Here is a 57,671-nt window from a genome sequence, read left to right as displayed (position 1 = left end):
AATATCAGCGCACCTAAATAACCGCCGCGACGCTGCGCAGGATCGGCTGCAGGCGCACGGTGCCGATATCCTCGCGCTCGAAGCGGCTGCCGACCTTGGTCAGCTTGGCCAGCACCTGCTCGCCCTCCTCCGGCCCGATCGGGGCAATGACGATGCCGCCGCTCGACAATTGGTCGAGCAGGAAGCGCGGCAGGCTGTCGAAAGCCGCCCAGGCTACGATGCGGTCGAACGGCGCTTCATTGGCAAGCCCGTTGGAACCGTCGGCCTGGCGCACGATGACATTGCCGATGCCGAGCGCCTCGAAGCGTTGCCTGGCCTGCTCGGCCAGCGTTTTGTAGCGGTCGACGCTGACGATGCGCGCCGCGAGCCGCGACATCACCGCTGCCGTGTAGCCCGAGCCGGTGCCGATCTCCAGCACCCGGTTGCCGGGCTCTATTGCCAGGGCCGCAATCACCGCCGCCTGCAGATCGGCGCCCTCGATCGCCTCGCCGCATTCGATCGGCAGCATGCCGTCCGACCAGGCGATGGAATGGAACTGGCCGTTGAGGAAGCCGCGCCGCGGCGTCGCCTCGAAGGCTGCGATCAGCGCCTTCGGCACCGCGCCTTGGCCGCGCAGGCGCAGCAGGAAAGCGGCAAAACCCTCGCGATCGTCGAGCGGCAAGTTCATGCCAGAACCTTCTTCATGCGAACACCTTATTCAGACAGCGCCTTGGTCAGTTGGTCACGGATTTCATGCGCGGTGAGGTCAAGCTGCAGCGGCGTCACAGACACGAGCCGGTTGCGCAGAGCATGGAGATCGGTGCCCTGCTTGCCCTCGACCGGCTCGCGGCCGAAGCGCAGCCAGTAATAAGGCAGGCCGCGCCCGTCGCGGCGCTCGTCGACCCAAAGGCTGTGCACCAGCTTGCCCTGCGACGTCACGACGGTGCCGGCAACCTCGTCAGGGAGGCAGTTGGGAAAGTTGACGTTGAGCAGCACGCCGTCCGGCAGCGGCATGGCGACGAGCTTTTTCAGCAACGCCGGCGCCAGCGCCTCGGTGGTCTCATAGGGAACGACGCGGTCCTCGCCGACATAGGAATAACCCTGGCTGAGTGCGATCGAGCGGATGCCGAGCAGCGCGCCTTCCATGGCGCCGGCGACGGTGCCGGAATAGGTGACGTCGTCAGCGATGTTGGCGCCGGAATTGACACCGGACAGGATCAGGTCCGGCGCGCCAGGCAGGATCTTCTTGACGCCCATGATGACGCAGTCGGTCGGCGTGCCGCGCACGGCGTAGTGTTTCTCGCCGATCTTGCGCAGCCGGAGCGGCTCCGAGATCGACAGCGAGTGCGCGTAGCCGGACTGGTCCTGCTCCGGCGCCACGACCCAGACATCGTCCGACAGCGTGCGGGCGATGCTTTCGAGCGACGCCAGGCCCTCGGCATGAATGCCGTCATCATTGGTCAGAAGGATGCGCATTACTTCGATTCGATCTTCGCCAGACCGCCCATATAAGGCCGCAGCACTTCAGGAATGGTTACGCTGCCATCCTCATTCTGGTAGTTTTCGATGACGGCAATCAGCGCACGGCCGACAGCGGTGCCCGAACCGTTCAGCGTGTGCACAAAGCGGTTGCCGTTGCCGTCCCTGTCCTTGTAGCGGGCATCCATGCGCCTGGCCTGGAAGTCGCCGCACACTGAACAGGACGAGATCTCGCGATAGGCGTTCTGTCCAGGCAGCCAGACCTCGATGTCGTAGGTCTTGCGCGCGCCAAACCCCATGTCGCCCGTGCACAGGACCATGGTGCGGAACGGCAGCTCCAGTCGCTTCAGCACCTCTTCGGCGCACTGCGTCATCCGCTCGTGCTCGGCGAGCGAAGACTCCTGGTCGGTGACCGAGACCAGCTCGACCTTGTAGAACTGGTGCTGGCGCAACATGCCGCGCGTGTCGCGGCCGGCGGAGCCCGCTTCCGAGCGGAAGCACGGCGTCAGCGCCGTATAGCGCAGCGGCAGCTTTTCATGGGCCGTGATTTCTTCGCGCACCAGGTTGGTGAGCGGGACCTCGGCGGTTGGAATCAACCCGAGCCGGCCATCGCCATGCTGCACGAAGAACAGGTCGTCCTCGAATTTCGGCAGCTGGTTGGTCCCGAAAAGCACTTCGTCGCGCACCATCAGTGGCGGGATGACTTCTTCATAGCCATGCTCGGTCGTGTGCAGATCGAGCATGAACTGGCCGATGGCGCGCTCCATCCGCGCCAGCCCGCTCTTCAGCACGGTGAAGCGTGATCCCGACAGCTTTGCCGCCCGCTCGAAATCCATCATGCCGAGCGCTTCGCCGATCTCGAAATGCTCCTTCACCCAGTTCGGCCGAGTCGGCACCTCGCCGACGATATGCTTGACGACATTGTCGTGCTCGTCCTTGCCGACCGGCACGTCGTCGAGCGGCACATTCGGCAGCACCGCCAGCGCATCGTTCAGCGTCTTGTCGAGCTCGCGCTCGCGCGCCTCGCCATTCTGGATGAAGGTCTTGATATCGCCGACTTCGGCCTTGAGCTTTTCGGCAAGTGCCGTGTCGCCCGAACGCATGGCGTTGCCGATCTCCTTCGAGGCGGCGTTGCGGCGTTCCTGCTTGGTCTGCAGCTCGGTGACGTGCTCGCGCCGCGCTTCGTCCTTCTTGATCAGCTCATCGACCGTGGACTGCGCCTCGTCAGCCGACCACGAGCGCTTGGCCAGCGCCTCGACAAGGGCCTTCGGGTTGTCGCGAATCCATTTGATATCAAGCATGGTTGGTTCGTCCTCAGAATAAGGCTGAGGGGGTAAACCGCATCCTTCATCGATGCAAGATGAGGGTCAGCGGCTGTCGCGTTTTTCCGCTAACGCGGATACCCGAACGCGACAGCCTATGAACGAGCCTGCTTTGAGGACGCGTCCGCCGCCTTTTCGGCCACGGCTTCGGCGGCTTCCTGCTTCTCGCGCGCCAGCTTCTGCTTGACCTGATCGCGCTCGATCAGCCGGGCCGCCCAGATCGACACCTCGTAGAGCAGGATGGTCGGGATGGCCAAACCGATCTGGCTCATCGGATCAGGCGGCGTCAGCACCGCCGCGACGACGAAGGCGATGACGATCGCCCATTTGCGCTTCTCGGCCAGCGCCTTCGACGACAGCATGCCGACGCGCGTCATCAGGCTGGTCACCACCGGCAGCTGGAACACCAGGCCGAAGGAGAAGATCAGCGTCATGATCAGGCTGAGATATTCCGACACTTTCGGCAGCAGCGAAATCTGCACCTGGTCGTCGGTGCCGGCCTGCTGCATGGCGAGGAAGAACCACATCACCATCGGCGTGAAGAAGAAATAGACCAGCGACGCTCCCATCAGGAACAGGATCGGCGATGCGATAAGGAACGGCAGGAACGCGTTGCGTTCGTTCTTGTAGAGGCCTGGCGCGATGAATTTGTAGATCTGCGTGGCGATCAGCGGAAAGGCGATGACCATGCCGCCGAACATGGCGAGCTTGACCTGGGTGAAGAAGAATTCCTGCGGCGCCGTATAGATCAGCTCGACCTTGTGCGGATCGAGCCCGGCCCATTGCGTGGCCCATTTGAACGGAACGACCAAAAGATTGAACAGCTTCTTGGCGAAGAAGAAGCAGACGAGGAAGGCGACGAAGAAACCGCCGATCGACCAGATCAGCCGGCGGCGCAGTTCGACCAGATGCTCCATCAGCGGAGCCGACGACTTCTCGATCTCGTCCTTTTCGCTGTCCGTAATGCTCACTTGGCGGCCCCCGCCGTCTTCTTGGGCGCGGGCTTCGTGGCCGGCGCAGGCTTCGGCTCAGCCTTTGTGACTGCCTTCGGTGCAGCAGCGGGCTTGGTGGCGGCTTTTCCAGGTGCAGCCTTGGCGGGCGCCGCTGACGGCTTGGCCGCAACCTTCGCCGCAGGCGCCGGCTTTGCCGGTGCTGCCTTGGCTGCCGATATCGCGGCCTTCTTGGCGCGCGCGTTTCGTGGCGCTGCTGTTGCTGCAGCCGGTGTCACCACCGCCTGATCGGTCATCGCCGGAAGGATCGGCGCCGCCGGCGCTGTTTCCGGTCCGTTGAGACCCGGCATCACCGTCGCGCCGTTCTTGAGCGGCTCGGCCGGGTGTGGTGTTTCTGCCGCCGGCGTTGAGGGGTCGACGGCGGGCTTCGGCTTCATCACCGCATCGACGCCGGAGCGAACCTCGGCTGCCGCCTGTTCGAACGGATTGAGCTGCTTGCGGATTTCGGCCGCCGGATTGAGGCCGCGCAGCGTATCGACAGACTTCTTGACGTCGTCGAGCTCGGCTTCCTTCAACGCCTCGTTGAACTGCTTCTGGAAGTCGGAGGCCATGGCACGCAGCTTCGCCGTCGTGCGGCCGAAGGTGCGCAGCATATTGGGCAAATCCTTGGGTCCGACGACCACGATCATGACGATCGCGATCACCAGCATTTCGGTCCAGCCGACTTCAAACATGGCAATCAGTTCCGACTAGTGCTTGTCGCTCAAAAGTGCGAAGCGGTTTTGGGACAACGACTTGCACAAAAGCAACAACCTTCGGCTCAGCTCTTGCTGGCCTTTTCCTTCACTGCCGAAACGGTCTCGTCCGGGCGGTGCTCGACGGTGCGCTTGTCTTCGGCGGTATCGTCGTCGGCCATGCCCTTCTTGAAGCTCTTGATGCCCTTGGCCATGTCGCCCATCAGCTCGGGTATCTTGCCGCGGCCGAACACCAGCAGCACGATCACCAGCACGATCATCCAGTGCCAAATCGAAAATGAACCCATTGTAACTCTCTCTCGAATGTTTTCCCTGGCGATGATCTATGCGTTTTCGCGTTGGGATTCAAACACAACAGCGACAAAGTTTATGAAGGCGTGGCTTATGTCACGCATTTTCGGCAAAGCTGCCCGCTACCAATCGGCGCATCTACCGCAGCAATGCAGCTTTTTGACAGCGGCTTGCGGTCAATCTTCCGTGACGCGCGGCGTCAGCAGGCCGAGTTCCTCGAGATCGATGTCGGTCAACGCATCCTCGTCCTCGGTCAGCGCGTCCGGATCGGCCGGCGGCAACGGGATGGCGAAATTCGACGGCATGCGGCCGGAGAGCAGCCCTGCCCCCTTCAGTTCGTCCATCCCGGGAAGATCGCGGATCTCCTCCAGTGCGAAATGGTCGAGGAAAGTGTCTGTCGTGCCGTAGGTGACGGGACGGCCGGGCGTGCGGCGGCGGCCGCGCATGCGCACCCATTCCGTTTCGAGCAGCGTATCCAGCGTGCCCTTCGAGGTCTCGACGCCTCTGATGTCCTCGATCTCGGCGCGCGTCACCGGCTGGTGGTATGCGATGATCGCCAGCACTTCGAGCGCCGCGCGCGACAGCTTGCGCTGCTGCAGCGTGTCGCGGCTCATCAGGAAGGCGAGATCGCCGGCGGTACGGAACGCCCAGGCATCGCCGACCCGGACCAGATTGACGCCGCGCCGCGCATAGATCTGCTGCAGCTCAGCCATGGCAGCGGCTATGCTGATGCCGTCGGGCAATCTGGCTGCGAGCTGCTTTTCGCTGACCGGCTCGGCGCTGGCGAACACGATCGCCTCGGCCATGCGTATGGCTTCGGCCATATGCAGCCGTTCGCCAGGATTCAGAAGCAGGGTATCAGTCGGATCCTGGGCGACAATGCCCTCCTCGGTCTCTTCTTCGACCTTGAACGGAATGACCGAAGCGTTGGCGCGTTCGCTCATGATGCCACCTCGACTGCCTTGATTGGCTGCGCGCGGCCGCGCAGATAGAGCGGCGCGAACACCTGGTCCTGCCGCATCTCGATGCTGCCTTCGCGCACCAGTTCCAGCGACGCCGCAAACGAGCTGGCAATCGCGGTACGCCGTTCGTCCGGGCTGGTCAGGTAATTGATCAGATAGCTGTCCAGCGCCGTCCAGTCGCGCAGCGAGCCGATCAGCCGGGTCAGGATATCGCGCGCATCCTTGAGCGACCACACGCCACGCCGGGCAATTGTCACATTGGTGATCGCCTGTTTCTGGCGCTGCTGCGCATAGGCGGTGAGCAAATCGTAGAGCGAGGCCGAATAGGCGTTACGCTTCTCGACGATGACCATTTCAGGCATCCCGCGTGCAAACACGTCGCGGCCGAGCCGGTTGCGGTTGACCAGCCTTGCCGAGGCGTCGCGCATGGCCTCCAGACGCTTCAGCCGGAACTGCAGCACCGCGGCCAGTTCCTCGCCGCTTTCGCCTTCCTCGCCGGGCTGCTTGGGGATGAGGAGCTTCGACTTGAGGAAGGCCAGCCACGCCGCCATCACCAGGTAGTCGGCGGCAAGCTCAAGCCTCAGCGCCCTCGCCGTCTCGACGAAGGTCAGATATTGCTCGACCAGCGCCAAGATGGAAATCCGCGACAGATCGACCTTTTGGTTGCGGGCGAGATGCAGCAAGAGGTCGAGCGGACCTTCGAACCCGGCGACGTCGACGACCAGCGACGGGTCGCCGGTGACCCGTGAATCGTCGTTCTCGGCCCACAGACGGTCCATCGGTGCGGCCTTCGCAGCCTTGCTGTCCAATGTCTCCGCCACTTGTTCCTTTACCTCTGGTTAGAGCATGATGCCGAAAAGTGTGAAGCGGTTTTCGGACGACATCATGCTCTCTCTATCTAATTTAGAGACGGATTCAGATTTCAGGTCGAACAGACCTGAAATCATCCGTCTCTAGGCCACCGCATCGAAATAGGTGGCAAACTCGGCGCGTATCTCGGTTTCGTCGGCCCGGTCGCGATCCCTTATATAGGTCAGCGCCCGGTTGGCGCGCTCCAGCGACGTCCCTTCAAGTCCCGTGGTTCGCGATGCGATGCCTGCCATCTCCTCGAAAACGCCATTGCAGTGAAGGACCAGATCGCAGCCCGCCGCAAGGATCGAGGCCGCCTTTGTCGGGAAATCCCCAGAAAGTGCCTTCATCGAGGTGTCGTCGCTCATCAACAGCCCGTCGAAGCCGATCTCGCGGCGGATGATCTCGTCGATGACCTTGCCTGAGGTGGTCGCTGGGTTGTTCGGATCGATGGCGCTGTAGACGACATGCGCCGTCATCGCCATCGGCAGATGGCTAAGCTCGCGGAAAGGGGCGAAATCATGCCGCTGCAGGTCGCTCAGCGAGGCGTCGACCACAGGCAGCTCGAAATGCGTGTCGGCGAAGGCGCGTCCATGGCCCGGAATATGCTTCATGACCGGCAACACGCCGCCGGACATCAGCCCTTCCGCGGCGGCGCGGCCAAGTTCGATGACCGGGCGCGGCTCCTTGCCATAGGCGCGCGCGCCGATGACGTCGCTGGCGCCCTCGATCGGCACGTCCAGCACCGGCAGGCAATCGGCCGAGATACCGTAGCGCAACAGGTCGAACGCGTGCAGCCGCGCCATCAGCCAGGCAGCGCGGGTGCCGGCATCATGGTCCTTGCGCCACAATGCGCCGAGCGCGCCGCCGGCGGGATAGTTCGGCGCCAGCGGCGGCCGCAGGCGCTGCACCCGGCCACCTTCCTGGTCGATGAACACCAGCGCATCGGACCGCCCGATACAGTCGCGCATTTCGGCGACCAGATCGCGGATCTGCTCCGTTTCGCCGATATTGCGCGCAAACAGGATGAAGCCCCACGGGCATTCATTGCGATAGAAACGGATTTCTTCGCGGGTCAGCGATTTCCCGGCACAGCCGAGGATCATGGATTTTGATTCGGTCATTCCACCAGTTTAGGGCTTCGCGCCGGCAAAGGGAATCTCCCCGGACGGCAAGCGCCTCAACCTCTCGCCCATCCACATGAAAAAGCCGGCGCGACCCTTGGGAACGCACCGGCTCTGATAATTGGATCCGGCCTTACCGCGACACGAAGCAGTTGCCGCCGGCAGCCTTGTAGCTGGTGCACAGATTGATCGCATCGTTGCGCGATTGCGCAGGCACCCGGACACGGTAGAAGGTGCCCTTGCCGGCGATCTCCGCCTTGACGATGTTGGCGGTGCGACCGGCGAGCACATTTCCATAGCGGCGCTGCAGGTCGGCGTAGTTGGCCTGGGCGCTTTCGACCGTCGGCTGCGAAGCGATCTGCATCGACCACGAACCGCCCGATGTCGAAGCCGTCGCCGGGATGGAGGCAACCTGGTCGGGCTTGACCTCGCCGACCACGTCGACCGGCTGGTCGGACGGGCGCTGCGGCGCTACGGCAACCGTCTGCGGCGTGTTGGCGGACTGGGTCTCAGCCTTCGGCGTGGCCGCCGGCTTCACCGGCTTGACCGGCTTGGCGGTCTCGGCACTTGCCTCGTCGCTATTTGCCTGATCGGCAGGCGCCACGGTGCCGGTCTGCTCGGCATCGGCCGAAGGGGCGACGTGCTGCGGCGCCGGGTCAAGCGGCTCAGTCGCCGCAACCTGCGGCGCGGCCGGCGTCGAGTCCTCGCGTGCCACCAACGAGCCGTCGGGCTTGACCACCATGGTCCGCACCTTGCGCGGGGCAACGGCGACCGTATCGGGGTTCTTGTCGGCTTCCTGCAGCACCTGAGCGATGCGGTCCTCGGACTTTGGCGCCGGCGCGACAGCCGCGTCGGGGTTGACGGCAGCTTCGGGGTTGACGGCAGCTTCGGGGTTGCCGGCAGCGTTGGGGCCTGGGGCAGTATCGTCGGGCGACAGATCGACGACGCGGCTTTCAGGCTCCTGCGCCTTCACATCGACCGGCTCTTCGGTGTTGGTGACCAGCTTCTCCTGAACCGGCTCGGCCGGCTTGGTGCCCTTGGCGACCGCATCATAAACCTTGTTGTCCTGGTTCGGCACCACGGCGCCGCCCGGATTTTCGGGCTTGACCTTGATCGGCCTGTTGTCGGCTTTGACAATGACCGGCGCATCGCTGCCGCCCTTTCCGCCGAACGACAAGGCGAAGGCGCCAAGGCCGCCGGCAATCGCAACCGCAGCAACGACCCCCGCGACCAGCAGGCCGCTCCTGCGCGGCCGTGCGGCTTCCAGCGCGGCGAGGCCCGGCACCGCCATTGCCTCGTCCAGATCCGGATCGTAGTCGAGTTCGTCGACCGCGAAATCGTCGGCCTGCGAAACCGGCTGGCTGCCGGGCAGATCGTCCATGTCGAAGCCGCCGGCGGCATCGGCGTGGTGAGCTTGCGTGGCTGCAAGCACTTCGGCTGGCCGCGCCGCATAGGCGCGCTGGTCGAGCTCGTGGCCCGAACTGAAGCCGGAACTGTAGGAATCGTCATCATAGCCGGCACTGCGTGCGGCAGTGGGCGGCGCCACTTCCACCGCGTTCATCTCGTTGAGCATGCCGGCGAATTCGGCGTCGATGTCGTCATAGGCGGCCGGCTCGTCTTGCTCGAAGCTGAGTTCTGGAATGTCGAGGTCGTCGGCAATCGCCACCACACGCTCCGGCACATCGACCGTCTCGACATCCGGCATCTCGTCATAGGCCTGAGGCGGCGCCTGGCGCGATGGCGTCGGCGCCACATAGGCAGCAGCTGCAACCGGCTGGTCGCGATAGCTTGGCGCTGCCGCCGGCGGCATGGACGGCTTTTCTGCAAAAGAAGGTTGCGGCTGCGCTGCAAAGGAAGGCTGGGCCGGGGTGGGAGTCACGCGGCTCCACGAACGCGCCGGCTCCGGCGGCGTCGAGCGCCAATCGCCAGCGACCGGTGCTGCCGTGTCATTACCGAGATCGATGCCCTTGGCGAGCGCCGCATCGAAGGCATGATCATCGAACTCGATCTCGGGCTCATGGCCCTCGAGTTCGCCGGCAAGCAGATCGTCGAAATCGGCATCGTCCGCCCGGGCCTCCTGAGGAGCCGGCGCGTGTTCGTCCAGGTCCCAGTCGAGATTATCGACCGGAGCGACCGGCGTTGCGACGGACCGCTGCACCGGGGCAACCGGCTCATAAGTCCTGGCGGGCTCGATGGCGGCAGCCCTGGTGGGCTCGGTGACGACCGGAATCGGCGCGACTGGCGCCGGGCGTGGTGTGGTCATGGCGCCAAGCAGCGCGTTGAGTTCATCTTCCAACGTCCGTTCGTCAGCGACCGGAGCGGCCGGGGTCGCCATATTGGTAGGCGCCACATAGGCTGGTGCGACCGGAGTTGGCTGAACCGGAGTGGGTGCGATCTCGGCAACCGGCTCGTGATCGGCAAGCGCATCATCGATGCTCAGATCGAAATCGTCGAATGCTTCGTGCGCAGTCTCATGAGAGGGGCTGGCCTCCACAGTCCAGGCCGGCGTCTCGTTCACTTCCGGCGCATCCATCTCAACCGGCGCGCTGGCCTGCAGATCGCTGACATCCAGATCGCGCTCTTCCGGATCCTCGGCCTCAACAGGCTGAGCCTCGAAAGCCTGAGGCTCGAAATGCTCGGCCGCAAAATCCTGGGCTGCAAAATCCTGGGCCGCAAAGTCCATGTCGACATCGGCCATCGCGTCATCGAAATGACCCGCAAAATCCTCGTCGGCAACAGTGTGGTCGGCGACTCCGACGACCGGCGCCTCGGCTACTGGCGCGGCATACTGGTCCTGCGCCGGCGCAGGACCGTCCAGCGTCAGCTCGTCTTCCAGCGACATCGAGACGGCATTGTCGAAATCATCGTCGAACGCGACATCGTCGGCGGGCGCAGCAGCAACCTGGGCTACATCTGCGGCATGGGCGACGGTCGCATCGTCATCGAGCAGCAACCCCTGCTCGAGCGAAGCGGCAAGCTCGTCATCAATCGGCAGGTCGTCTTCGAGCGGCGATACGTTTTCCAGTGAACTGGCCACGGCATTGTCGAAATCGTCATCGAATGCAGCTTCGTCGAATGCGGGCTCGGCAAACCAAGGTTCGGCAACCGAGGGTTCAACGGGAGCAGCCGCAGCCTGCGGGGCAGCGCCGAAATCCAGATCGGCGGCATCGTCGAAGACGAAATCATATTCCAGCGAAGCAGCCAGCGCATCGTCCATCGCGGCATCGGTGGTTTCGAAAGCCGGCTCGCGAATCTCGGCAGCAGGTTCGTAGGGCTCAGCGGCAGGCTGGTGAACCTCGGGAGCTGGCTGGCTGGCCTCCATGGAACCGACTTCATCGCCGAATTCGCCCATCAACTCCTTCTCGAGGTCGATGTCGAAATCGCCCTCGTCCGCAGCCGTCTCGACGGCTGGCGCCTGCGGCTTGACCGGCTGGCGCGGATCGAAACCCATGATCCTGGTCAGTTCAGCGAACGGATCATCTTCGGCGATGTCGTTGTTGTCGGCTACTCTCAGCTGGGTTCTGTCTGCCATTATTGTTCCCGAACTCGCACTCATTCGGACGCCATGGACGTCGCGTAGGGTTGGCCCTTACCAGCGCAATGTGGGCAAATGGTGACAGGTGTTTTAGTTAAACCTAACGCATCTCAGTGGGCGCATCAGCCCCAATCAGCGTCAGGCCGGAGGTCAAAACATCCGAAACAGCCTGCACCAGCCCTAGTCTGGCATGAGTCAATTGTCGGTCGTTAACCTTAACAAAACGTAAGTCGGCATTCTCGGTGCCCCGATTCCAGTGTCCATGGAAGCTGGAAGCCAGATCGTAGAGGTAGAATGCCAGCCGGTGCGGCTCCAGCGCAAGGGCCGCAGATTCGACCAGCCGGGGATATTCAGCCAGCTTCCGGATCAGGCCGATCTCGCCCTCGTCGGTGAGCGACGCCGAGGCCGCGGCCAGGCTGTTGCGGTCGAAATTGGCCTCGCCCAGTTGCTCGCTCGCCTGCCGGAACACCGAATGACAGCGCGCCGAAGCGTACTGCACGTAGAACACGGGATTGTCCTTGGACTGTTCGGTGACCTTGGCGAAATCGAAGTCGAGCGGCGCGTCGCTCTTGCGGTAGAGCATCATGAAGCGGATCGCATCGCGGCCCACCTCCTCCACCGCTTCGCGCAAGGTCACGAAGTCGCCCGACCGCTTCGACATCCGAACCGGTTCGCCATCGCGAAACAGCTTCACCAGATTGCACAGCAGCACCGTGAGTTGCAGCTTCAGATCATCGCCTGCAATCGCCCGCGCCAGCGCTTCCAGCCGCTTGACGTAGCCGCCATGGTCGGCGCCCAGCACATAGATCAGGCCGACGAAACCGCGGTCGACCTTGTCCTTGAGATAGGCGACGTCGGCGGCGAAATAGGTGAACGAGCCGTCGGACTTGACCAGCGCCCTGTCCATGTCGTCGCCGACCGCCGTCGAGCGAAACAGCGTCTGCTCGCGGTCTTCCCAGTCGTCCGGCTTCTCGCCCTTGGGCGGCGGTAGCTTGCCCTTGTAGATATGGCCTTTCAGCGTCAGATCGTTGATCGCCGAGCGGATTTTTTTGGCATTGTCGGCATGCAGCGTGCGCTCGGAGAAGAAAACGTCGTGATGCACATTGAGCAACGCCAGATCCTCGCGGATCATCACCATCATGGCGTCGATCGTGCGGTCCTTGACGATTGCCAGCGACTCATCGTCGGGCATCTGCAAGAGCTTGCGGCCAAATTCGGCAGCCAGCGCCTGACCGACCGGCACAAGGTAATCGCCGGGATAGAGGCCGGCCGGTATCTCGCCAATGTCGTCGCCCAGCGCTTCGCGGTAGCGCAGGAAGGCCGAACGCCCGAGCACGTCGATCTGCGCGCCGGCGTCGTTGATGATGTATTCCTTGGTGACGTCATAGCCGGCGAAGGCCATCAGATTGGCGAGCGTGTCGCCGACAACCGCGCCCCGGCAATGGCCGACATGCATCGGCCCGGTCGGATTGGCCGAGACATATTCGACATTGGTCTTCTTGCCGCCACCAATGGTCGAGCGGCCGTAGTTTTGCCCCTCGCCGAGCACCGCGGTCAGATGTGCCTGCCAGAAAGCGTCCTTGAGCCGGAGATTGACGAAGCCGGGACCGGCGACGTCGGCTTCGGCAACATCGGCGTCGCTGCGCAGCACTTCCACCAGCCGCTCGGCCAGCGCCCGCGGGTTGTGCCCTGTCGGCTTGGCCAGTACCATCGCCGCATTGGTGGCGAGATCGCCATGGCTGGCGTCGCGCGGCGGCTCGACGGCGATGCGCGACAGGTCGGGCGAAACGCCATTACTGTCTTTCAAATCAAGCGCTTCGACGGCTTTTGTGATTCGCGCGCTGAAATCGGCGAAGATGTTCATGGGTCTTGCTCTGGCGGACTGTGCAGGGGAACCGGCTCATTGGCCGGCAAATCGCGCCCGCCCTAGCTTAAATCGGGCGTATGGTCAAACAGACGGCGGTGTTCCTTCAAGGCGTAGGTATCCGTCATCCCCGCGAGGAAATCGGCGACGCTGCGCGCCTTGATGCGGTCCTCCGCCCGGTCGAGCCCCTCCCGCCAGCCGTCCGGCATGGCGCGCGGATCGGCGTAATAGACATCGAACAGGTCGCGCACGATCTGCTCGGCCTGAGTGCGCACGCGCATCACCTCGTCATGCCGGTAGAGATGCTTGTAGAGAAAGGTCTTCAATTCCTTCTCGGTCGCCGCCACGTCAGCGGAAAAGGTCACCATCGTTTCGCCCGCCGCCCGCACCGCTTCGGCGCTGTCAGGCTTGATGCGCTCAAGATTGGCGGTGGTGGAAACAATGACGTCCTCGACCATCATCGTGATCTGCCGGCGCATCAGCTCATGGCCGGTGCGCACATCGTCCAGGCCCGGATAGCGCGCGCGCACGCTTGCCAGGATCGATCCCGGCAGCGCCACCGTTTCCAGCATGTCCAAGGTCAGGAAGCCGGAGCGCAGGCCGTCGTCGATGTCATGGGTGTTGTAGGCGATATCGTCGGCGATCGCAGCACATTGCGCCTCGATGCCGGCGAAATGGTCGAGTTCGAGGTCGTGCAGCTCGGAATAGTCGCGGATCGCCTGCGGCACCGGGCCTTTGAGCCCTTTTCCCTTGGCATCTGTCAGCGGCCCATTGTGCTTGACCAGCCCTTCCAGCGTTTCCCAGGTCAGGTTTAGCCCGTCGAACTCGGCATAGCGCCGCTCCAGCCGCGTCACCACGCGCAGCGACTGCGCATTGTGGTCGAAGCCGCCCCATTGGGCCATCCGCTCGTTCAGCGCGTCCTCGCCGGTATGGCCGAACGGCGTGTGACCGAAATCGTGCACCAAGGCGACCGCCTCGGCCAGATCCTCGTCGCCGCGCAGCGCTCGCGCCAGAGCCCGCGCAATCTGCGCCACCTCGATCGAATGCGTCAGCCGGGTGCGATAGTGGTCGCCTTCATGGGCGACGAACACCTGCGTCTTGTGCTTCAGGCGGCGGAAGGCAGTCGAATGAATGATACGGTCGCGGTCGCGCTGGAATGGCGTGCGAGTCGGGCTCTCGACCTCGTCATAGAGCCGCCCGCGCGACCTGGCTGGGTCGCTGGCATAGGCCGCGCGCGGCCGATAGCCGAACCCAATGTCGCCAAGCTCATTTGTCATGGCTGATGCCGCCGCAGTTGACTTGCCCCTTCCCGCTTCATACCTATCATGTGAAACTGAAAGCAAGGTGACGCCCATGGGCGCTGATGCCAAGACTGCCATGAAAGTCGAGATGACCGAGTCCGCCGCCAGGCGGATCGCGAAAATCGTCTCTGGCGAGGCCGGCAAGACGGCGCTGCGCGTCTCCGTAGAGGGCGGCGGCTGCTCCGGCTTTTCCTACAAGTTCGACCTGGTCAATACGCGCAACGACGACGACGTCGCCATCGAAAAGGACGGCGCCACCGTGCTGATCGACGATTTGTCGCTGGTCTATATGGGCGGCTCGGTGATCGACTTCGTCGACGATCTGATGGGCCAATCGTTCCAGATCCGCAACCCCAATGCAGTCGCCTCCTGCGGCTGCGGCACCAGTTTCTCCATCTAGGCAGATGTCCGGCGTCGGCGCGGTCCGTCAGGTCGCACTGTCGGCCGGGCGCGATCTCGACGTGACGCTGGCCTTCTGGCGCGATGTGCTCGGCCTCAACGTTCACGCCCGCTACGATCCGCCGGGCATCGCCTTCATCATGGCCGGTGATATCAGGTTGCTGTTCACCGATGGCGTTCCGGCCGGCACCGTCTATCTCGATATAGCCGGGCTCGAAGCCTTCCACGCCGAGGCGAAAGCGTCCGGCGTTCCCTTCACCGCACCGCCGGCGCTCGTCCACAACGACACCGAAGGCACGTTCGGAACGGCGGGGGAAAGCGAGTGGATGGCCTTTCTAAAGGACCCGGCAGGCAATACGATCGGGCTTGTCGAACGTCTTTCGCCCGAACATCCCTGAGGCCGCCCATGAAAATCGTTACCTGGAACATAAACGGCATTCGCGCCCGCATCGGCAACCTCACCCACTGGCTGAGCGAAAGCCAGCCCGACATCGTCTGCCTGCAGGAGATCAAGTCGGTCGACGAGCAGTTCCCGCGCGCCGAGATCGAGGCGCTTGGCTACAACGTGGAAACCCATGGCCAGAAGGGCTTTAACGGCGTCGCCCTACTGTCGAAACTTCCGTTCGACGAGGTTATCAGAGGCCTGCCCGGTGATGACGCCGACGAGCAGGCGCGCTTCATCGAGGGCGTGTTCTCGACCGACCAGGGCGCGCTACGCGTCGCCTCGCTCTATCTGCCCAACGGCAATCCCATCGATGACGAGAAGAAATTTCCTTACAAGCTGGCCTGGATGGAGCGGCTGCATCGCTGGGCCGAGCAGCGGCTGCTTCTGGAGGAGGCGCTGGTGCTGGCCGGCGACTACAATGTCATCCCCGAGCCGGTCGATGCGCGCTTCCCCGAGAACTGGCTTGGCGATGCGCTGTTCCAGCCGCAGACCCGGCAGGCCTTCCGGCGACTGAAGAATCTCGGCTTTACCGAGGCGGTGCGCGCCGTCACCGATGCCGCCGACGTCTACACCTTCTGGGATTACCAGGCCGGCGCCTGGCAGAAGAACAACGGCATCCGCATCGACCATCTGCTGTTGTCACCCGAAGCGGCCAACCGCTTTTCCTCGGCCTCGATCGAAAAGCATGTGCGCGCCTGGGAAAAGCCTTCCGACCACGTGCCGGTGGCGATCGATCTGGCGCTGCTGCCGGCTTGATATCAGCCGAAACCCTGATGTCGCCACAATCGCGCCATTCAGTCAGAGATCAGCATGGCGGCTGGGGTTCCATGGCACTACGATTCCTCCTTTGTCCAATCGGCCTGGCATTTGCCATGGCCTCCCCTGCAGCGGCACTTGCCGACCAGCAGTGCCTGGCCAATGGCAAGTCCTACCAGGTCGGCCAGGTCACCTGCCTGACGGTTTCAGACAAGAGCCATATGGCCCGCTGCGACCTGGTGCTCAACAACACCTCATGGACCAAGATCGGCGACAGCTGCCCCGACAGCACGATGAAGCCGCATCTGCACGTCACGCCGATCTCGATGCCGGTACACAGAGCGGCGCCGGCGGAACTCACCGAGAACTGATGGATGTGAGCTAATCTCCCCCCTTGAGGGGGAGATGGCCGGCAAGCCAGAGGGGGGCGCGAAGAAACGCGACCTTTCGGTCAAACAAGCTCACCCTCTCAGTCCAACCCGGGCAAACTTTAGTCAACTGAAATGCCAGCGGGACAGCGCCCCCCTCTGCCCTGCCGGGCATCTCCCCCTCAAGGGGGAGATTGGCAATTTCACTGGTCGCCGCCGCCCTTGGTCAGGATGTCGTCGGCAAGCGAAATGGCAGTGCGACGGTCGGCTTCGCCGGCGGCGGCAAATGCCTCTTCCTGCATGCCGCGGATCCACGGCTGGTCGCTCGGCGAGGCGCGTTCGAGCGCGGCGGTCATCATGGCCAGCCCGCGCACGATCTTGCCGCTCTGGAACAGAAGATTGCCGAGCGTCGCCTGGGCGCCGGCATGGCCTTTTTCGGCGGCGAGCTGGAACCAGCGGCCGGCCTGCTTGACGCTGGCCTTGACGCCGCCCTCGCCCTTCAAAAACATCTGGCCCATCTCGAACTGAGCGTTCGGGTTGCGGTAATTGGCGGCCGCGCGCATGTAATATTCCTGCGCCGCGACCTCGTTTTCCTCGACCGGGCTGCCGGGGATGCCTGTCCGGAGATAGTCGCCCAGCGCCACCAGCGCGTCGGAGACATAGCTTTCCTCCGGCGATCCCGGCTCGACATCCTGATCGACGATCTCGGAGAAGAATTTGAAGGCCGCATAGTCGTCGCGCGTCACGCCGTCGCCTTCGGCGTACATGCGCGCGAGCTTCCAGGTGGCGCCGATCTGGCCGTTCTCGGCGGCGTATTTATAGGCCTCGACCGCCTGTTCCTTATGGCCGCTCTTGTAGGCGGAGAAGCCGAACTGGAACACGGCCCATGGGCTCGATTGCGGCTTCACGCCGGTCTTGTCGTCGAACACCTTGTCGTCGAAGGCCATGGCCTGGCCCACGGCGCCAAAGATCGCAACAGCGACCAGTGCCGGAAGGACAGACGACCTCAACAACTCAGATATCCGCATAGCAATGTGTTTCTTTGGCACCGCCCGGATGGGTGACCGCGCCGTGGCGGGCAGGCCCTACCGTCTGTGCGTATTTCCAGATCGCGCCCGACTGATAGTCGGTCGTGCGCGCCTTCCAGGCCTTCGCCCTCGTTGCCAGTTCAGCCTCGGACAGGTCGACCTCGATCGTGCCTTTGGTTGCGTCGATCGAGATCACGTCGCCATCCTTCAACAGTCCGATCGGGCCGCCAACGGCAGCTTCTGGCCCGACATGGCCGATGCAGAAACCGCGCGTTGCGCCCGAAAAGCGGCCGTCGGTGATGAGGGCTACCTTGCCGCCCATGCCCTGGCCGTAGAGAGCCGCCGTCGTCGACAGCATCTCGCGCATGCCCGGGCCGCCACGCGGACCTTCATAGCGGATGACGAGAACCTCGCCTTCCCGGTAGTTGCGGTGCGTGACCGCCTCGAAACATTCCTCTTCCGAATCGAAACAACGTGCCGGGCCTGAGAATTTCAGCTCCGTCATGCCTGCGACCTTCACGATCGCGCCTTCGGGGGCAAGGTTGCCCTTCAAGCCCACGACACCGCCGGTTTGGGTGATTGGTCGGTTGGCGGGACGGACCACATCCTGGCTATCATTCCAGGCAACATGCTCCATGTTTTCGGCCAAAGTACGGCCAGTCACGGTCATGCAGTCGCCATGGAGATAGCCGTGGTCGAGCAGCGTCTTCATCAACAGCGGAATGCCGCCGGCCTCGAACATGTCCTTGGCGACATATTTGCCGCCCGGCTTGAGGTCGGCGATGTAGGGCGTCTTCTCGAAAATCGCGGCAACGTCGAACAGGTCGAACTTGATGCCTGCCTCATGCGCGATCGCCGGCAGGTGCAAAGCCGCATTGGTCGAGCCGCCGGTGGCCGAAACCACGGTCGCCGCGTTCTCCAGCGCCTTCAGCGTGACGATGTCGCGCGGCCGGATGTTCTTCGCGACAAGCTCCATGATCTTTTCGCCAGAGGCGAAATTGAAGCGGTCGCGCATCTCGTAGGGCGCCGGCGCGCCGCAGGAATAGGGCAGCGCCAAGCCAATCGCCTCGGCGACGGTGGCCATGGTGTTGGCGGTGAACTGGGCACCGCAGGAGCCGGCCGAAGGACAGGCGACCTGTTCGATCTCGAGCAGCTCGGCGTCGCTGATCGTGCCGACCGAATGCTGGCCGACAGCCTCGAACACATCCTGCACGGTGATCTGGCGGCCGCGATAGCTGCCGGGCAGGATCGAGCCGCCATAGATGAAGATCGACGGCACGTTGAGCCGCACCATGGCCATCATCATGCCGGGCAGCGACTTGTCACAGCCGGCAAGGCCGACCAATGCATCGTAGCAATGGCCGCGCATGGTGAGTTCGACCGAATCGGCGATGACATCGCGCGACACCAGCGACGACTTCATGCCCTGGTGACCCATCGCGATGCCGTCGGTGACAGTGATTGTGCAGAATTCGCGCGGCGTGCCGTTGGCTGCGGCGACGCCCTTCTTGACCACTTGCGCCTGGCGCATCAGCGAGATGTTGCAAGGCGCCGCTTCGTTCCAGCAGGAGGCGACGCCGACCAGCGGCTGTGCGATCTCGGCGGCAGACAGGCCCATGGCATAGAGATACGAACGGTGCGGCGCACGCGCCGGACCGACGGTCACATGGCGGCTCGGCAGCTTGGCCTTGGAAATGACTCTGGCGTCCATACTCTTCCTTGCCGCGGGCGGTGCGGCCTGCCCCATCGCCGAGCCTTCTGGCGCGTGTCCCGAGACAAATTCGAGGTGCGCCGGGTTTATGGCGGGAAATGGGCAATTTGGTCTGGCGGAGTTGTAGCGCGGGGGTTGTTCAGAAACTGTTGCCAAAACGTCACAATCGCGAGAGGCGACGCCAGTGCGGCGATCTGCAACGCTGGCGCGCCCGCCAGCGCAGGGCCAACTCTGTCCGAAAAACGTAAAAGGCCGGGCAACGCCCGGCCTTTTACCTGTATTTTCAGAAGCTTAGAACCTAATTTTAACACCGCCCGAAATGGCCGTGATCAGATCGTTGCCAAAGTCGTAGGTTGCGTCTGCACCAACGACTTTGCCGTTCTCGCCAATCATTATGCCGGAGTGACCGCTGGTCAGCACGCCGATTGCACCGCCCAACCGAACCTCGATGTTGGGCTGTGGCGTATAAGCGACGCCGCCACCCAGCGTCCAGGTATCGGACTGCGAACCATAGCCATGCGAGGTGCCGCGATCCCAGGAAATCTGGGCCGCACCGCTCCACTGATCGTTGAACTTGTGGCCGACGCCACCTGAAACGGTCCAGCCGTCGCGATACATCAGGTCAAGCGAGGTGACCTCTCCCGGACCATTGGTGTAGCAAAGTGACGATGGAGCAATCGTCGGGCAGATCGGAACGCTCTGCAGCACACTCCAGTTCACCCACTTGATCGAACCGAAGGCTAGCCATCCTGGAGCGATACCCGACTGCAATTTCAACTCCACGGTATCAGGCATGTACTGCGTTGAGCCGTAGATCGGGATAACGCCTTGGCCGACACTGGTGAGATCGAGTTCACCTGAGAGATTGTCGAGCTTGACTTTCGAATTGTAGACGAGGCTCGCGCGCAACGCGATGTCGGGGATTTCGTAGGCAACGCCGGCGCGCCAGCCCCAGCCGTTAGCCTCCAGATCGACACGACCTGTCAATACCGGGAAAACGCTTACCAAGCTTTCTTTGAAGCCCCCTATGTCCTGGTAAAACAACCCGCCGATAAAACGAAGCTGGCCCTTACCAGCATCAAATTTATATGAGCATGTACCGGCGTAGTTGTTGCTTTTGATATCGGTTTCCGTGTTGGAAAGCGCACCGTTCCATATACCAGGTGCTGTATGCGCACCCCAAGGCTGCGAATAGTCGACCATGCAGTCGACGCCCTGCACAACCTGAACCTTCATTCCTATGTGCGGTATCCAGTAACCCTCGGCTCCGTCGGCCGTCGTGCCAAGACCTAGGTTGGCGCCGTTCGGACCGGCCGCATTCTTGAACTTGCGATCCGGCATGACATAGGTCGCTTCAGCTTCCGTCGCAAACGGCGCTGGGTCGAAAAGCAGGTCGATGTCGTAGCCACCACGCTCCAGACCGCCGGCACGCGCCGGATGCATCGCGGAACCAATCAAAGCCAGCGAAAAACACCCCGCCCCCAGCAGTGTTTTCAAACGCAAATTGTTCATGGATGTCCTCCCCGAAATACAGTGCATCAAGCTAGAACCAATTCGGGTTAACGGTGCAACAATGAATTCACATAGCGTACATGTACACTCTTGCGGACCGCATTTCGAACACAGTGGCGGCTTGGCCGGCAGGTTCGAAAATGACCATTTGGGCGGCAGACTGGGGAACAAATCAGAAAAAACCGCTCAAAACGGCACCAAAACCGGCTATTTTGCCGGCATTCGGCCCCATTGTTACATTATGGCAACAATGGGGTCGAAACTTTCCGTTTACGTCAATATTAACGCAACGGAACGCCTATTTTTCGAGCAAAAGAACCTTCGCGAAGCGCTGCAAGCGTCTCGCGAATCCGGCGCTCAACCGGCGTCGCGCACCCTGGTCAGCGCCACCGAAAGCTTCTCCTGCTGATCACGGTATTCCGCGAGTTTTTCGCGCTCGGCTGCGACGATCTCTTCCGGCGCGCTGGCGACGAATCTCTCGTTGGACAGCTTCTTGTGCAACCGCGCGATCTCCTCGGTCACCTTGGCCAGTTCCTTCTGCAGCCGCGCCGCCTCGGCGGAGAGATCGATCAGGCTGCCGAGCGGCAGGCAGATCGTCGCCTCGTTGAGCACGATCTGGGCCGAGCCCTTGGGTGCGGCGTCCTGCAGCGAGATGTCGCCGGCCCGCGCCAGCCGCTGGATGGCGGAAGAATGGCGTTCCAGCCTCTGGTGGGTCTCGGCCCTGGCGCCGACCACCACCAGCGGCGCGATCGCCGCCGGCGGCACGTTCATTTCCGAGCGCACCGAGCGGATGCCGGAGACCAGATCGACCAGCCAATTGATGTCGGCGGCGGCGTCTGCGTCCTCGAAATCGGGTGATGGCCAGGCGGCGTGGCAAAGCAGCGTACCACGCGTCCTGCCCTCGCCTGCCGTCTGCGCCCACAATTCCTCGGTCATGAACGGCATCATCGGGTGCAGCAGCTTGTAGATCTCGTCGAGCACGAAAGCGACGCAGGCGCGGCTTTCGGCCTTGGCCGCTTCGTCGGAGCCCATGAACACCGGCTTCAAGAGTTCCAGATACCAGTCGCAGAAGAGGTTCCAGACGAAACGGTAGGCAGCGCCCGCCGCTTCGTTGAAGCGGTAAGAGGTGATGCCCTCGGTGATCGCGTGCGACGCCCTGGTCAGCTCGGTCAGGATCCAGCGGTTGACCGGCAGCCTGGCGTCGTTCAGCCAGAAATCATCATTGCGCGCGACCTCGTTCATCTCGGCAAAGCGTGTCGCGTTCCACAGCTTGGTACCGAAATTGCGGTAGCCGGCGATGCGCGCCGGATCGAGCTTCACGTCGCGCCCCTGCGCCGCCATCACCGTCAGCGTGAAGCGCAGTGCATCGGCGCCAAACTCGTCGATGAGGTCGAGCGGATCGATGACGTTGCCTTTCGACTTCGACATCTTCTGCCCGTTCTTGTCGCGCACCAGCGCATGCACATAGACGGTGTGGAACGGCTCCTCGTGCATGAGATGCAGGCCCATCATCATCATCCGGGCGACCCAGAAGAAGATGATGTCGAAACCGGTCACCAGCACGTCGGTCTGGTAATAGGTCTTCAGCTCCGGCGTGTGATCCGGCCAGCCCAGTGTCGAGAACGGCCACAGTGCGGACGAGAACCAGGTGTCGAGCACGTCCTCGTCGCGGCTCAGGATTTCGCCCGGCTTGAAGGTCTCGAGCTTGTCCTCGACCCAGGCCTTCCACGGGCCTTCCAGCGCCAGATAATATTCAATCGCGGCGCCCAGCGCCTCTTCCTCGGTCTTCTCGACGAAGACGCGGCCGTCCGGCCCGTACCAGGCCGGGATCTGATGACCCCACCACAGCTGGCGTGAAATACACCAAGGCTGGATGTTCTCCATCCAGTCGAAATAGGTCTTCTCCCAGTTCTTCGGCACGAAGTTGGTACGGCCTTCACGCACCGATGCGATCGCCGGCTTGGCGAGTTCCGCGGCGTTTGCATACCACTGCTCGGTCAGAAACGGCTCGATCGGCACGCCGCCGCGGTCGCCATGCGGCACGGCGTGGCGATGCGGCTCGATCTTGTCGAGGAAGCCGCCGGTCTCCATCAGCTCGACGATTTTCTTGCGCGCGACGAAACGGTCGAGACCGTCGAGCTCGTCCCAGACGGCCTGACGCTCCGGCGTCACGTCGAGCCCGGCGAGAAAATCCTCATTATCCCTGAGCGTTATTGCCGCCTCGATGGTCAGGATGTTGATCGCCGGCAGCTTGTGGCGCTTGCCGACCTCGAAATCGTTGAAGTCGTGCGCCGGCGTGATCTTGACCGCGCCGGAACCCTTTTCCGGGTCGGAATACTCGTCAGCCACAACCGGGATTTTCCGGCCGACGATCGGCAGCACGACATTTTTCCCGACCAGATGCCGGTAGCGCTCGTCGTCCGGGTGCACGGCAACCGCCGTATCCCCCAGCATCGTCTCGGGCCGTGTCGTCGCCACGGTAATGAAGGTCGCCGAATTTTCCGGATCGAAAGTCTCGCCTTCGATCGGATAGCGGAAGTGCCAGAGATTGCCGTTGATCTCCTGGGGCTCGACCTCCAGGTCGGAGATCGCCGTCAACAGCTTCGGGTCCCAGTTCACAAGGCGCTTGTCCTTGTAGATCAGCCCTTCCTTGTAGAGGCTGACGAATACTTCGAGCACGGCCTTGGACAGGCCTTCATCCATGGTAAAACGTTCGCGCGACCAGTCCGCCGAGGCGCCGAGCCGCTTCAGCTGGTTGAAGATGGCGCCGCCGGACTCGGCCTTCCACTCCCAGACCTTGTCGATGAACTGTTCGCGGGTGAGATCGCGGCGATGTATCTGCTTTTCCATCAGCTGGCGTTCGACCACCATCTGCGTGGCGATGCCGGCATGGTCCATGCCCGGCTGCCACAGCACGTTCTTGCCGCGCATGCGCTCAAAGCGCACGAGTATATCCTGCAGCGTGTTGTTGAGTGCGTGGCCCATATGCAGCGAGCCGGTGACGTTGGGCGGCGGGATGACGATGGTAAAGGCCTCGGCCCCCTCTTCCGCACCTGCGCCGGCGCGAAATGCGTCCGCCTCTTCCCAGATTTTGGCGATCCTGGGCTCGACGGTCTTGGCGTCGTAGGTCTTTTCAAGCATGGGAAAGTGGTCCGCGCGGTCGGGAGTTTTGCTGACCCGGTGTAAATCGGAAGGTTTTGGCCAAGTCAACCGCGAGGGCGGCCTCAGTCCTTCAACGCAATAGGCGGGGCCCTGGTCATTTCAACGGGAAGGCCATACCCGTCACCTTCATCGTCAGCGATCCCGACGGCAACCTGATCGCGTTCGCGACATCGGCCGGAAGCTGAGATGGAGCGAGAAAGCACGGCCTGAAGGCGGCGCCTTAATCCGGAACGGGCTGTGGTGATGCCTACTGCGCGCCGCGCGCGACGCGCTCGATTTCTTCGCGTACCAGGCGCTCGACCAGCGTCGGCAGGTTGTTGTCCAGCCAATCCTGCAGCATCGGCCGCAGCATCTCCTCGGCCATCTCGTCGAAGGTCTTCTTGCTGCGGCTGGCGAAGGCGTCGGAGAGCTCGCCGAAGGCGGCTGCGACCTGCCGTCCCGTATGTTCCGAAACGATCGCCGGACGGGCCGGGGTTGTATCGGCCGGGCGCGCGTGCTCGCCGCTCGAAGGACGAGGCTCGAAAGCCGGCTCGGCAGCGAGATCGTCTTCGAAAGCCTCGACCTCCGCGATTGCTGCCTGCCGATTTTCAGCCTCCGGCTGCCTGATCTCCGGCTGCCTGATCTCGGGCCGCCGTACTGTGTCAGCCGGTTTTGCCTGATTGCCAACGGCCGCGATTTCGCGGCGCCAATCGGTGACGATCGAGTCGGTGGTTTCCGTCTTTGCCCGCACTGCAGCTTCTGCCCCGACGGCGGGAGCAGGTTCACTGGCTATCCTGGCGCTCACTTCCGCCAGGGTCATCGGAGCATGCGCGGGTGGCGCGGCGGTCGTGGCATTTGCCGCAATGGCCGGCTTCACTGGCGACGGCTCGGAGCGCGGCTCCAGCCGCGCAACCACCGGCTCGGCCAGTTGGGCCTGCACCTCGGCCAGCGTCACCGGCTTCTTGCTTTCGGTCGAGCTGTGCAATTCGCTGCGGAAGGCCTCGACATCCGAAACAGGCCCGGCGGCCGGCACAAGGTCCTGGCGCAACTCATCCGCGTCGCCCGGCAGCTTGCGGCCTGTGTCGCTGTCTTCGATGATCCTCCTGATGGAAGCCAGTATTTCTTCCATGGAAGGTTCGCGCTGTGCGCTGCTTGCCGTCGCCATCGTCACATCCGCCGCCCCCGCGCATGATCCCGAAAATCGATCTTCGATTTTCGAAGAGGATCAGGCGCAAAATCAAAGTTCTACAGCCTCCTTTGCGCATCCATCGGACGCGTGGCGCTGCAGTGACCCGTTCCTGGATTCCTGTCCGGCAAAGCCGGATACGAATCATGGCGACAGCGTAGCCGACGGATCGCCATCCGAGAATCCCCAATCTCGGAAGACGCCGGATTTCAACAATTTAGGCTACAAAAGACAAACGCCGCGCATCCTTGGGAAGCGCGGCGCTACGATACTTTCAATCTTGGCGGGATTTGAACCGCTCAGTCGCGATCAACGACCGTCCGGCGTACGCAGCCCGATCCATTTGTCCTTGACGGCTCTGTAGTGCTCTTCAGGCTTGTACTTCACCACATTCAACGCCAGGCGATCGGCCGACAGGCGGCCCATGGCCGACAGGATGGCGTAGCTCGCTACAACCACATCGCGCTCGGAGCTGGCGAGGTCGATCTTTGCCGAGATGACGGCGTTCTGGGCATTCAACACGTCGAGCGTGGTGCGCTGTCCGACATTGCGCTCCTCGATGACGCCGTTGAGCGCCAACTGTGCGGCCGCGATCACCTGCCGATTAGCGTCGACGCTTTCACGCGCTGCGATGTATTGCGTCCATGCCGAGGTCACGGCCTGGCGCACCGAGTCACGGCTGACATCCACCTCGATGCGAGCCTGGCTGAGCGATTCCTTCGACTGACGAACGAGTGCGGAGGTACGGCCGCCCGAATAGATCGGAACGGTCAGCGTCGCGCCGACGGTGGCGGCATTGGAATCGCCGTCCGAATCCCCCGCGCCAGGTACGGTATTTTGATAGACATGGGAAAGGCCGGCACTGGCAGTCAACTGCGGCAGCAACGCACCCTCCTGCGTCTTTACATCAAATCCGGCTGCATCGACGGAATGTAGGGCGGCCAGGATGGCCGGATGCTCGTTCGATGCAATGCCGATCGCCGCCTCGAGACTCCTCGGCAACAGCTTCGCCAACGGCGACGCGGCCTTGAGCTTGCCCGGCTCGTCACCGACGATCTGATGATAGGTTGCCGCACTGGCCAGAGCCTGCGCACGGGCAGCACTCAATTGCGCCACCGCGGCCGAACGCGACGCGTCGGCCTGCGCCACATCGGTGCGCGTGCCCTCGCCGACCTCGAAGCGCGAGCGTGCCGCGCGCGCCTGCTCGGTCAGGAACTGCAGATTCTGTTCGGTCAGCACCGCCACCTGGCGGTCGCGAATCACGTCCATATAGGCGCTCGCCGCGTTGAACAGCGTGTTCTCTTCGGTGTTGCGCAGGCCCTCGACCGAGGCCCTCACCTGTGCAGCGGCCGACGCGACCCTGTTCTTGGTCTGGAAGCCGTCGAACAGCGTCTGATCAATCCGAACGCCGAAGCTGCCGGTGGTCAATGCCAGGCTCGCGTTCCTGCCGTTCAGGTGCCTGGAGGTGTAATCGATATCAGCCGAACCAGTGATCACCGGGCGATAGCCCGACTTGGCGATCGCCACGCCCTCATCGGTGACGCGCACGCCGGCACGGGCCGAATTCAGCGAGGAATTGTTCTGGTAGGCCTTGGAAAGCGCGCCGAGAATGGTTTCCGCCGAGGCGGCTATCGGCGAAAGCGCTGTCGCGGAAATGAGGACAGTAACAAACAAACTCTTGGCTAAGGACGGCACTTTATATCCCTCATTCGTTTTGCACGGGAACCACGCCACGCCAGCCCATCCCTAGGGATCGGCCAGCGCCGCGTCGATGTATCGTTCCCCCGCTGACAGCCTCCCGAAACCCCGGTTAACCAATCAGCAACGATTGTTCAATCGCAAGCCAACATGACAGAGTCTTTGCTGCAAGGCAAAATCACTTAGAACTCGAAGGCATGAATGCGTTCAAATCCGGGTAGTGGCTTAATTGCCGCATTAAATGCCCGTCTTCCGGTTACAACCCCCCCTGCATTGAAAAAGAGCCGGGCTACGCCCGCATTGCCCTGCCCTTCCACAGCCACCAGCCGGCCGCCTTCGGCAAGCTGGTCAAGCAGCGCCGCAGGCACTTTCTCGACGCTGCCGCCGATGAGAATCACATTGTAGGGCGCCTTGGCGGCATGACCTTGCGGCAGTGGGCCGGTGACCACGGTGACGTTATCGCAGCCCTGCGCCGAAAGCGCCGCTTTGGCTGCTTCCGCCAGTGTGGTATCGCTTTCCAGCGCCACGACGGATTTGGCCAGCCTGGACAGCAGCGCCGCGGAATAACCGGTGCCGCAGCCGACATCGAGCACCGAATCGCCGGCGTCGATCTCGGCCAACTGCAAAAGCTTGGCCAGTGGCGACGGCTCCATGAGGTAGCGCGCACCGCTGCCATCGGCGCCGTCGGAGATGCGGATATCCTCGTCGATATAGGCGAGAGCCTGTTGGCCGGCCCCGACAAAGGCCTCGCGCGGCACGGCAAGCATGGCATCGAGCAATGCTGCGTCGGTCACATCGGTGGTGCGGACCTGGCCGTCGACCATCTTGACGCGAAGTTCGGAGAAATCAGCGCTCATGTCCCAACCAATCCGTCAAAAGCCAATGCGCTGAATGCGCTTGTCGCGCCGACACTGCGGCGCATTCGAACTCAAGCCCCCGGCATGCGGGAGTTGAAGCGATTGGAGGCCTCGCCCGGAATCGAACCGGGGTGCAAGGATTTGCAGTCCTCTGCGTAACCACTCCGCCACGAGGCCTCATCGCTCCCGGCGAGCGAACTCAATATGGTGGCAGCGAAAGGTCGTCAAGCGTCCGCGCGGCATTCCGGCGCGCTTTCCTCATCAGCCGCCGCAACGTGGTTCCCGAGCGATTTCAGCGCTTGGCGCACCGGCATATTGGCCGCTCCTCAAGCATGGCTGCGCGACCGGCGAAACTCGAACCCGCAGCTTTACGCAGCGGGTGCAAACTGGCTTTCACCGTAAACGCGCGGCTGACACCAGGGGCTGCCGTTCTCAAGGAGATATTCGAGGGGAAGGTCTGCGGGGGGGTGGAAGCGAAGCGTCCACTGAACCGGGACCGCGCGCCATCGCTTTCAATTTGGCCGGCGACGCCGTTCCCACCAGACGACGAACCGGCGCCGCAGGCGGCGCACCGCGGCAAATTCGTAGGAAAGCACCAAAAGGCCGAGCGGAATCATCCAGAAGCCGAGAATCGGCAGGAAACCGAGAAGGCCGAAAAACACCAGCATGATACCGATGGCGATCCTCAGCCCGCGCGAGCGCGGCATGGTGAACTCGCGCCCGAACACCGAGATTTTCCGCGCCGGTGCCTGGTTTTCGTCTGCTGCAGTCATGTCGAAAGTCGATCCGGTTGCCTTCGATAAAGCCATATGCGCTAAAGGCTGCAATCGCCTTTCAGGTTCCGCCGACCAAGGTCCGACGGCGCCCAAGACGGCTCATATGTGGTGTCATCCGGCGATTGCCAGAAACCATTGGGTGAAAATGCGCTAAAAAATGCGAAATGCTTCTTTGCAAAGCCGAAAAGGGTTTGCTATAGGCTGCGCCACTCACATGAGAGCCTCTATTCCCCGGTAGCTCAGTGGTAGAGCAACCGGCTGTTAACCGGTTGGTCGCTGGTTCGAATCCGGCCCGGGGAGCCACCGCCTTTTCTAAGCCGTGGTGCGATCTTGTACACTACAGCGCCATTGTCCGCGCACTTCGGTCCGCTTAGCTTCTGCCAGAACGGCTGGTAACAGCTACGAAGCCGATCGAGGCAGTTTGGTGGGCATCGCGCCCCTGCCCTCGCCCGAAGGCAGCCTGATAACGCCCGGTATCACCTATGAAAATACCAAATCGGGAGGACGTTGGTGCAAACCAAGAAGATCATCAATGACGGCAATCGGGCCGTCGACGAGATGCTGGAAGGCATCCTGGCTGCGCATCCCCGCCATCTCAAAGCCGTTGACGGAAGCCCGCGCTCGATCATCGCCCGCGATGGACCGCGCCAAGGCAAGGTAGGCCTCGTCATTGGTGGCGGCTCGGGCCACGAGCCGAGTTTTCTCGGCTTCGTCGGCAAGGGGCTGGCCGACGCGGCGGCGATCGGCAATGTCTTCGCCTCTCCGCCGCCCGACCCGATCCTCGAATGCGCCAAGGCGGCGAGCGGCGGCGCCGGTGTGCTGTTCATGTACGGCAACTATGCCGGCGACGTCATGAATTTCGACATGGCGGCCGAGATGGCCGCGATGGACGACATCGAGGTGCGCACGGTGCTGAGCACCGACGACGTCGCTTCCGCGCCCGTTGGTGACAGGCACAAGCGGCGCGGTGTCGCAGGGAACTTCTTCATCTTCAAGGCGGCAGGCGCCGCCTGCGACCGCATGTTGTCTTTCGATGAATGCGAACGCATTGCCGGGAAAGCCAACGACCACACCTTTACCATGGGCGTCGCATTGGCGCCCTGTTCGTTGCCGCAAACCCGCCGGCCGAATTTGGAAATCGGACCCGACGAGATGGAGATCGGCATGGGCATCCATGGCGAACCCGGCATCGCACGCGGAAAACTCAAAACGGCCGACGAGATCACCGACGAAATGTTGGACAGGATTCTCGCCGAGATGGCGCCGGCACGCGGCGAGAAGGTCGCCGTGCTGGTCAATTCGCTGGGTTCGACACCGCTGATGGAACTCTACATCATGAACCGGCGCGTGAAGCAGCGGCTTGACGATATCGGTGTATCCATTCACGCAAGCTGGGTCGGCAATTACTGCACCTCGCTCGAAATGGCCGGCGCTTCGATCACGCTGCACCACCTCGACGACGAGTTGCAAACGATGCTCGACCACCCTTGCGACTGCGCCATGTTTCGCGCCGGGTAAACTGGGGACGGCAAGGAACAACAGATGACAACAATCGACACCACCCGCCTTGCCGCGATGTTCGTTGCCATCACCGACGCCATGTCAGCCGACCGGGACCGGTTGTGCGCGCTTGACGGGGTGATCGGCGATGCCGACCACGGCATTGCCATGGAGTTGGGATTTGCCGCGGCACGCGACGCGGTGGCCGTATTGGACGACGGGACCACCGATCCGACCATCTTGCTGAACACGGCGGCGAAGTCGTTCCTCAACGCCGTCGGCGCCTCCTCGGGCCCGCTCTATGCCACGGCATTCATGCGCGGCGCGGCCGCCGTCAAGGGCAAGGCGACGCTCGACGACGCCGACGCGGTCGCTATGTTCCAAGCGATGGCCAGAGGCATTCAGGATCGCGGCAAGGCCGAGCCTGGGGAAAAGACGATGATCGATGCGTGGGCGCCGGCCGCGACGGCTGCGGGCGAGGCACTGGCCGCCGGCAAGGGGCTGGCCGGCAGCCTCGCGGCTGCAGCCGAGGCGGCAAAGGCCGGCGCGGAGGCGACCAAGGCGATGATCGCCACCAAGGGCCGGGCCTCCCGCCTCGGCGAACGCTCGCTTGGCCATATGGATCCAGGCGCGGCGTCCGCCGTAACCGTCATCGAGGCGATGCGGATCGCCTTGACCGGCTAGGTCGGGAGCGGATCCTCAGCGCTTCGCGTCGAGCTTGTCGACAGCCTGCACGTTGGCGGCAGAGGGACCGTTCGGATCGAACTCCGAGGCCAGCCAGGCGTCGGCGATCGATTTGGCCAGTTCGGGGCCGATGACGCGCGCACCCATGGTGATGATCTGGGCATTGTTGGATTTCGCAGCGCGTTCCGCCGAATAGGTGTCGTGGGTTAGCGCGGCACGGATTCCGGGCACCTTGTTGGCCGAGATGCTGACGCCGATGCCGGTGCCGCAAAACAGGATGGCGCGGTCGTAATTGCCGTCGACAATTTCGTGGCCGACCGCAGCGGCAATATCGGCGTAGAATCCGGCCTGGCTGAGATCGACGACCTGCAGTTCTGGCTTGGTGGCGAGATGCTTGGCGATGACATCGAGCAGCGGCTTGCCGGCGCTGTCGGCTCCGAGTGCGATCTTCATGGCAATGAACTCCTTCGTTTTCGTGGTCAGCGCGCGATGGCGGCCGACGCCTTTTTGAGAATGTCGATATAGTCTTCCGCTTGCCATGCCGAGCGGCCGATGAACAGCCCATCGATACGCGGCTGGCCAATCAGTTCAGCCGCGTTGCCGGGATTGACGCTGCCGCCGTAGAGCACAAGCGGGGCGGTCGGCAACCGGGTTGCTGCGACCTGCTTGATCAGCGCCTGCTGCTTGTCGGCATAGTCGGCGCTGGCCGGAATGCCTTTCTCGCCGATCGCCCACACCGGTTCATAGGCAAAGAGTATCTCTGCCGACAACTCATTGTTTGCGAGACCCTGCAGCGCGCCCAAGACCTGCGCGGTCAGAATTTCGTCGGCGCGGCCGCCCTCGCGCTCGGCCAGCGTCTCGCCGACACAGATCAGCGGCACAAAGCCGTGCCTGACCGCCGCCGCCGTTTTCAGTCCTACGGTCCTGTCCGTCTCACCAAAATGCTCGCGGCGTTCGCTATGGCCGAGTTCGATCAGGTCGAGCCCGCAATCCCTCAGCATCACCGGCGAAATCTCGCCCGTCCAGGCACCGGCATCGGCCCAATGCATGTTCTGGGCGCCAACCTTGACGCGGGTGTTGGCGAGCGCCGCCTTGACCTGCCGCACCGCGGTGAAGGGCGGAATGACGAAAGGCTGTATCGCCGGATCGAAGCCGGGCACGAAGGCAGCCAATGCCTCGGCGAACTGCAGCGCCTCCGCCAGCGTCTTGTTCATCTTCCAGCTCGTGCCGACCCAATATGGGGCCATTCTTCTCTCCTTCGATCCGAAATTCGAATGATGCGTGTTTCCGGGTCTGCGCCGGCCTTCGGGCCGGCGGTTTGCCTCAAGCGCGAGGCTTGAGACTTTCGCGGCCGCTGTCGATGTAAGGCGCCCAGAAATCCACCGACTCACGGATCATTGCAATAACCTGATGATCGACCGGTTCCCTCTCCCGGAAGGAAAGTTCAAGGCAGATTTCATTGTCGGTTCCGCCACCCGCCCGCACGGCGTCGAGCAGCTTCTGCGGGATGATGCGGCCATCCTTGTTGTAGGCGGCGGTGAACGGCCAGTGCCCGCCCTTGTTCATCGACGATTGCTTGATGTGGATGATCGGCGATTGCAACGGGAACGCTTTCGCCCAGGCATAGGGATCAGTGTCGTCAGGATTGGGCGAGGTCACGTCGCCATGGTCGATGTCGACCATCATCTGCATCGGGATCGGCAGCTTGGCCGCATCGATGGCGCCCTGCAATTCGACGCAGCTTTCGATCGTGTGGCCAAACTCGCGGCCGACCGACATCGGTTCCCAGAAAAGGTAGGTCAGGCCCGCCGCCTTGGCGTGCTCGGCCACTTCGCGCCAGCATTCGAGCGCGATGTCGAGAAGCGCCGCGCGCCGCTGCGGATCGTCAAAATCCTTGTAGGTGAATATGGCGAACTGCGTGCCCATGCCCGACGCGCCGAGTTCGGCGGAGATGTCGGCGAAGGTCTTGAACCAATCGACATAATAGCGGCGCACATCCGCGTCCGGATGGCCGAAATGATTGAGCCGGCCATAGGGACCGGTCATACCCGAAGTGATCCGCACGCCGGTCCGCGCCAGGGCGCTGTTGAACAGGCGAACGAACTTGGCGATCGTTGCCGCCGGCCAGCCCGGATTGACGAATTCATGCGTCAGTTGCACGTCGCGGATGCCGATGCCATAGGCAATGGCGTCGATCAGATCGTCGGGATCGGCGAAGCGATTGACCAGCGGGTTGGTGTTCAGCGAAAGCGTGAAGGCCATCAGTTCACCGCCGCCATTGTCTTTGTGCACCAGTCTTCGAATGTTTTCCGCTCGGCCGCATTGATATGCAGCCCGTGTTTGGTCCGGCGTTCGAGAACGTCGGCGGCGGTCATCGCCCATTCGGTCTCGAACAGGAAGACAGCTTCGAGCTCATAGAAATCCGGGCCGAAACGACGGCCGAGATCGGCTTCGCCTTTTACGCCTTTCAGCAAGGCGCGCGTGCGCGTGCCGTAGCTGCGGGCATAGTGCTTCACCAGCGACGGGCTAAGCCACGAAAACTCGGCGTGCAGATCGCCCAGGAACTGCTCGAAATCCGCGTTGGGCAGGTCGCCTCCCGGCAGGGGAATTTTGGCTGTCCAGGCCTTCTTCATGGTCGGAAAGAAGGGCTGGATCTTTTCCAGCGCATGTTCGGACAGTTTGCGGAAGGTGGTGATCTTGCCGCCGAACACAGAAAGCAGCGGCGCGCCACCGTTCGGGGCGTCGAGTTCGAAGATGTAGTCGCGCGTCACCGCGCTCGGGTTGTCGGCATTGTCGTCATAGAGCGGCCGCACGCCCGAGAAACTGTAGACCACGTCCTGCGCGGTGAGTTGGCGCTTGAAGTAGCGGTTGACCACCTTGATCAGATAATCGATTTCGCTGGCTTCGGCCGCCACTAGCTCAGGCCTGCCTTCATAGGGTATGTCGGTGGTGCCGATCAGCGCCAGATCGTTCTCATACGGATTGACGAAAATCACCCGCTTGTCGTTGTTCTGGATCAGATAGGCCTGCCGTCCCTCCCAGAATTTTGGCACGACGATATGGCTTCCTTTTACCAGGCGAACGTTGCGGGTGGAATTCTGTCCGGCGACGCGGCTGACGATGTCATTCACCCATGGCCCGGCCGCGTTGACCAACCCGCGTGCGCGGACCCTCGTCACAGCGCCCGTGCGGCCGTCCTGCATGTCGATCGACCACAGGCCGTCTTCGCGCCAGGCAGCAATACAGGCAGTGCGAGTGAAGACTTTTGCGCCGCGCTGACTGGCATCGAGCGCATTGAGCAGCACCAGCCTGGCGTCATCGACCCAGCAGTCGGAATATTCGAAGCCACGCTTGAATTCGTCCCTGATCGGCGCCCCTTCCGGCGCCGTTCTCAGGTTCAGTGTCCTCGTTCCCGGCAGCCGCTTGCGGCCGCCAAGATGGTCGTAGAGAAACAGCCCGAGCCGCACCAGCCATGCCGGCCGGTCCTCGGGGCTGTGCGGCAGCACGAAACGCATTGGCCAGATGATGTGCGGCGCCGCCTCAAGCAGCACCTCGCGCTCGATCAGCGCTTCGCGCACCAGCCGGAACTCGTAATATTCGAGATAGCGCAGGCCGCCATGCACCAGCTTGCCGGAACGCGAGCTGGTGCCTTGCGCCAGATCGTCCTTCTCGCACAGGATGACCGACAGCCCGCGACCCGCGGCATCGCGCGCTATGCCGGCGCCGTTGACGCCACCGCCGATCACGAAGAGATCGACAATATCCGTTGTATCGCTCAAGACTTAGCTCCTGTGCGGTGCGCCATCGATTTCCACACCGGATGCAGCGCCTGACGCGCCGCGACAAAAGACGGAAACAGCGCATCGTAGGTTTGCGAAAGCGCCTCGTCATAGGCGTCGCATTCGCCCAGAAGCGGCGTCACCCATTCGGCGCAGCAATCATCCATCGAGCGATAAAAGCCGAGCCCGACCGCGGCCATCATCGCCGCACCCGCGGCACCTGCTTCTTGGCGGCTGCTGGTTCTGACCTGCGCGCGGGTTGCCGCGGCGATAATACGGCGCAGCGACGGACTGCGCGCCGCGCCGCCAGACAGGCGGATCTCGCTGGGCATGCTGCCCATGGCCTGGTAGCAATCGCGGGCCGCGAAGGCCAATCCCTCGAGAACGGCGCGCGCCAGATCGCCAAAACCGTGCTTGACCGAGAGGCCGATGAAGCCCGCGCGTGCGTCGGGGTCAACGAACGGTCCGCGTTCGCCGGCGAGCGAGATATAGGGCTGATAGACCAGCGATCCCGGCTCCGATCCTTCGACCCAGACATCGAGCGCTTTCAGCAGCTCGTCGCGCGAAGGTTTTGCGCCGCTGGCGGTCAGCACGTCGCGCGCCAGGCCAAGCAGCCAGTCGATGTTGAGCGTCGCCGCCATATTGGATTGCAGCTGCGCATAGGCGCCCGGAACCGGCATGGCGATCGTGTAGCCGGAGGCATTGTCGTTGAGGACGACATCATCAGGAGTGCGCGCTAGGCGTGTGTGGATGCCGGTCGAGCCGATGACCGTGCAGCCGACATTGCCGCTTGGATCATAGAGGCCGGCGCCGAGCGCGGTGCTGACCATGTCGACGTAGCCCAGCACCACCGGCGTGCCCGCAAGCAGGCCGGTCTCGCCTGCTGCCGACGCAGAAAGCGGATGATGGTCGGTCGTGCCTTCGAGCATGGGGGGCAGCAGGCGGCGGTGCGACGTCAGATCCAGAATGTCGAGCACCTCGTCGGAATAGCTGCGCGCGCGGAAATCGCCGAAGGTGAATGTTCCCTCCGAAGGATCGGTGGCGCGCTCGCCGGTCATCTTGAAATAGAGCCAGTCCTTGCAGTGAAAGGCAGTGGCGGCGCGCTCCAGGATTTCCGGGCTGTTTTTCTTCAGCCAGCTGAGCTGAGCGCCCTGCTGGCAGGCGTTGAGCCCGGTGCCGGTGATCTCGAACCGCGTGCGATCCCGGGGATCGCCGCGCATCTCGTCCACCAGATGTCCGGCGCGCGCATCGAGCCAGAGCCACGCGCGCCCGACCGGCATGCCGTCGCCATCGATCAGCCAGGTGCCGTCGCCCTGCCCGGTGACCGCGACGGCCGCGGTTCGCCGCGCGAGGTCTGGAATTTTCGTCGCCAGATCGAGAACGGTCAGCACCATGTCGCGCCAGGTCTGATTAAGGTCCTGTTCGGCGCCGCCGCCTTCCAGCGTGACGAAGCTGTTGGTCACCGATGCCATGGCGAGCTGCCGCCCCGATAGATCGAAAGCGACCGATTTGATCACGGACGTTCCCGCGTCGATCCCGATCAGCAGGTCTTTCATGCCGCAAGTTCCGGATGGTTATGAAGGCAAGTCACAAGGAGCAGTCTTTGTTGTCTCGAAGCCATGGAAGAGCCAGGGAGTGTCCGCGAAGGACACCCCCTGAGCAGGTTTTTATTCCGACAGCACGAAGGGTGCGGTGTACTTGTCCACATTGTCCTTGGTGATGAGCAGGCAATCGAACAGTTGCTTCTCGCTGGTGGCGCCGGTAGCGCCCGTCTTGATGAACGAGTCGGCCTGCTGCACGGCCTTGGCCGAGAAGATGGCCACCGGCTGAAGCACGGTGTACTGCAGTTCGCCGGACTTGATGGCCGCAACCGCATCCGGGGAGCCGTCAAAGCCGCCGACCTTGATGCCGGCGAGCTTGCCGGCTTCCTTCAGCGCCGCAACCGCGCCAAGCGCCATTTCGTCGTTGCCGCTGATCACCGCGATGATGTCGGGATTGGCCTGCAGCATGCTCTGCATCTTGTCGTGTCCCTGGGTACGATCCCAGTTGGCGACCTGCGAAGCGGCCTTTTCGAGATCCGGATACTGGCTCAGCACAGTCGCGTAGCCGTTCGAGCGCGTGGCGGCGTTGTTGTCCGAGGGGGCGCCGAGCAGTTCGACATACTTGCCCTTTTCACCGACCGCCTGCACCCACTGCTGGGCGCCGAGAGCCGCACCCTGGGCGTTGTTGGAGACGAGCTGTCCCTTGGCAAGACCTTCCTGGTTGATCTCGGCATTGACGAGGAAAACCGGGATGTTGGCGGCAATCGCCTTCTTCACCGCGCCGACCGAACCATCGGCATTGGCCGGGTCGAGGATGATCGCCACCGACTTGTTGGTGATGGCGGTGTCGATCAGATTGCTTTCGGTATTGGTGTCGCCCTTGTGGGCGGCGACGTTGGCTGTATAGCCAAGCTTTTCGGCTTCGGCCTTGGCGACGTTGCCTTCGGTCAGCCAGTAGGGGTTGGCCGGATCGTTGACGATGATCGAGATCAGGCCCGCGGCCGATGCGGCTGCGCTAAACCCGACCACCATCGCGGCGGCAAGCAAACTTCTAAGCACGATTTTCATGTACATTCCTCCAATGATTTTACGCGGTCTTGCTGCCAGTCAGCTGGCAGTCTTCCCTTGGGCAGGATTGGCCGGTTCGGCCTTCCCCCGTTTCTGAGAAGTCGGTTGGCCGCCCGTCGAAGCTGGAAGCTTGCTACGGCGGCGATACTGAACGGCATTGAGGAGCACGGCGAGCACGATGACGGCGCCGGTGAACACTGTCTGCCAGTAGGATGAGATGCCGATGATCACCAGACCATCGGATAGGAAGCCGATGACGAAGGCTCCGAGCAAGGTGCCGCGAATGTTGCCGCGCCCGCCGGTGAGTGCGGCGCCGCCGATGACCACGGCGGCGATGGCCGTCAGTTCGTAGGTGGTGCCGGCGGTCGGCCCGGCCGAGGTCAGCTGCGAGGACAGGATCAGGCCGGCAATGGCGGCGCAGATGCCCGACAGCACATAGACCGAAATCTGCACGGTCTTGACCGGAACGCCGGAGAGTTCGGCGGCGCGCTCATTGCCGCCCGAGGCGTAGAGCCAGCGTCCAAAGGCGGTGCGGTTCAGGACGATGCTGCCGATCAGCGCGATAACCGCCAGCACCACCACGCCGGTCGGCACGCCGAACAGGCGGTTGAAGCCGAGAGCATCGAAACCGGTGTTGCCCAACTCCGGCTTGCCGCCGAGATTGTTGTAGGTCAGGCCGCTGGTCATCAGCAGTGCCAGGCCGCGCGCCATGTACATGACGCCGAGCGTGGCGACGAAGGCCGGAACCTTGAACCGCGCGATCAGCACGCCGTTGATAAGCCCGACGGCCGCACCCAGCATGCAGGCCAGCACCGCGACCATCCAGACCGGCGGGTAGAGAACGACGCCCAGCCAGGTCAGCGTCACGCCCTGCATCAGAAACCCAGCGACGACGCCGGCAAGCCCGAGCGTCGACCCCACCGACAGGTCGATGCCGCCATTGAGGATGACCAGCAGCATGCCGACGGCGAGAATCCCGAAGATGGCGACATGCGAGGCCATGGTCAGGAAATTCGCCACCGAGAGGTAATAGGGCGACAGGATCGAGAAGACGACAATGATGACGATCAGGGCAAAGAAGGCCCGGCCTTCGAGCAGCAGCTTGGCCACGTCGAAGCCGTCGCCGCCCGCATTGGGGCTGGACTGTTTGCTGGCCTGGCTGACATCGCTCATGGGTCGGGGCTCCGAAATTCTATGGTCAGGCGACCACGGCTTCGCCAGAGGCGGCCATGATCTGCTCTTTGGTGGCGTTGGCGCCGAATTCGGCTGAAATCTTGCCGCGCCGCATCACGACGATGCGATGGGCGATGCTGAGGCACTCATTGACCTCCGAGGTCGAGAAGACGACCGCCAGGCCTTGCGCGGCACGCTCGCTGAGCAAGCGAAAGACTTCGGCCTTGGCGCCGACATCGATGCCGCGGCTCGGCTCGTCGAGAAGGATGACCTTGGGATCTGTCGTCAGCATCTTGCCGATGACGACCTTCTGCTGGTTGCCGCCCGACAGCGATCCGATCATGGCGTTGCCGCCCGCGGTCTTGATGGTCACCTTGCGGATCGAATCGTCGATCAGTGCGCGTTCCCTCGGCCGGGAGAGGAACAGGCCTTTCGCGAACGCCTCGATGCTGGCAAGCGACAGATTGCGGCCGACGGTCATGGTCTGAACCAGGCCGTCGCGCTGGCGATCCTCGGGGACCAGAACCAGACCTCGGGCGATGCGCTGGGCAATGGTCAGCCCCGAAACGTCCTCACCCTCCAGCAGCGCCCGCCCGCGCGCCATGGGCACACGGCCGGCGACGGCCTCCAGCAATTCCGTGCGGCCCGCGCCCATCAGCCCATAGATGCAGACGATCTCGCCCGCTTTGACATCCAGCGACAGATGATCGACGACGTAGCCTGAACCCGAAGCGTCGGTGACGCTGACATCCGCGATCGACAGCGCGACCTCACCAAACGCATGGCCGGTCGGCGGCGAGCCGAGGTCGAAATTCTCACCCACCATGTTGCGGACGATCCATTCGAGGTCGATGTCCTTGGCCTCGGCCGTTGCCGTGATCGCCCCGTCACGCAGCACGACGGCGTAGTCGGTGATCTGCAGCGCCTCTTCGAGGTGATGCGAGATGTAGACGATGGAGACACCGCGGTTGGTCAGATCGCGGATCACCTTGAACAGCACCTCCACCTCGGTCGCACTGAGTGCGGAGGTCGGCTCGTCCATGATCAGGATGCGGGAATCGACCGACAGCGCGCGTGCGATCTCGACGATCTGTTGCTGCCCCAGGCGCAGGTCCTCGACCAGGGTCATCGGATCGATGTCTTCTTCGAGGTCGGCCATCAGCGCCCGCGCCTGGCGCGACTCCTCGGCGAAGTCGAGGCCGGTTCTGGTGCGCAGTTCGCGGCCCATGAAGATGTTGTCGCGGACGCTCAGATTCGGCGCCAGGCTGAGCTCCTGGTGGATGATCGAAATGCCGCGATCGCGCGCGTCCGAAGACGAGGCAAAGCTGACGAGATTGCCGTCGAGCACGATGTCGCCGGATGTCGGCGTCACCACGCCGGACAGGATCTTCATCAGCGTCGATTTGCCGGCGCCATTCTCTCCGAACAGGGTGGTGACCTTGCCGCGATGGATGTCGAAGTTGACGCCCTTGAGCGCGTGGACGCCGCCATACGACATGACGACATTGCGCGCCGAAAGCACGGCATCGCCAGTCGCGGGTTCTGTGCCGGCAGTCATTGTCATTTGACGTCCAGCCTCACCGGTGTGACCAGCCAGCTCTTCGGATTGACCAGCTTGAAGACGCCGACCACCGCTATTGTCTTGCCGGTCAAGGCACTGGTATCGACTTTCGCCAGCACCTCCTTCTTCATCTCGTTGTTCAGCGCCGAGCCGGCGTCCTGATACTCGATCTGGTTGGTGAACTGACCAAAGGTGATCTTGCCGGTGGCGTCGCGAAGCTCGGTTCCGTTGATCGCCGGCCCAGTCTGTACGCGGACGGTCAACGTGTCCGGCAAACCGTCGACGGCGACCTTGTAGATGCCCGATTTTCCCTCGCCGACGACGCCGGTGAACTTGACCGAGATGACCGGTCCGACTCCCGCCGGCACGCCATATTCCTTTTCGGCCGTCGCCCTGTCCTTGGCGATCGCCGCCGCCACCGTCGCGGCGTCGGCGGCACGCGCTTCGACATCGGCCTGCACCTTGGGAAATTCAGACTTGCCGTAGTCGGCGGCCGAAAACACCGCGTTGCGAACATCGCCGGCAGAGCCGATCTTGATCACCTTGGTGTCGAGCGCCATGGCGCCGAGCAGAACCACAAACGCAGCGCCGGCAAGCACCCGGCGCAGGCCGGGCGAAGCTTGCCGGGCGGTGGCCTTCGCGCTCATGATGCAACCACCAGCGGTGCGGATTGTCCGTTGTCACGCATTCGAAGTTCCTCCGTTCACGCAGCGCTTCGCGGTCCCGGCTGCATCGTCGAGCTCGACCAGCGCGCGGGCCGTGCATTCGTCGGTGATCAGGCCGCTGAGATAACGGCTTTCGAGTACTGCCTTGATGGCGCGCACCTTCACCTTGCCGCCGGCGACGGCAACGATCCTGCGGCCCTTCAACTGATCGCGCGGAAGCGCCAGTATTCTTTCCGACAGCGCCGTTTCGACCGGACGCCCCTTGTCGTCGAAGAAATGCGCCAGCAATTCACCAACGCCGCCGTCACGCTTGACCTCGTCGATTTCGGAAGGCTCGATCATGCCGGTGGCGACCAGCGACGCCTCCCGCTCGGCCGTGCCTATTCCGACGAACATCAGGTCGGACCGGCTGGCGAGAGCGAACACATCGCTGATGCCGCGCTGGCCAAGCAGCACTTCGCGGTCCTCGGCGGTATTGGCGACAAAAGGCACCGGCATGACGAAAGCCTGCGCGCCGGTCCGCTCTGCCAGGCGATGCATGACGTCGTGCGGGTTGGCGGCGAATTTGCGCGTCACGCCGCCAAGCAGCGAGACGAAACGGATGTGAGCAGCAGTTGCGCGCGTCAGATATTCGACGCTGGCGGCAAGCGTGCGGCCATGGCCGACGCCGATCAGCATGTCTTCGCCGCGATCGATTTCGCGCTTCAGGAACTGGGCGCCGGCAATGCCCAGCCCCTTGAGCGGCAGTTCGTCCTGATCGAGATCGGGAACCACCTCGCAATAGTGGAGCCCATAGGCGGCGATCAGGCGCTGTTCCAGGTCGACGCATTCGGCGACGTCGCCGTCGATGAAGACCCTGACCAGACCTTCCTGGTTGGCCTTGGTGATCAGCCTATGCGCCTTGAGGCTGGTCAGGCCAAGCCGCTTGGCCACCTGGGCCTGGGTCAGACCACCGGCATAGTGCAGCCAGGCCGCGCGCGTGGCGAGGCTGGATTCATGGTCGCGGTTTGCGCTTCCGCCGGAATTCAAGCCATCCCCTCCCCAGGGTGATAATATTATCTTTGTGTGCAAAAATTTTCATACCTTTGCACCGCTGTCAATCCCTCCGCAGATGGTTGCCTCAGCCGACGTTCGGCAGCCAACGCGAGCCTATTAGAAGGTAAGCATACAATATGACCATACGGTAGTGTTAATTTAACGTCAATTTGTGTTACCGTATCCAGTGACGGCATGAGCCCGTAGGCGCCGGCAAATCCCAATCCGGGTGCAAAATGGGAAGGTTGATGCACAGGGCGCAACAAGGGCAAATCGATCGGATTGCCTCAGGAAAAGCTAGGCGTCGGCGATCAAGCGATCAGTCCAGCCGCATCAGGTTCCTGCCTTCGAGCTCGACAACAGCGGCTTCGACCTCCCGCGTGAGGCGCTCGGTGCTCCACCCCAACGCCCGCCCCGCGATCGCGGCAATCTCCTGCAGGTCGCGGCTCGTCAGCGAGCCGCCTATCGCCAACGTGCTGCGGCGCATAACGACATCGGCCAGATGTTCGACGAACTCGTTGCGCGCGATGTAGTCGATTTCCGCCTTGCCGTAGCCGCCGGAGTCCGGCAGGCAACCCTCATCATCCGACCCGTGCCTGGCGATCTCAACGGCTCTGGTCCCGTAGCGCGACAGCAATTGATCAAGGCGCCCTTCCCCGGCGCCCGTTGCCTGCTGTGCCTCAGCCAGCCAGTCCGCGCGCGCGGCGGCATTGGCCGGAAAATCCCGCCCACCGCCGATCGGCATCGACTGAGTCGACATCTTGCGGCTGCGCTGAAAGCGCTTGAGTACGGTATCAGTGACTTCCTCGGCAAAGCCGCGGAACGTCGTCCATTTGCCGCCGACCAGCGAAATGACTGCAAAGGGCCTGTTGCCGTCCGGCTCGGCAACGGGCGCCGAATGATCGCGGCTGATCAGTCCGGGCGTCGCTGCTTCAGACGTCGGCAGCGGCCGGATGCCGCTATAGGCGTAGACGATCTGGTCGCGCTCGAACGCCATGCCCGGCAGCAGCGTTCGCACGCTGTCGAGCAGATAGTCGACTTCTTCGGGTTCGCAGCGGACCGCGTCCGGATTGTCGGCCTTGATGTCGGTCGAGCCGACCAGCGCCAGGCCGAGATAGTCGTAGACCAGGCAGATGCGGCCGTCATCGGCCTCGAAATAGAGCATGCGCCCGGCGAGGCTTTTGACCAGTTCGTCATGCCTTAACAGGATATGCGAGCCCTTGGTGCCGCCGATCATCTTCGATGGAGCACCAAGCAGCGCGTTGACGTCGTCGATCCACGGACCGGCGGCGTTCACCACCAGCTTCGGCCGCACCGAAAAGGCCGCGCCGTTTTCCGGCTGGAAGGTGAGCACGCCATTGGCTGAAGCCGCCAGTGTCGTGTAGTTGGCACCGGCAGACGCCGCGTGAGCCTGCAAGCCGTCGAGGATCAGTTCCAGCACCAGCCTTTCCGGGTGACTTATCTTGGCGTCGTAGTAGGTGCCGGTGGCGACGATCGCCGGATTGAGCGCCGGCATCTCAACAAGCGCCTGCCGCCGCCCGACCATGCGGTGGCGCGGCATGACCTGGTTTCGTGAACCGTAGAAATCGTAGATCATCAAGCCGATCTTGATCAGTATGGCGCCGCGGCTGCGCGGCGCGCTGGTCGAGCCGAACAGCGTTCGCAACGCCGCGAGCATGCCCTTGCTCCACGAGAAGATCGGGATGACGGTCGGCAGCGGGCTGACATAGTGCGGCGCGTTTTGAAGAAGCAGATTGCGTTCGAGCGTCGACTGCGCCACCAGCCCGAACTCGCCGGTCTCGAGATATTTCAAGCCGCCGTGGATGAGCCTCGACGGCGCGGCACTGGTGCCCGAGCCGAAATCCGCCTTTTCGACGATCAGGCAGCTGACACCTTGCGCGCACAGATCGCGAAACAGCCCAGCCCCGTTGATGCCGGCGCCAAGAATGACGACGTCGACTTCGCCGGTCCCGGCCATCGCGGCGAGACGCCCGGCGGGATTGTCCGCCCCGGCTCCGTCTGCTGGGTTCATGGCGCCTTCGTCTTGACGATGCGCAACTTCACCCCCGCCCGTTCGAGGCTCTGCGCCTGCGCATCGCCCAGGCCCTCGGTCACCAGCACGGCGTCGAAACTGGTCAGATCGTCGAAGACATGCAGCGCGATCCGGTCGAATTTTGCGTGGTCGACCAAAAGGATGCGCTTCACGGAGGCGGTCATCATCGCCTGCTTGACCCGCACGACATTCGGATCCTGGATGAAAGCAGTGGTTCCGGTGACGGCCGAAGCCGAACAGATCAGCACATTGGCGCGCAACTGCGCCACGGCGTTCTCGCAGACAATGCCGATATAGGCATTGTAAGTGGGATGATACTGGCCGCCGAGGCAGATGAAATCGATATCGTCCACATTGATCAATTGGCCCGCCGTCGAGACGCTGTTGGAAATGACGGTCAGCGGCTTGACGTCGAGCAGCAGCGTCGCGACCGCGTTTGCCGTCGATGAATCGTCCAGCATCACCACCTGGCCGGCCTCGATATAATCCAGTGCCGCCCGCGCCAGTGCATCCTTCTCGGCTCGATTGACGGTCACCCGGTAGCGGAAAGCGCTCTCGTAGAGGCCGGAAGGCTGGACCGTCACCGCACCGTGCAGCTTGCGCAGCACGCCCTGCTGCGCCAGCCGGTCGATATGCCGGTGGATGGTCATGCGCGACACGCCGAAATGCTCGACCAGATCATCGATGCGCACCTGGCCGAGCTTGATCACATAATCGGCGATCTCTTCGCGTCGTTCGTCGGCCTTGATCATGCGTTTACCCCCGCCAGCCTTTCGATATCAGGCCAATGCGACTTCAGCTGCTCGGCTATGCGGCAGTAGAGCGAAAACCGCTCATTGAACACAGCACTGGAGGCGGGCACGGTTTGGTACGTCCGCTCCGTCATGCCGACCTGCCTGGCGCCCTCTTGCGGCGTCTTGAACAAGCCGACCGCAGCACCTGCGCAAAGCGCGGCACCGAGGGCCGCGGTCTCATCCGTCGAGGTGACGGTGACCGGGGCGTTCAGCACGTCGGCAAACATCTGGACGAAAGCAGGATTGCGCGAACCGCCGCCGGTCAGGCGGATCTCGCTGACGGCAAAGCCGTCGCGCAAAGCCTCGACATGGGTGCGGTGATTGAAGGCGATGCCTTCCAGAACCGCCTTCAGCATGTCGCCGCGATTGTGCCAGCCATGCAGGCCGACAAAGCTGCCGCTGGCCAAATCGCCATAGGGAGAGCCGAACAGATAGGGATGAAACAGGATGGTCGAAGGCTTCTTCAACGCCGCGTCGATCTCTCCCGCCAGCAATTCGTGGAGGGAGCCGCCATCCGTCCTGTCTTGCTCCAAGCGACAGAAGGTGTCGAGAAACCAGTCGTAGTTCGCGGTCGAGGCCGGCGAGATCGACATGTTGTTCCAACGGCCCGCGTCGATGGCGTTGCGGCAGAACCAACGCCGGTCGACGCGCGGTTGCGAAGAGACGACTTCATTGATGGAATAGGTGCCGGCGACGATGGCGAGCACGCCGTCTTCATGGCCGCCCATGCCAAGCGCCGATGCGGCCACGTCGTGCAGGCCGCAGGCGACCGGTGTTCCCTTGCGAAGGCCGGTCCTTTCGGCGGCATCGGCTGTGACTTGACCGGCGATGTCAGCGGAATGCGCCACCGGCGGCAGCGCGTTGAACAGATCCTCCAACCCGAAGATGCGCAGCGCTTCAGGCGCATAGGCTTGCGTGCGAAAATCCGTGAATGAAGTGCTGGCCTCCGTGCGGTCGGTCCCGATCGTGCCGGTCAGGCAAAAGCGCAGCCAGTCCTTGCAGGCCAGCACATGGCCGATGCGGCCATAGCGATCAGGATCGTTCTGCTTAAGCCACGCCAGCAGCGCCGACGGCGCCGAAACATGCGGCGTCTGGCCCGTCGTCGCCAGCGCATCGGTGAAAACGGTACCGGCGGACCACCTTTCGACAATGTCGCCGGCGCGGCTGTCGAGCGACAGGATGCCTGATCCCAAAGGCTGACGATCATGATCGAGCAGATAGAGACCATCGCCATGCGCGGTCGCCGCCACCGCCTTGATGTCTTCCGCCGGCCTGCCGGAGAGCGCGATCGCCTCCTTGATGGCGTCGGCTGTTGCTTGCCACAGGCCTGACATGTCGCGCTCCACCCAGCGCGCGTGGGGCATCGATTGCGGCACCCGGCGACGCGCCACGGACAATTGCGTGCCGTCGGCATCGAAGATGACCGCCTTGGTGACCGTGAGGCCGTTATCGATTCCGAGCAGGCTGGGCATGATCACCGCCTCTTTCAGCATTGGCGATTGCTACAGGGCGATCCTGCAGTCTGATGCAAGGGCGAAACACATGGCGACAACCCCGATTGAGCAAGGGGGACAAACGGCAAAAGCACCTCGCCGCAACAAAGAACTCATATCTTTATGTGAATTTAACGTCAACATACGCGACAAAAAGGCTTCGGATGGATCTCGCGGTTGCCGGAGCGACGCGTTGTCAGCTGCTAAGGCCGTCGCGGATGGCGCTGAAATAGCGGTCGGTTCCGACCTGCCCGCCCTTGAGCGCCACCTCCAGCCCATCGATCGCCTCAATACGCGAGTGAGCGACGCAAAGCGGCGAGCCCGGCGACGCCGGCAGCGGCATCCGCACCGTCAGCGCACCGACGCCCATCTGGCCGAGAGCGTGGCTCGACGTGTCGCCTCCGGCTATGACCACGCGCTGCAACTTCTGCTCGATCGTCAGCGCGCGAAGCAGTTCGCCGAGGCCGCGACCAAGCTTGTGGCGGGCGCCTTCCTGGCGGTCGATTTCGCCCCCCCTGTCGGCGTTGGGTCCAAGGGCCGTGTAGAGAACGACGCTGCGCCCGGCTTCCAGGCTGGTGCGACCGGCTGCCGCCGCGCGTGCAATCGCATCTCCGGAAGCTTCGGAGACCAGTTCGACGGGATCGACCTCGATGCCGTCGAAGCCGTCAGTCAAAGCGTGACGGATCTGTCGTTCGGTCGTCGGCGAACAACTGCCCGAGACGACCGCGATCCGGTCGGCGGCACCTGGCGGCGAAAATTCTGGTTCAGCTCTGACTGTCCCGTTCGACACCCATTCGGCCAGCAGCGCATATTCGATCCCCGACGAGCCGACGACGAACGAACCGCCCGGCTTGCGGGCGCGCCATATCTCCTTGCCGGCAAGCGCCTGCGTCTCGCGGCTGTCGACATCGACAAGTACGATGTCGGTGCCCTCTGCGAGCAAGCGGTCGAAGGCCTCCGAGCGCGCCACCGACTCCAACGTCGCGAGGTCGACCAGCCCCGATGTGAGCTCCGTCTGCCGCGACAGATGGATCAGCAGGTCGGATTCATCCATCGGCGTCGTCGGGTGGCGGCTCATCACCGGATGGCGGTCGATGCGGAAATACTTTTCACGATAGGCCGCGAACAAATGACCGAAGGCCGTGTAACGCTTGAGCTGCGGCGCCCCGACCAGCAGCGGCACGCTGTCCTGCGCGAAGACCGAGCGGCCGATCTCGATGGCGCGACCGATGCTGCCGATGGTCGGGCTGGAATCGAAGGTGGAGCACACCTTGTAGTGACAGATCGCGGCATTCAGCGTCTTCAGCCAAGCGAAGGCATCGCTCAGATGCGTGTTCATCCATTGCGGCGTCTCGCTGCGGCTGGTGCCGGCCAGGCCAATGGCGCGGCAATGGCTGAACTGCTCAACCATGGCCGCGTCCGGCTGGCGCATGAACAGCACGGTCGGCACGCCGCCGAGTTCGAGCGCTTCCATGACGTCGGTCGAACCGGTGAGGTCATCGCCATAATAGCTGAGAAGCAGATCTTGCATCGCTTCAGGCCGCTTTGCCGTCGCCGAACTTTTCGATCGACCGCGCCAGCTCCGGATGGCCCAAGGCGAAATCCGCCAGCGGAATGCCGTCGACCGCCGCCTGCCAGGCTTGCTGCACGGCACGCACCCCGGCGCCCGGTCCATCCGGATGGCTGACGATGCCGCCGCCGCACAGATAGAGCAGATCGACCGTCCGGCCGGTCCGTTCATAGGTCTCGGGCGCCTGCCCGCCCCATTGGCCGGAGCCCGCCACAGGCAAGGCGCAATCCTCAGGGGCAAAAATCGGCGTCGTCACCGCCTTGAAGGACTCGACGAAAGACGCGTCCGGCTCCCAGTATTTCGATTGGATGCCGTTGATCTGGAACTGGTCGACGCCGAGCAGCCGCCAGAACTGTTGCCAGACCTTGAAGTCCATGCCGAGGCCGGGATGGCGAGTAAGAATGTCCCAGCCGTTGCGATGGGCATGCAGCACCAGGCTGGAGCGTTTTCTAAGAAACGCCATGCCACCGAAGCCTATCGAATTGATGTTGACCACCGCGCAATTGCCGCCCGCCTTGGCCACCAGATCGTGGTTGCGCATCATCTCGTCCGGGTCGGCATGCGAGATGCCGAAGGCATACATCACCTTCTTGCCGGTCCTCTGCTCGTGGTCGAGGATCAGCGGCATGATTGCCTTCACCCGCTCCGCCAGCGGCGAATAGGCCGGGCTCATCAGCTTCTCGTCGTCCTTGATGAAATCGACGCCGGCGGCGATCAGCTCCCCCACCATTGCGGCGGTCTCGTGTGGCCGAAGCCCCAGCGCCGGCTTGACGATGGTGCCGATAATCGGTCGGTCCGCAACACCTGTCAGCCTGCGGCTGCCGGCGACGCCGAACTGCGGACCCGGATGGGCGCCACTGAATTCCCCCGGCAATTTCATGTCGACGACGCGAATGCCGGACAGGCCCTTGATCGAATAGGCGCCGCCGATGGCAATCGTCATCAGCGCCGACAGGTCGGTCCCGATGGCATCGAATGGAAAGGCGATGTCGACATCCGCGCGCTTGAACGGCCCGTCACCGGCCTCGGGAAGCGAGGGCCTGCCAGCCCCAGGAAAATGCCGAAGGGCCAGGACCCGCGCGGCCACCCGGGCTTTCAGTGCCGCGGTCCCCCCGGGCAGCGCGACTACGGTTCCAGGCGACGGGTCGCTGGCGATCTTGGTCGCCAGCGCCTCGATGCTACCTGACGTTTCGATGCGGTAGGTGAGCGTGATCATGGTTCGTTGTCTGAGGCCGCGGAGGTTCGAAATTAGTTCCTTGATCGTCAGAATCTGGTATAATGAGTACATAAGCTTTGCAAGCAATATCCTGTCTTGCGGCTATGGCCGATCGGGGCGACAGCCATTCCGGGAACAGCTGCGGCAGTGCTAGATAGACACAGGTCAAGGGAGTGATTCGCGACGATGAACCGTTCGGAGCCGATCGTCCGGCGCAAACTTTCCGACGAAGTGTTTTTGCGGCTGAAGCGCCTGATCACCAGCGGAGAATTGACGCCGGGCGACGACATGCCGTCGGAGCGCGAGTTGATGGAGCGCTTCGAGGTCGGCCGTCCCGCGATCCGCGAGGCGATGCAGGCGCTGAGCAATATGGGCCTCGTCGCGATCTCGCATGGCGAACGCGCCAAGGTGCTGCAGTTGACCGCCAAGTCGATCATCAAGCAGGTCGACGGCGCAGCCAAGATCATCCTGTCGTCCTCGAAGGACACGTTGGAGCACCTGAAAACCGCGCGCATCTTCTTCGAGCGCGGCATGGTCAGGGAAGCCGCCGAAAACGCCACCGCCGAGGACGTTCACCGGTTACGCGCCACGGTTGCCGAACAGCGTGGCTTTCGCGGCGATTCCGAGGCCTTCATCTCCGCCGACATGAAGTTTCATACCCAGATCGCGGCGATCTCCGGCAACCCGATCTATGTCGCCGTGAGCGAAGCGATGCTCGGTTGGCTGAAGGAATATCACACCGAAATGCTGATCTGGACCGGCAAGGAACAGTTCACGCTGACCGAGCATGAAGAGATCATCGGCCGCATCGAGAAGAAGGATGCCGACGGCGCCGAGAAGGCGATGATCAAGCATCTCGAGCGCTCGCGCGCGCTTTATGTGATGAACTCCGGCAACTGATTCAGCCGATCCGCGTGATCGCGTAAGGGGTCATCACCAGTTGGCCTCGGCCAAACGCTGAGATGTCGACCGTCACGTCGTTCGCCGTCAGGTTCGCCAGCCACGCCACGGTCTTGCCCGAAGCGGAGCGGCCGGCCAGCGCCAGCACCTTCGTCTGATCGCTCGTCCTTGCCGCCACATGCGCAAGGCCGGCCAGTTCGCAAACCCCCTTGATGGCACCGAAGATCGGCCGAGGCGATCCTTCCGCGACGGGTTCGCCGGATGCTGCGAGCACGCCGAAGGGCCCGGCGAAGCCGGACAGCGTGAGCAGTTCCAGCCCAGCCGGCGCCACGCGCGCGGCATAGCCGATCGCCCATGCGGCTGCGAAGAGGCCGGCATGGCGAGGGTCGCGATCGGCCATGGCGATGCGCTGTCCCCCGGGATTGCCCTTGGTCGCGCCGCCATAGGGGTTCTGGCGCATGGCGATCGTCGACGGACCGATGCGGTAAGGCTTTGCCCCGAAGATCGCCCGCGCCGACGCGGTGATGAAGGGCAGCGCCTCCAGTGACTGCATGACGCTGAGATCGTCGGCGGCGTGCACGATCGGGCACGTGCAGTGGGTGACGAAATCGAGCAGGCCCCCCGGCACGCGCTTGCGGTTGAGCTCGGTGAAATAGCTGAACATGCCGCCACCAAGCCGGATATCGGGAAAGGCGCGCCGCGCCGCGTCATAGACGTCTTCGAGCGGCGGACAGTCCGGCCACGCACTGCCCGGCGGTGTCGACTGCCGGTCAACCGAAGGCGAGACGGCAATGGCCGAAAGCTTCAACCCGGCTTGACGCACCATGTCGGCAACGCCTGACAGCTCGGCATCGAGGTCGCCCGCGCAGGCAACGACGCATTCCAGCGTCGTCTGCACCGGATAGGCGGCGGTGAGCCTTGCATAAGACTGCAATGCTTCGAGACCGTGGCCGCGCGTCGGATCGTAGTGGAAGACAAGTTGCTGCGGGCCGAGCTCGGTCAATGTCGAAAGATTTGCGAGCGCTGCTTCGACCTCATCCGGGTAGATGATCACGCCGAGATCCGGCAGCCTCTGCCCGGTCTCGCCGAGTTCGACGCTGACCGGTTCGGCGGCAGATGCTGCGGCCGGCATTCCCCCCTCGCCGGTGATGCGAAGGCTGACCGTCTGGCTTACAGTTTGGCCGGCCGGCAGCACATAGGGCCATGGCAGCGCCAGCGGCCGCACATAGGTCTTGTATGACGCGTCCGACCAGTTGCGCTGGTCCTCCATCTCGAAAGTGTCGCCTTCCATCCGGCATTCGGCAGTGATGCCCGGCCGGACTTCATGGGTGATCGCGCGCAAATCCTTGAAAGGCTGCCAGGGATCGATCAACAGCGGCAGCTTCGCCGCCACCAAGCTGCCGTCCGTATGCTCGACCGTCACCGGGCTTCCGGAGAGGCCGGCGATCGGATGCAGGATGCAGAAGCCGCAGCGATTGGTCTCGAAATCGCTTTCAGGGACCGCGCTGACGTCGAAGACCAGGTGACCGTTGGCGGAGCCCTTGATCGTAGCGCGAAGGTCGAGCCGGCTTCCGCCCGGCGCTAAGCAACTTGCGGAGTAGCTGACGGAGAAGCTGTCGGCGTCCTGATCGACGGCAAGGTCGGTCAGTTCAGGCTCGTAAGTGCCCCAGTCGCGGTCGCGCACGATGTAGGCGATGGCGCGCAGCACTTCGATGCCGCCGTAACGGATGGTGCGCAGGCTGCCGTTGACAAAGTCGGCGCTGAGCAAGCCCGCACTCAGCCTGACCGGCTCGGCCTCGACCACGCGTGTGCCGTATAGGAGGAAGGCGTCGGCTGTCATGTCAGCAAGCCATCCAGGTGGACAGGTTCGTGGCTCGCGGCGCCCAGATAGGCCGCCTCGACCAGCGCGAATGTCTTGAGATTGTCGGCGCCCGAGGTCGCCGGCTCGGTTCCCTTTGCCAGGCAGTCGACCCAGTGCTGCTGGATGGCGACGACGCTCTCCTGGATGTTGTGCCATGGGCGCGATGCCCAGGCGAGTACGGGCGGCGAAACGTCGGTGATCTTCGTGCCGCTCCTGCCGGTGACGGTGAGCCGATATCCCTGCGCCAAGCGGATCGTGCCGTCGCTGCCGTCGATCTCGATCAGCGTTTCGGGAAACGGTTCGGTGGCGAGCTTCGTCGCGTAGCTACAGTCGACCACTGACGTCGCCCCGCTCTTGTGGTCCATCAGCATCGTCGCGACATCTTCGCCCGCGATGCCGGGGTTGATGCGCGCGGTTCGCGTCGTGATCGTCGACACGTCGCCCAGTAGAAAACGGGCGATGTCGAGACTGTGGATACCGAGGTCCTCGATGATGAAGCGCTTTCCCTTGGCGAGATAGGGCTGGCCGGAAAACACGTCATAGGCAGAGCGGAAGGAGATGCGCCCGAAGAACGGCGTGCCGATCTCGCCGCTGTCGAGCACGGCACGCACCGCCTGGATCGCCGACTGCCAGCGAAAATTCTCATGCACCATCAGCGGTACGCCGGCTTCCACGCAGGCCCTCACCATCGCCTTGGCGTCGGCAAGCGTCGGCGCGAACGGCTTTTGGCAAATCACCGGCACACGGTACAGCGCCGCCATCTCGACCAGCGGACGATGGCTGGGAACGGTAGTGGCGATATCGACGAAGTCGAGGCTTTCGCTTGCAAACACCTCTGCCGCGTCGGTGTAGCGCTTCGCAATGCCGAACTGGTCGCCGATGATGCGCAGCCGCTCCGGGTCGCGGTCGCAAATGGCGACCATCGCGGCGCCTTCAATGTCGCGCCAGGCATGCATCTGGTTGATGGCAAAGAAGCCGCAGCCGATGAGCCCTCCCCGCAACTCCGCCATGCTCAGCCTGCCTTTGCCATCTGCATCAGCGTCACCCGGCTCTGCAGCCGGCGCTGCGCTTGGTCGACGACGACGGCGACGATGATGACAAGGCCCTTGATCACCATCTGCCAGAAGGAACTCACGCCCATCATCACCAACCCGTCCGAAAGAATGCCGATGACGAAGGCGCCGACAATGGTGCCGCCGATCGTGCCGCGCCCACCCGACATCGAGGTGCCGCCGAGCACCGCCGCCGCAATGGCGTTGAGCTCGAAACTTTCGCCTGTTGCCGGGTGCGAGGCCATCAGTTCGGACGAGATGATCAGGCCGACGATCGCCGCGCAGAAGCCGGAGAACATGTAGACGAACATTTTCACCATGTTGACACGAACGCCCGAAATTCGCGACGCCCGTTCATTGCCGCCGACGGCGAAGATGTGGCGGCCGAGCGGGGTGTATTTGGCGAGGTAGGCCGCCGCCAGCGCAACGACGATCAGTATCCAGATCGCCACCGGCAGGCCGAGCAGCCGCCCGGCGCCGAGGAAACCAAACCCGGTGGTGCCAAGCTCCGGCTTGCCGACGAGGTTGGGGAAGGTGCGGCCGTCCGACGACAGCAACGCCAGGCCGCGCGCGACATAGAGCACGCCGAGCGTGGCGATGAACGGCGCGACGTTCAGCCTGGTGATCAGCAGTCCGTTGACGGCGCCGATCAATATGCCGACCGCCAGCGTGATCAGCGCGATCTCGACGACGTTGAAATAGACGGTGTAGCCGAATTGCAGGTCGATGCCGTTGAGCACGAGGTAGCCGGCGACCATGCCGCACAGGCCGACGATCGAGCCGACTGAGAGATCGATGCCGCCGGTGATGATGACGAAGGTCATGCCCATGGCGAGGAAGGCGTTCAGCGCCACATGTTTCGACATCAGGATCAGGTTGGCGGTCGACAGGAAATTCGGCGCCGCGATCGAAAAGAAGATCAAGACGGCGATCAGCGCGATGAACGTCCTCGCCTTCATCAGCGTCAGCAGCAGCGAGCCGCTCGAGACGGAGGAGACAGCCGCCTTGGCCGGGATGTCAGTCATGGGCGCTTTTCTCCGTGTGCGGGGTCGGTCCGTGGCCAAGTGCCGAGGCGGCGACAAGGGCTGCCTCCGTCGCCTCGGAGCGATCGAACATGCCCGTCAGTTTTCCATTGCTCATCACCGCGATGCGATCGGACAGCGCCATCACCTCATCGAGATCCGAGGTGGCGAACAGAATACCGAGCCCATCGCGCGATAGTTTGCGCATGGTGCGGAAGACGTCGGCCTTGGCGCCGACATCGATGCCACGGCTGGGCTCATCCATCAGCAGCACCTTCGGCCCGGTGAGCAGCGCCTTGCCGATCACCACCTTTTGCTGGTTGCCGCCCGACAGCGATGAGACCTCCTGCGCCGGGTCGGCGACCTTGATCGCCAGTTCCCGCACCATCTGCGTCACCGCCTGCTTCTCGTGGCCGCCGCGAATGTGAAACAGGCGGACAAAACGCGACAGGCTGGCCAGTGTCAGATTGCTCGCGACGGACAGGATCGAGACTAGCCCTTCGCGTTGGCGGTCTTCGGGGATCAGCGCCAGCCCGCGCCGGATACGCCGCGTCGTGTCGCGCTCCTTGACCTTTTTGCCGGCGATGAAGATCGCGCCGGTAGCCTGGCCATGGCGGCCCATGATGCAGTCGAACAGCTCGCTGCGCCCAGCGCCCATCAGGCCGTATATGCCGAGGATCTCGCCGGCGCGCAGCGACAGCGAGACGTGATCGACCGCCAGTCCGCCGGTCGCGCGCGGCAGGCAGATGTCCTCGGCGCGGAATATCTCTTCGCCGGGAACATGGCCGTCGGCCTTGGCGAAATCCTTGGCGTCGGAGCCGATCATCTGCCGCACGATCCACCGGGTGTCGACGTTTTTCATCTCTTCCTGGCCGGTGATGTGTCCATCGCGCAGCACGGTGATGTAGTCGCCGATGCGGATCAGCTCTTCCAGCCGGTGCGAGATATAGACGATGGCCACGCCGCGCGCCTTGAGGTCGGCGATCACCTTGAACAGGATCTCGACTTCCGCCGCACTCAGCGCCGAGGTCGGCTCGTCCATGATCAGGATGCGTGCATCGAGCGAGACCGCCTTGGCGATCTCGACCAGCTGCTGCTGGCCGATGCGCAGATCCTCGACCAGCATGTCCGGCCTTATCCCGGCCTGCAGCCGTTCGAGAAATTGCGCCGCGCGACGCTCCTGTTCCTTGCGGTCGATCTTGCGGAACCGGTTGGTGATCTCGCGCGTGGCGAAGATGTTCTCGGCGACGGTCATATTGCCAAACAGGTTCAGCTCCTGGAACACCATGCCGATGCCGCGGTTCACCGCGTCGCCCGATGACGAGAAGGAGACCTCCTCCCCTTCCAGGAGGATCCGGCCGAGCGTCGGCTGTTCGACGCCGGCGATAATCTTCATCAGCGTCGATTTGCCGGCGCCGTTTTCGCCGACCAGCACATTGACCGCCCCCTTGCGTACCTCGAAATTCGCGCGCTTGACCGCGACGGTGCCGGAATAGACCTTCGAGACGTCTTCCAGCTTCAGGATGACATCGTGAGCGGCGGCGGCACTCATGGATTCGGCCCGATCTCTGCCTCCGCCGGTGTCACCAGCGGCAGGTCCTGGCCGCTTTCGAGCGTATAGGCACCGAGAACCTTGGCGGTCCGGCCTTCCAGGGCGTCACGCGGCAGTTTGGCAAGCACGGCCTTGACGGCATAGGCGTTGAACGCCTTGCCGAACTGGGCAAAGTCGATCTGGTTGGTAAAATCGTTGAACTGGATGAAATCGAGGCTGTCGCGCAGCGCGGTTCCCCGCATCGCCGGTCCGATCTGCACCCGCGCATCGGCCTTGCCGTCGCCGTCGACATCGACATCCATGGTCGCTGCCCGCGACTGCGTGTTGGCGGCGATGATCTTGCCCTCGACGCGAACCGCGAAGGTCCATGGCGAATTCGCCTGCTTGTTCGGATTGCCATATTTGGCGCCGGCGGAAGCAGGATCGGTTTTCGCCAGAGCGTGGACCTGGGCAAACGGCCCGGCTTTCTGCTGGAGGTAAGGTACGACCTTCGCGGCCCAGATCTCCTCGACCATCCTGTCAGGATTGAAGACGACGGCATTGCCGCTGTCCCCCGAAGCGGTCGGGAGGATCTTGCAGGCGGTCAGGCTGATGCCGACTGCAACGACAAGGATCGGCCAGTTCGGCTTGTTGTTCAGCATGATGGTTTGTTGTTCAGCATGGTGGTCGGCACCCACGGAAAATGGCGGCGAGGGACGACCCTTGGGTCGCCCCTCGCTATTCATGTCACGCCGGCTCAGTTGGTCAGCGCAAACGTTTCCAGCTTGGCAGCATTGTCGCCATTGACCAGGACGCAGTCCATCAGTTGCTTCTCCTTCTCGGGCGACTTCTTGTTCTTGATGAAGTCGTTGGCCTGCTCGACCGCCATCTGCGCCTGCGCATAGGCCGGCTGCAGCACGGTTGCCTTGATGCCGCCCGCGGTGATCGAATCGCGCACGTCGTTGGATCCGTCGAAACCGACGACGATGACGTCCTTGCGGTTCGCCGCAACCAGCGCCGCATACGCGCCCATGGCCATCGTGTCGTTGCCGGAGATGACGCCCTTGATATCCGGGTTGGCCTGCAGGATCGATTCCATCTTGGAATAGGCTTCCGTCTGGCTCCAGTTGGCCGATTGCTGGGCGACCATCTTCAGGTCCGGATAATCGTCGATGACGTCATGATAGCCCTTCGAGCGAATGCCGGCATTGGTATCGGATTCCTTGCCGACCAGCTCGACGAAATTGCCCTTCTCGCCCATCAGCTTGACGAACTCCTGCGCGCCGAGCTGGGCGCCCTGGTAGTTGTTGGAGACGATCTGAGCCACGGCGACGCCGGTGGCGTTGATCTCGCGATCGATCAGGAACGACGGCACGCCTGCGTCCTTGGCCTTCTGCACGGCAGCGACAGTGGCGTCGGCGCCGGCATTGTCGAGGATGATCGCCTTGGCGCCGCGACCGATCGCCGTATCGATCAATTCGGATTGCTTGTTGGCGTCGTCATCATGGACGAGCACAAGCGCTTCGTAGCCGAGTTCCTTGGCCTTGGCTTCGGCGCCGACGGCTTCCGCCTTGAAGAACGGATTGTCGTGCGAGGGCGTGATGATGGCAATGAGGTCGGCCGCATAGGCGGGTACCGCCGTGCCAAGCGCCAGCATGCCGGCGAACGCCGCAAGTGTCATTCTGCGTGTGAGTTTCATGATGTCCTCCCGTTTGAAAAATTGCCTTGATAAATCAAGGCCTCTGCATTCGAATTCATCGCGCAACGCGGGCCGCCGATCGGTTCAGGCTGAATGCCGGTGCCGGCTTCCAAACGATCGCTGCTCCCCCGCCGTCCCTCCACTCGCCCAGGCTTCGTACTTCCCGCGAACCCTTGCCCAAGCCATCAACAGCTAAGCCAACTGGTATGATGAGTCAATCACTAATTGAGGTGACATGTTCCCACTGAGCAAAACATCTGTTCGTAGTGGCGGGTGTGTCGAGCCATCGAGGCGCTCCGGCAAGCGCCCGACTCGGCCTGTCTCAGGTAATGCGCCGAATGCTCGCGGCGATCTCTTCGGGCTCGAACACCCGCTTCCAGTCGTCGCGCATCAGCACCGGCTTGCCGAATTCGATCGCCTTGTTGCAGGCATCCGAGAATACGCCCTTGGTCTCGCCGAAAATCACGGCGCCGAGCACGTTCATGTGGCCGAGCAGGAAGTCGAGCGCCGCCTGTTGGTCGACGCCTCGCGCGACGACCTCGTCGACGGCTTCCTTCATGACGACAAGCAGTGACGCGCACACCGTCTCCGATAGACCGGGCTCCAGCAGCGCCATCTGTTCGACAGTGACACGGTGCGAGCGCATGACCGGCGCCCAGATGATTTTCGCGACCGCCTCGCCCTTGGCGTAATCCGCTTCCGGTCCCTGCATCAGCGCGCTGACCATATGCTGCTTGGCCTTGACGCCACCAAAATAGTCCTTCTTGGCCGCTATGTCGGTCTCGTCGTTGAAGATCGGCGGATGACAGGGATGGGTGACGAAATAGGTCAGGTCCGGCCGGTTGGGCAGGTGGCCGGCGAAGGGTGCGGCCGCATCGAGCACTATCACCATTGTGCCTGGCGCCAGTTTGCTCTCGATATCAGCCGCCACCTTGCCGATATGCGTGTCGGGAACGGCCAGGATGACAATATCCGCCCCGTCGAGCGCCGCATCGGCACTGACCGCGTCGAAGCCCAGTCCGGTCTTCAGCCGCTCGCGGCCGGCCTCGCTGACCTCGACATGGCGTACCGTGTAGGGCGATCCGCGAAAATTGGTCGACAGGCGGTAACCCATTTTGCCGCCGGCACCGAACAGCGCAATCGTCGTCATCTATCCCTACTCCCGCATTAAACGACGGCCGCGCCG

The 57,671-nt window shown here is 63.1% G+C and carries 50 protein-coding genes and 2 tRNA genes; 9 read left to right on the top strand and 43 right to left on the bottom strand.

Annotated elements, in window-relative coordinates:
• Window positions 1-13: 13 nt before the first annotated feature.
• The 12 genes from NKH35_RS12110 to NKH35_RS12055 form a co-directional block, all read right to left on the bottom strand.
• Window positions 14-667 (bottom strand): protein-L-isoaspartate(D-aspartate) O-methyltransferase, encoded by a 654-nt coding sequence (locus NKH35_RS12110; RefSeq protein ID WP_023667683.1) that lies wholly within the window; start codon window positions 665-667, stop codon window positions 14-16.
• A 26-nt stretch (window positions 668-693) separates the two neighbouring features.
• Window positions 694-1,455 carry a 5'/3'-nucleotidase SurE gene (gene surE, locus NKH35_RS12105; protein ID WP_352914661.1) on the bottom strand — a complete coding sequence of 254 codons (762 nt, stop codon included), beginning with the start codon at window positions 1,453-1,455 and terminating at the stop codon, window positions 694-696.
• Window positions 1,455-2,759, bottom strand: a complete 1,305-nt coding sequence (serS, locus tag NKH35_RS12100; RefSeq protein WP_023706002.1) for a serine--tRNA ligase — start codon at window positions 2,757-2,759, stop codon at window positions 1,455-1,457. Before serS ends, surE begins: the two co-directional genes overlap by 1 nt.
• 116 nt (window positions 2,760-2,875) lie before the next feature.
• Complete coding sequence (gene tatC, locus NKH35_RS12095) at window positions 2,876-3,751, bottom strand: twin-arginine translocase subunit TatC (RefSeq protein ID WP_352914659.1); 876 nt, start codon at window positions 3,749-3,751, stop codon at window positions 2,876-2,878.
• Window positions 3,748-4,464, bottom strand: a complete 717-nt coding sequence (gene tatB / locus NKH35_RS12090) for a Sec-independent protein translocase protein TatB (RefSeq protein WP_352914657.1) — start codon at window positions 4,462-4,464, stop codon at window positions 3,748-3,750. Before tatB ends, tatC begins: the two co-directional genes overlap by 4 nt.
• Before the next feature lie 86 nt (window positions 4,465-4,550).
• Window positions 4,551-4,772 (bottom strand): twin-arginine translocase TatA/TatE family subunit, encoded by a 222-nt coding sequence (locus NKH35_RS12085; protein ID WP_023681650.1) that lies wholly within the window; start codon window positions 4,770-4,772, stop codon window positions 4,551-4,553.
• A gap of 180 nt (window positions 4,773-4,952) precedes the next feature.
• Complete coding sequence (gene scpB, locus NKH35_RS12080) at window positions 4,953-5,720, bottom strand: SMC-Scp complex subunit ScpB (RefSeq protein WP_352914654.1); 768 nt, start codon at window positions 5,718-5,720, stop codon at window positions 4,953-4,955.
• Window positions 5,717-6,517 (bottom strand): segregation and condensation protein A, encoded by an 801-nt coding sequence (locus NKH35_RS12075; protein ID WP_023667690.1) that lies wholly within the window; start codon window positions 6,515-6,517, stop codon window positions 5,717-5,719. The genes scpB and NKH35_RS12075 overlap by 4 nt, the downstream gene beginning before the upstream one ends.
• A 174-nt stretch (window positions 6,518-6,691) precedes the next feature.
• Complete coding sequence (gene nagZ, locus NKH35_RS12070; protein WP_352914652.1) at window positions 6,692-7,711, bottom strand: beta-N-acetylhexosaminidase; 1,020 nt, start codon at window positions 7,709-7,711, stop codon at window positions 6,692-6,694.
• A 133-nt stretch (window positions 7,712-7,844) separates the two neighbouring features.
• Window positions 7,845-11,243 (bottom strand): SPOR domain-containing protein, encoded by a 3,399-nt coding sequence (locus NKH35_RS12065; protein WP_352914650.1) that lies wholly within the window; start codon window positions 11,241-11,243, stop codon window positions 7,845-7,847.
• 103 nt (window positions 11,244-11,346) lie between these two features.
• On the bottom strand, window positions 11,347-13,110 hold the full coding sequence (argS, locus tag NKH35_RS12060; protein WP_023681655.1) for an arginine--tRNA ligase: 1,764 nt from the start codon (window positions 13,108-13,110) through the stop codon (window positions 11,347-11,349).
• Between the two features lie 62 nt (window positions 13,111-13,172).
• Window positions 13,173-14,387 (bottom strand): deoxyguanosinetriphosphate triphosphohydrolase, encoded by a 1,215-nt coding sequence (locus tag NKH35_RS12055; protein WP_023688214.1) that lies wholly within the window; start codon window positions 14,385-14,387, stop codon window positions 13,173-13,175.
• Between the two features lie 76 nt (window positions 14,388-14,463).
• Between NKH35_RS12055 and erpA the strand changes: the two genes are divergently transcribed.
• The 4 genes from erpA to NKH35_RS12035 all read left to right on the top strand — a co-directional run bounded on the left by erpA (window position 14,464) and on the right by NKH35_RS12035 (window position 16,382).
• Window positions 14,464-14,811, top strand: a complete 348-nt coding sequence (gene erpA, locus NKH35_RS12050; RefSeq protein WP_031199080.1) for an iron-sulfur cluster insertion protein ErpA — start codon at window positions 14,464-14,466, stop codon at window positions 14,809-14,811.
• A 4-nt stretch (window positions 14,812-14,815) separates the two neighbouring features.
• Complete coding sequence (locus tag NKH35_RS12045; RefSeq protein WP_023691101.1) at window positions 14,816-15,208, top strand: VOC family protein; 393 nt, start codon at window positions 14,816-14,818, stop codon at window positions 15,206-15,208.
• 8 nt (window positions 15,209-15,216) lie between these two features.
• Window positions 15,217-16,011, top strand: coding sequence for an exodeoxyribonuclease III (xth, locus tag NKH35_RS12040; protein ID WP_023667698.1), 795 nt, complete (start codon window positions 15,217-15,219; stop codon window positions 16,009-16,011).
• Window positions 16,012-16,127: 116 nt separating this feature from the next.
• The gene (locus NKH35_RS12035) at window positions 16,128-16,382 is read left to right on the top strand and encodes a hypothetical protein (protein ID WP_245260192.1); all 255 of its coding nucleotides are present in this window, start codon (window positions 16,128-16,130) and stop codon (window positions 16,380-16,382) included.
• Window positions 16,383-16,582: 200 nt separating this feature from the next.
• Here the strand turns inward: NKH35_RS12035 and NKH35_RS12030 are convergent, their stop codons facing one another.
• The 3 genes from NKH35_RS12030 to NKH35_RS12020 all read right to left on the bottom strand — a co-directional run bounded on the left by NKH35_RS12030 (window position 16,583) and on the right by NKH35_RS12020 (window position 20,630).
• On the bottom strand, window positions 16,583-17,407 hold the full coding sequence (locus tag NKH35_RS12030) for a tetratricopeptide repeat protein (RefSeq protein ID WP_023667701.1): 825 nt from the start codon (window positions 17,405-17,407) through the stop codon (window positions 16,583-16,585).
• Window positions 17,394-19,118, bottom strand: a complete 1,725-nt coding sequence (gene ilvD / locus NKH35_RS12025; RefSeq protein WP_023733697.1) for a dihydroxy-acid dehydratase — start codon at window positions 19,116-19,118, stop codon at window positions 17,394-17,396. Before ilvD ends, NKH35_RS12030 begins: the two co-directional genes overlap by 14 nt.
• Window positions 19,119-19,409: 291 nt before the next feature.
• Complete coding sequence (locus NKH35_RS12020; RefSeq protein WP_023667703.1) at window positions 19,410-20,630, bottom strand: OmpP1/FadL family transporter; 1,221 nt, start codon at window positions 20,628-20,630, stop codon at window positions 19,410-19,412.
• Here NKH35_RS12020 and NKH35_RS12015 point away from each other — a divergent pair.
• Window positions 20,629-21,039: a hypothetical protein gene (locus NKH35_RS12015; protein ID WP_156933165.1), complete on the top strand. Its 411-nt coding sequence runs from the start codon at window positions 20,629-20,631 to the stop codon at window positions 21,037-21,039. The genes NKH35_RS12020 and NKH35_RS12015 overlap by 2 nt on opposite strands.
• Here NKH35_RS12015 and NKH35_RS12010 read toward each other — a convergent pair.
• From NKH35_RS12010 to NKH35_RS11985, 6 genes are all read right to left on the bottom strand, one after another.
• On the bottom strand, window positions 20,988-23,771 hold the full coding sequence (locus tag NKH35_RS12010; protein ID WP_352914645.1) for a valine--tRNA ligase: 2,784 nt from the start codon (window positions 23,769-23,771) through the stop codon (window positions 20,988-20,990). The genes NKH35_RS12015 and NKH35_RS12010 overlap by 52 nt on opposite strands.
• 268 nt (window positions 23,772-24,039) lie before the next feature.
• Window positions 24,040-24,936: a PopZ family protein gene (locus NKH35_RS12005; RefSeq protein ID WP_352914643.1), complete on the bottom strand. Its 897-nt coding sequence runs from the start codon at window positions 24,934-24,936 to the stop codon at window positions 24,040-24,042.
• Window positions 24,937-25,266: 330 nt separating this feature from the next.
• On the bottom strand, window positions 25,267-26,652 hold the full coding sequence (locus NKH35_RS12000) for a TolC family outer membrane protein (RefSeq protein WP_023691095.1): 1,386 nt from the start codon (window positions 26,650-26,652) through the stop codon (window positions 25,267-25,269).
• A gap of 185 nt (window positions 26,653-26,837) precedes the next feature.
• A complete protein-coding gene (locus NKH35_RS11995; protein WP_023667707.1) occupies window positions 26,838-27,512 on the bottom strand; it encodes a protein-L-isoaspartate O-methyltransferase family protein in 675 nt (224 codons plus the stop codon).
• Between the two features lie 103 nt (window positions 27,513-27,615).
• A tRNA-Cys gene (locus NKH35_RS11990) sits at window positions 27,616-27,689 on the bottom strand.
• A 335-nt stretch (window positions 27,690-28,024) separates the two neighbouring features.
• Entirely contained in the window at window positions 28,025-28,285 is a 261-nt protein-coding gene (locus tag NKH35_RS11985) for a PGPGW domain-containing protein (RefSeq protein WP_023667708.1), read from the bottom strand.
• Between the two features lie 231 nt (window positions 28,286-28,516).
• Here NKH35_RS11985 and NKH35_RS11980 point away from each other — a divergent pair.
• The 3 genes from NKH35_RS11980 (at window position 28,517) to dhaL (ending at window position 30,472) form a co-directional block, all read left to right on the top strand.
• Window positions 28,517-28,591, top strand: a tRNA-Asn gene (locus NKH35_RS11980).
• A 207-nt stretch (window positions 28,592-28,798) separates the two neighbouring features.
• The gene (locus tag NKH35_RS11975; RefSeq protein WP_352914640.1) at window positions 28,799-29,806 is read left to right on the top strand and encodes a dihydroxyacetone kinase subunit DhaK; all 1,008 of its coding nucleotides are present in this window, start codon (window positions 28,799-28,801) and stop codon (window positions 29,804-29,806) included.
• A 24-nt stretch (window positions 29,807-29,830) separates the two neighbouring features.
• Entirely contained in the window at window positions 29,831-30,472 is a 642-nt protein-coding gene (gene dhaL, locus NKH35_RS11970) for a dihydroxyacetone kinase subunit DhaL (protein ID WP_352595559.1), read from the top strand.
• Between the two features lie 15 nt (window positions 30,473-30,487).
• Here the strand turns inward: dhaL and derI are convergent, their stop codons facing one another.
• The 15 genes from derI to oiaX all read right to left on the bottom strand — a co-directional run bounded on the left by derI (window position 30,488) and on the right by oiaX (window position 48,420).
• Window positions 30,488-30,925, bottom strand: a complete 438-nt coding sequence (gene derI / locus NKH35_RS11965) for a D-erythrulose-4-phosphate isomerase (RefSeq protein ID WP_023672592.1) — start codon at window positions 30,923-30,925, stop codon at window positions 30,488-30,490.
• A gap of 26 nt (window positions 30,926-30,951) precedes the next feature.
• The gene (locus tag NKH35_RS11960; RefSeq protein ID WP_023672593.1) at window positions 30,952-31,719 is read right to left on the bottom strand and encodes a triose-phosphate isomerase; all 768 of its coding nucleotides are present in this window, start codon (window positions 31,717-31,719) and stop codon (window positions 30,952-30,954) included.
• A gap of 76 nt (window positions 31,720-31,795) precedes the next feature.
• Window positions 31,796-32,734: a sugar phosphate isomerase/epimerase family protein gene (locus NKH35_RS11955; RefSeq protein WP_023710712.1), complete on the bottom strand. Its 939-nt coding sequence runs from the start codon at window positions 32,732-32,734 to the stop codon at window positions 31,796-31,798.
• Window positions 32,734-34,251, bottom strand: a complete 1,518-nt coding sequence (locus tag NKH35_RS11950) for a glycerol-3-phosphate dehydrogenase (protein ID WP_023672595.1) — start codon at window positions 34,249-34,251, stop codon at window positions 32,734-32,736. The genes NKH35_RS11955 and NKH35_RS11950 overlap by 1 nt, the downstream gene beginning before the upstream one ends.
• Window positions 34,248-35,807, bottom strand: a complete 1,560-nt coding sequence (locus tag NKH35_RS11945; protein WP_023672596.1) for an FGGY-family carbohydrate kinase — start codon at window positions 35,805-35,807, stop codon at window positions 34,248-34,250. Before NKH35_RS11945 ends, NKH35_RS11950 begins: the two co-directional genes overlap by 4 nt.
• A 111-nt stretch (window positions 35,808-35,918) precedes the next feature.
• Window positions 35,919-36,860 (bottom strand): D-ribose ABC transporter substrate-binding protein, encoded by a 942-nt coding sequence (locus NKH35_RS11940; RefSeq protein WP_081726801.1) that lies wholly within the window; start codon window positions 36,858-36,860, stop codon window positions 35,919-35,921.
• Window positions 36,861-36,899: 39 nt separating this feature from the next.
• Complete coding sequence (locus NKH35_RS11935; protein ID WP_352914637.1) at window positions 36,900-38,033, bottom strand: ABC transporter permease; 1,134 nt, start codon at window positions 38,031-38,033, stop codon at window positions 36,900-36,902.
• 25 nt (window positions 38,034-38,058) lie between these two features.
• Window positions 38,059-39,597, bottom strand: coding sequence for a sugar ABC transporter ATP-binding protein (locus tag NKH35_RS11930; RefSeq protein WP_352914634.1), 1,539 nt, complete (start codon window positions 39,595-39,597; stop codon window positions 38,059-38,061).
• Entirely contained in the window at window positions 39,594-40,241 is a 648-nt protein-coding gene (locus NKH35_RS11925) for a DUF2291 family protein (protein WP_023833799.1), read from the bottom strand. The genes NKH35_RS11930 and NKH35_RS11925 overlap by 4 nt, the downstream gene beginning before the upstream one ends.
• Before the next feature lie 33 nt (window positions 40,242-40,274).
• Window positions 40,275-41,288: a sugar-binding transcriptional regulator gene (locus NKH35_RS11920; RefSeq protein WP_023672601.1), complete on the bottom strand. Its 1,014-nt coding sequence runs from the start codon at window positions 41,286-41,288 to the stop codon at window positions 40,275-40,277.
• A gap of 325 nt (window positions 41,289-41,613) precedes the next feature.
• On the bottom strand, window positions 41,614-43,326 hold the full coding sequence (locus NKH35_RS11915; protein ID WP_502906976.1) for a glycerol-3-phosphate dehydrogenase/oxidase: 1,713 nt from the start codon (window positions 43,324-43,326) through the stop codon (window positions 41,614-41,616).
• The gene (locus NKH35_RS11910; RefSeq protein WP_023672603.1) at window positions 43,323-44,099 is read right to left on the bottom strand and encodes a DeoR/GlpR family DNA-binding transcription regulator; all 777 of its coding nucleotides are present in this window, start codon (window positions 44,097-44,099) and stop codon (window positions 43,323-43,325) included. Before NKH35_RS11910 ends, NKH35_RS11915 begins: the two co-directional genes overlap by 4 nt.
• Window positions 44,096-45,613 (bottom strand): FGGY-family carbohydrate kinase, encoded by a 1,518-nt coding sequence (locus NKH35_RS11905; protein ID WP_352914675.1) that lies wholly within the window; start codon window positions 45,611-45,613, stop codon window positions 44,096-44,098. Before NKH35_RS11905 ends, NKH35_RS11910 begins: the two co-directional genes overlap by 4 nt.
• Before the next feature lie 217 nt (window positions 45,614-45,830).
• On the bottom strand, window positions 45,831-47,165 hold the full coding sequence (locus NKH35_RS11900) for a four-carbon acid sugar kinase family protein (protein ID WP_352914631.1): 1,335 nt from the start codon (window positions 47,163-47,165) through the stop codon (window positions 45,831-45,833).
• 4 nt (window positions 47,166-47,169) lie between these two features.
• Window positions 47,170-48,420, bottom strand: a complete 1,251-nt coding sequence (oiaX, locus tag NKH35_RS11895; protein ID WP_352914628.1) for a 3-oxo-isoapionate-4-phosphate decarboxylase OiaX — start codon at window positions 48,418-48,420, stop codon at window positions 47,170-47,172.
• A gap of 186 nt (window positions 48,421-48,606) precedes the next feature.
• Between oiaX and NKH35_RS11890 the strand changes: the two genes are divergently transcribed.
• Window positions 48,607-49,320, top strand: coding sequence for a transcriptional regulator NanR (locus NKH35_RS11890; RefSeq protein ID WP_352914626.1), 714 nt, complete (start codon window positions 48,607-48,609; stop codon window positions 49,318-49,320).
• Between the two features lies 1 nt (window position 49,321).
• On the opposite strand, the gene apnL is transcribed toward NKH35_RS11890, so the two are convergent.
• From apnL to NKH35_RS11855, 7 genes are all read right to left on the bottom strand, one after another.
• A complete protein-coding gene (apnL, locus tag NKH35_RS11885; protein ID WP_352914625.1) occupies window positions 49,322-51,160 on the bottom strand; it encodes a D-apionate lactonase in 1,839 nt (612 codons plus the stop codon).
• The gene (locus tag NKH35_RS11880; RefSeq protein WP_352914622.1) at window positions 51,157-52,191 is read right to left on the bottom strand and encodes a Gfo/Idh/MocA family protein; all 1,035 of its coding nucleotides are present in this window, start codon (window positions 52,189-52,191) and stop codon (window positions 51,157-51,159) included. Before NKH35_RS11880 ends, apnL begins: the two co-directional genes overlap by 4 nt.
• A gap of 2 nt (window positions 52,192-52,193) precedes the next feature.
• On the bottom strand, window positions 52,194-53,258 hold the full coding sequence (locus NKH35_RS11875) for an ABC transporter permease (RefSeq protein ID WP_023688190.1): 1,065 nt from the start codon (window positions 53,256-53,258) through the stop codon (window positions 52,194-52,196).
• Entirely contained in the window at window positions 53,251-54,807 is a 1,557-nt protein-coding gene (locus tag NKH35_RS11870) for a sugar ABC transporter ATP-binding protein (RefSeq protein WP_023710720.1), read from the bottom strand. Before NKH35_RS11870 ends, NKH35_RS11875 begins: the two co-directional genes overlap by 8 nt.
• A complete protein-coding gene (locus NKH35_RS11865) occupies window positions 54,804-55,448 on the bottom strand; it encodes a DUF2291 family protein (protein ID WP_023733713.1) in 645 nt (214 codons plus the stop codon). Before NKH35_RS11865 ends, NKH35_RS11870 begins: the two co-directional genes overlap by 4 nt.
• Before the next feature lie 95 nt (window positions 55,449-55,543).
• Complete coding sequence (locus NKH35_RS11860) at window positions 55,544-56,485, bottom strand: D-ribose ABC transporter substrate-binding protein (protein ID WP_023733714.1); 942 nt, start codon at window positions 56,483-56,485, stop codon at window positions 55,544-55,546.
• A 322-nt stretch (window positions 56,486-56,807) separates the two neighbouring features.
• Window positions 56,808-57,635 (bottom strand): phosphogluconate dehydrogenase C-terminal domain-containing protein, encoded by an 828-nt coding sequence (locus NKH35_RS11855; RefSeq protein ID WP_023733715.1) that lies wholly within the window; start codon window positions 57,633-57,635, stop codon window positions 56,808-56,810.
• Between the last annotated feature and the right edge of the window lie 36 nt (window positions 57,636-57,671).

The sequence above is a fragment of the Mesorhizobium sp. M1143 genome (genome assembly GCF_040318435.1).
Classification (GTDB): Bacteria; Pseudomonadota; Alphaproteobacteria; order Rhizobiales; family Rhizobiaceae; genus Mesorhizobium.
This window is presented reverse-complemented; position numbering and strand designations above follow the sequence as displayed.

Bases quoted from the DNA above. Each gene is read 5' to 3' on its own strand.
- NKH35_RS12035 (WP_245260192.1), top strand. From the start codon at position 16,128: ATGGCCTCCCCTGCAGCGGCACTTGCCGACCAGCAGTGCCTGGCCAAT.
- NKH35_RS11925 (WP_023833799.1), bottom strand. From the start codon at position 40,241: ATGAGCGCGAAGGCCACCGCCCGGCAAGCTTCGCCCGGCCTGCGCCGG.
- NKH35_RS11910 (WP_023672603.1), bottom strand. From the start codon at position 44,099: ATGATCAAGGCCGACGAACGACGCGAAGAGATCGCCGATTATGTGATC.
- NKH35_RS11985 (WP_023667708.1), bottom strand. From the start codon at position 28,285: ATGACTGCAGCAGACGAAAACCAGGCACCGGCGCGGAAAATCTCGGTG.
- NKH35_RS11860 (WP_023733714.1), bottom strand. From the start codon at position 56,485: ATGAAACTCACACGCAGAATGACACTTGCGGCGTTCGCCGGCATGCTG.
- NKH35_RS11900 (WP_352914631.1), bottom strand. From the start codon at position 47,165: ATGCAAGATCTGCTTCTCAGCTATTATGGCGATGACCTCACCGGTTCG.
- oiaX (WP_352914628.1), bottom strand. From the start codon at position 48,420: ATGATCACGCTCACCTACCGCATCGAAACGTCAGGTAGCATCGAGGCG.
- NKH35_RS11915 (WP_502906976.1), bottom strand. From the start codon at position 43,326: ATGAACCCAGCAGACGGAGCCGGGGCGGACAATCCCGCCGGGCGTCTC.
- NKH35_RS11940 (WP_081726801.1), bottom strand. From the start codon at position 36,860: ATGAAAATCGTGCTTAGAAGTTTGCTTGCCGCCGCGATGGTGGTCGGG.
- NKH35_RS11905 (WP_352914675.1), bottom strand. From the start codon at position 45,613: ATGCCCAGCCTGCTCGGAATCGATAACGGCCTCACGGTCACCAAGGCG.
- NKH35_RS11945 (WP_023672596.1), bottom strand. From the start codon at position 35,807: ATGAAAGACCTGCTGATCGGGATCGACGCGGGAACGTCCGTGATCAAA.
- NKH35_RS12015 (WP_156933165.1), top strand. From the start codon at position 20,629: ATGGATGTCCTCCCCGAAATACAGTGCATCAAGCTAGAACCAATTCGG.
- NKH35_RS11880 (WP_352914622.1), bottom strand. From the start codon at position 52,191: ATGGCGGAGTTGCGGGGAGGGCTCATCGGCTGCGGCTTCTTTGCCATC.
- derI (WP_023672592.1), bottom strand. From the start codon at position 30,925: ATGAAGATCGCACTCGGAGCCGACAGCGCCGGCAAGCCGCTGCTCGAT.
- ilvD (WP_023733697.1), bottom strand. From the start codon at position 19,118: ATGGACGCCAGAGTCATTTCCAAGGCCAAGCTGCCGAGCCGCCATGTG.
- NKH35_RS12045 (WP_023691101.1), top strand. From the start codon at position 14,816: ATGTCCGGCGTCGGCGCGGTCCGTCAGGTCGCACTGTCGGCCGGGCGC.
- NKH35_RS11995 (WP_023667707.1), bottom strand. From the start codon at position 27,512: ATGAGCGCTGATTTCTCCGAACTTCGCGTCAAGATGGTCGACGGCCAG.
- NKH35_RS11890 (WP_352914626.1), top strand. From the start codon at position 48,607: ATGAACCGTTCGGAGCCGATCGTCCGGCGCAAACTTTCCGACGAAGTG.
- surE (WP_352914661.1), bottom strand. From the start codon at position 1,455: ATGCGCATCCTTCTGACCAATGATGACGGCATTCATGCCGAGGGCCTG.
- NKH35_RS11870 (WP_023710720.1), bottom strand. From the start codon at position 54,807: ATGAGTGCCGCCGCCGCTCACGATGTCATCCTGAAGCTGGAAGACGTC.
- NKH35_RS12005 (WP_352914643.1), bottom strand. From the start codon at position 24,936: ATGGCGACGGCAAGCAGCGCACAGCGCGAACCTTCCATGGAAGAAATA.
- NKH35_RS12020 (WP_023667703.1), bottom strand. From the start codon at position 20,630: ATGAACAATTTGCGTTTGAAAACACTGCTGGGGGCGGGGTGTTTTTCG.
- NKH35_RS12010 (WP_352914645.1), bottom strand. From the start codon at position 23,771: ATGCTTGAAAAGACCTACGACGCCAAGACCGTCGAGCCCAGGATCGCC.
- argS (WP_023681655.1), bottom strand. From the start codon at position 13,110: ATGAACATCTTCGCCGATTTCAGCGCGCGAATCACAAAAGCCGTCGAA.
- NKH35_RS11930 (WP_352914634.1), bottom strand. From the start codon at position 39,597: ATGACAATGACTGCCGGCACAGAACCCGCGACTGGCGATGCCGTGCTT.
- NKH35_RS11935 (WP_352914637.1), bottom strand. From the start codon at position 38,033: ATGAGCGATGTCAGCCAGGCCAGCAAACAGTCCAGCCCCAATGCGGGC.
- nagZ (WP_352914652.1), bottom strand. From the start codon at position 7,711: ATGACCGAATCAAAATCCATGATCCTCGGCTGTGCCGGGAAATCGCTG.
- NKH35_RS11875 (WP_023688190.1), bottom strand. From the start codon at position 53,258: ATGACTGACATCCCGGCCAAGGCGGCTGTCTCCTCCGTCTCGAGCGGC.
- xth (WP_023667698.1), top strand. From the start codon at position 15,217: ATGAAAATCGTTACCTGGAACATAAACGGCATTCGCGCCCGCATCGGC.
- NKH35_RS12055 (WP_023688214.1), bottom strand. From the start codon at position 14,387: ATGACAAATGAGCTTGGCGACATTGGGTTCGGCTATCGGCCGCGCGCG.
- NKH35_RS12065 (WP_352914650.1), bottom strand. From the start codon at position 11,243: ATGGCAGACAGAACCCAGCTGAGAGTAGCCGACAACAACGACATCGCC.
- NKH35_RS12030 (WP_023667701.1), bottom strand. From the start codon at position 17,407: ATGCGGATATCTGAGTTGTTGAGGTCGTCTGTCCTTCCGGCACTGGTC.
- tatB (WP_352914657.1), bottom strand. From the start codon at position 4,464: ATGTTTGAAGTCGGCTGGACCGAAATGCTGGTGATCGCGATCGTCATG.
- NKH35_RS11960 (WP_023672593.1), bottom strand. From the start codon at position 31,719: ATGGCCCCATATTGGGTCGGCACGAGCTGGAAGATGAACAAGACGCTG.
- dhaL (WP_352595559.1), top strand. From the start codon at position 29,831: ATGACAACAATCGACACCACCCGCCTTGCCGCGATGTTCGTTGCCATC.
- scpB (WP_352914654.1), bottom strand. From the start codon at position 5,720: ATGAGCGAACGCGCCAACGCTTCGGTCATTCCGTTCAAGGTCGAAGAA.
- NKH35_RS12075 (WP_023667690.1), bottom strand. From the start codon at position 6,517: ATGGACCGTCTGTGGGCCGAGAACGACGATTCACGGGTCACCGGCGAC.
- NKH35_RS12110 (WP_023667683.1), bottom strand. From the start codon at position 667: ATGAACTTGCCGCTCGACGATCGCGAGGGTTTTGCCGCTTTCCTGCTG.
- NKH35_RS12085 (WP_023681650.1), bottom strand. From the start codon at position 4,772: ATGGGTTCATTTTCGATTTGGCACTGGATGATCGTGCTGGTGATCGTG.
- NKH35_RS11955 (WP_023710712.1), bottom strand. From the start codon at position 32,734: ATGGCCTTCACGCTTTCGCTGAACACCAACCCGCTGGTCAATCGCTTC.
- erpA (WP_031199080.1), top strand. From the start codon at position 14,464: ATGGGCGCTGATGCCAAGACTGCCATGAAAGTCGAGATGACCGAGTCC.
- serS (WP_023706002.1), bottom strand. From the start codon at position 2,759: ATGCTTGATATCAAATGGATTCGCGACAACCCGAAGGCCCTTGTCGAG.
- apnL (WP_352914625.1), bottom strand. From the start codon at position 51,160: ATGACAGCCGACGCCTTCCTCCTATACGGCACACGCGTGGTCGAGGCC.
- NKH35_RS11865 (WP_023733713.1), bottom strand. From the start codon at position 55,448: ATGCTGAACAACAAGCCGAACTGGCCGATCCTTGTCGTTGCAGTCGGC.
- NKH35_RS11855 (WP_023733715.1), bottom strand. From the start codon at position 57,635: ATGACGACGATTGCGCTGTTCGGTGCCGGCGGCAAAATGGGTTACCGC.